Here is a 57,671-nt window from a genome sequence, read left to right on the forward strand (position 1 = left end):
ACGGACTCGATCCGGCGGCCTTCGTACGGACCCTTCAGACCGTGGAAGTACCACCACGGGATGCCGTTCTGCGCTGCGACGATGACAGTCTTGTCGTGCAGCAACGGCTCGAGCAGCGGACCCGCGCCGGCGTAGGAGTTCGCCTTGAGCCCGAGGAAGACGTAGTCGACCGGGCCGACCTCGGCCGGGTCGTCGGTGGCCGGCGTACGGGCCTCGAAGTCACCGCGTGGGCTGAGCACCTTCACGCCGCCGGAGCGGATCGCGTCCAGATGGGCGCCGCGGGCGATCAGGTGGACCTCGGTCCCGCCGCGGTGCAGGGCCGCGCCGACATAGGCACCGATCGCACCGGCGCCGAGCACAGCAACCTTCATCAGTCCCTCCTCGGTCCGGACAGGGTCGGCACCGGGTTGTGCATGTCCGCCAGTTCCTCGAACTCCAGCACGTTGTCTATCTCGGTGCCCATGGCAACGTTCGTGACGCGTTCCAGGATGTCCATGGTCCCACCTTTCGGAGGGGCTCGGTATACCGCATACAGTAGGCGGGAGCCTGAGTGCGGTCAAGATCACACTCTCGGCGAGCGCTTGCCGGTTTCTGAGCGGATGGACGGGAGAGTTCTGAGCGGACGCACGGGAGATCCGAGCCGGCCGCGGTCCGTCTGGGCGGGCGCCGACGTGACGGATGGGTGGCGGTCTGCTAGGGTTTTCCGTGGTTGCAGTTTTTGCAGTTCCACGATTCGTTGCGAAGCGCCCGCGGATTGTAATCCGCCGGGCGTTTTCTCATTCCAGACCGCCAGTCTGTTGTGGGAGGGCTCGTTGCGGCAACCCGGGCGCCGGCACCTGCCGGGCCCGCACCGTGCCCGTCATGGGCCCACACAAGGAGTACAGCATGGCTAGCGGAACAGTGAAGTGGTTCAACGGTGAGAAGGGCTTCGGCTTCATCACCCAGGACAGCGGCGGCGCCGACGTCTTCGTGCACTACTCGGCGATCGCGACGGACGGCTTCCGTTCGCTCGAGGAGAACCAGAAGGTCGAGTTCGACGTAGCCCAGGGCCCGAAGGGCCTGCAGGCGGAGAACGTCCGCCCGGTCTGAGCTAGACGCGAAACAGGCCCAGCCGCGATGCGGCTGGGCCTGTTTCATGTGGTCCAGAGGTACTCGCCGTCATCCAGTTGCTCGGTGCGGGTGAGGCCGGCGGCCGCGGCGACGGCGGCTGATGCGGCGTGGCCGGGGTGCACGTGGGCGATGATCCGCTCCACCGCCTGTTCATTCAGCCAGCCGACCAGGCCCAGTGCGGCCTCCTTCGCGTAGCCGCGGCCCTGCCAGTTTGTGCCGATGACCCAGGCAATCTCCGCCATACTGCCGGTGACCGACGCCTGTACGTAGCCGACGAGTTGGTCGTCGTACTGCAGCATCCAGTTGAGCCAGTGCTCGTCTGTCCGGCTCGGTCCGGCAAGTTGGCGACGGTACCGGTTCTCCAGGGCTTCCACGGTGGGTGGTTCGCCGCCGGTGAAGGTGTAGAGGTTCGGGTCCGCGAGGACCTTGGCCATCTCCGCGGCGTACTCGACCTGCAACGGCAGCATGGCGAGCCGGGCAGTGTCGAACCTGGTGGCGATCACGGCTCAACGGTAGCGCCGGGCGGCTCGGCCGCTCCCTCCTCGGCCGACCCGCCCTGCGCCACCAACCGCATCCGGGCATTGGTGTGCAAGTCGAACTGCGGACTCCGCTGATCCCCCACCCCGTACGGCGCGACCCGTTCCTCGTAGTGCAGATGTGAACCGGCCGCGAGCCCCAGCAGGTCCCCCGTCTCCACGGTCTCCCCCTGGCTGACCGTGGATTCGGACAGGAGCTCGTAGACGTGCCAGATCGCGTTCGACTCGACCACGACCCGTCCCGCCTCCACTCGGACCACCACACCGGCCAGCGCCGCCCTGATGGGTGTGCCTGGTTCGGAGCGGTAGTCACGACCGGGGTGTCCCGCGCGGTCGAACTCGCGGACCACCACTGGGTTGTGCACCGGCGCTGCCATGGTCCGATGGTGCGACCGGACCTTCAGAAAGCCTTAAAGCCGGGCCGGCACAGCCGGATAGGGGGCTGGTTCGACCTCCAGCTCGGCCATCCGCTGCACGTAGGTGCGGTACGCCCGGCGTGCCTCACCGTGCGCACCACTCGCCTGGAACGCCGACACCAGGCCGAGATGGGCACGTTCGTCGTACTGGTCCCGCTGCAGGATCCGCAGCAGGTAACCGGCCGCCGCGTCGGGGTCGCTCCGGCCCCGCTCGGCCAGGACCCGCGCCACCCGGACGTACAAGGCCCGGGCCTCCTCGCGCATCCCCGCGGCCCAGTCGGCGTACACGTCCTCCTCCAGGAAGTCCCCGCTGTACGCCGCCTCTGCCGCGCGGAGCAACCGCAGATCACTCGTGGCGAGACCCTCCCGCGCGTCGTGCAGGAAGAGTTCTACGTCCACGGCCGCCTGCTCGCCGTCCAGCCAGATGGTGGCACGGTCGGCTCCGACGAAGCAGTCCGACGGGTACTTCTTCCCGGGGTCCAGCACCGAGCGCACGGTCGACAGAGCCACGGAGAGCCTGGGTGAGGCGACCGACTCGTCCTGCTCCGGCCAGAGCAGGTCCAGCAGTTGCAAACGAGCAACCGGCCGGCAGCGACGCGCCACCAGGATCTTCAGCAAGTCACGGGCCTTCTTCGACGGCCACTCCCCCAACTGAACCGCTTTGCCGTCCCGCAGTACGCGGAAACCGCCGAGGCACTCGATCCGCACTGGAACTGGACCGGTCTCCTCACTGGCCTCCAGCGCTGCCGCCGCGTAGCGGGTCGCTCCGGCAGCCAGGAACTGCTGGTGTGCCCTGAGTGCGAGCTCGCGGCCTTCCGGGCCTTTGGTGCGCTTGGCAAGCATCAGCTCGGCCCTGGCCTCGCCCAACTGGTCACCCAGCTCACTGCGGATGTTCAACACCTCGTGCAGGACCTCAGCACCGCCTGCTGCGGCGTGCAGCTCCAAGGCGTCGGCCAGGCCGGCCCGGTCACGTCGCTTGCGGCAGAGCGCGGCTGCCTCCTCTGCGGTGGCTGCCGCCTCCGCCTGGTTGCCGGAATGCAGTGTGACCCAGCCCAGAGCGACCAAGGCACCGGAGAGCCCGAGGACAGGGCCGTAGGCAACTGCCTGGCGAGCCATGGCGGCCAGCTCGGCGGCACGCTGCGGCTCCTCGACCGCAAGCACTCGAGCCAGGCCGGCGAGCGCCGGCACCAGGGACTGCATGTCCTTGGTCTCCTCGGCGATGGGAATGGCTTCCTCGAAGCAGGCTCTGGCCATCGCACGGTCACCACGCTCGCGGTAGACCTCGCCGAGGACTGACAGCGGCTGCGCGACACGCTTTGAATCCAGCTTCTGGTAGAGCGCCCGTGACGCCTCCAGCTCACCGATGGCCTCGTCCAACCGGCCCAGCCTGAGCAGGGCCTCGCCACGGTTGTTCAGTGCCAGTGCGCGGAACACTGCGAAGCCTGCGCGGTCCGCAAGCTCCAAGGCGAGGTCCAGCTCCTTCAGTCCGTGCTCGTAGTCGCCTTCGGCGATGTGGTGCGAGGAACGGTTCACCCGGATCCGGATCGACTGCAGCAGGTCGCCGGCCCGCTCCGCATGCTCGAGCGCCCGAACGTAGTTGGTGTAGTTCCCTTGGGGGTCGCTGTCGACCGCGGCCAGCATGGCGAGCACCGTGTGAGCGATGGCCAATGCCCCGTCGTCACCAGAGACCTTTGCTGCCTTGTACGCGGCCTTGACCAGCGCACGGCACTCCTCGAACTCGCCGCGCAACCAATGCGCGCCCGCCCACCACGCCTGCAACAGTGCCTCGTCTGTCGGCGACTGTCCGTCGATGCGACCGCGCTGGTACGTCGCTATCGCCACGTCCGTCTGGCCACGCAGGTGGTAGATGAGTCCGAGCCGCCAGGCGATCGCGACCGGGATCTCGCCCTCGGGCTCGATGATCCGGTCGAAGCACTCCATCGCGCCCTGCCAGTCGCCGAGCACCTGCCGAGCCTCGCCTTCCAGCTGTTCCAAGGCGGCATCACGGTGCTGAGCGGGCAGCGCGGCGACGGCAGCGACCACGATCTCCGCCAGACCCCCGCTGACCATCGCATGACCACGCTCGGCCAGCATCCGAGCGGCTGCGGCCGGGTCTACGGCTTGGTAGCAGGCCAGCGCATCCCGGTGCTCACCGATCGACTCGAACCACTTGCCTGCCGCCAGGGAGAGCTCAGCCGTCTCCTGCTCGTCCACGGCCAGCCTGTCCCTGGCGAAGTCCCTCACCAACGGGTTGAGCTCGTAGCCATCCGCTTCACCCGCGGACACGAGTAGTCCCCTGGTGCGCAGGTGCTGGAGGGTCTCCGCGCTGTCCGTCAGTCCGATTGCCTTGCACAGCTCGGATCCGAACCGGGGTAGTACGGCCACGCCGGCGACCAAGCGCCGTACCGCTAGGGGCTCGGCTGCGAAGACCTCCTCGGCCAGGTAGTCGTACAGCGGCCCGTCCGACCGGAGGGCCCGGCGCAGCCGGCTGCCGCGGTCCTCCGGCGGCGCTGTCCGGAGCGCCTCCACGGCAAGGCGTACGGCGGCCGGCCAGCCTTGTACTGCGGTCTGCAGCGCCTCGGCCAGGTCGTCAGTGCCTTCACCGAGCACCTTCTGCAGTACGGCGAGGGTCTCGGGCACTGTGAACGCGAGATCGGTGGCATCGATCTCCAGGACCTGACCACGGCCGCGGAGACGGTCGATGCCGAAAGGCATCTGGGTGCGGGAGGCAACGACAAGGTGGAGGTTCGACGGGGCGGTGCGGACCAGGCCCTCGATCAGCCTGGTGGCGGGCGCGAGACGATCGATCTCGTGCAGGTCGTCCAGGACCAGGACCAGGTCGGCGCTGAGGTTCTGCTCCAAGGCGTCGGCGAGCAGAGCGGCGTACGCGAGGGCCCGGGTCTCCTGCTCGGCGTCGGCATCCGGGCCGCGGGGACTCTGCAACTCGGCCGGGATCGCTTCGAGAGCGGGCACCTGGCGCCGCAGAGCCTCGACCAGGCCGGACACCATGGCGGCCAGCGAGGCGTCCTCGGCCCGGACCGTGTGCCAGGCGCACCGACGTCCGGCAGCCCACGAACTCAGCAGCGTCGACTTCCCGAACCCGGCATCCGCCACCACGGTCAACAGCCGCCGCTGCGCTCCTTCGTCCAGCAACGCCGCCAACCGGGGGCGCGCCACCGTTCCCGCCACGGACTCCACCGGCATGCCCACCTCCTCCCCAGACCCGACCAGGACAGCACCCCTCGTCACCACCCCGCAACCGTGCTACTGCGGATCTCCTGGTTGAACGTCAAAATGTTGTTGTCCGGTTGGCCGGGCGAACCCGTTTGCCGGAACGGCAAAGAGAGGTGGGATCCGAGGAGGATTCGGCCCAGACTGACCCCATGGTGGAGATCGAATGGGGCGAATGGGCCGGGCACCTGCGGGAGTCGGCGGCGAACGAGGCCGACTGGAACGCGGCAATCGCGGCCGGCCTGGTACGAGACAGTGACAAAGTGGCCGTCGACGTCGGCTGCGGAGGCGGCGGAATGGCGAAAGCACTGGCCGCAGCCATGCCCGCCGGTACGACGGTGGTCGCGATCGATGCGGATCCCGACGTACTGGAACAAGCACGCGAGCACACAGCCGGCGCGGTCCGCTGTGAACTGGCCTCGATGGATGACGGACCGGAACCGTTGCGCAAGGCAATCGACGCTCCAGCGGACCTGATCTGGGCGTCGGCCTCGGTACACCACGCGGCAGACCAGCAGGCAGCCGTCGACGCGCTGGCATCACTGCTCGCCCCCGGTGGACGGTTGGCCCTCGCGGAAGGCGGCCTGCCGTCGCGAAGCCTGCCGTGGGATCTGGGTATCGGAGAGCCGGGCTTGGAGCTCCGGCTGGACCTGGCTCAGGACCGCTGGTTCGCTGCGATGCGAGACTCCCTGCCAGGCACGGTGCCGATGCCATATGGCTGGACCGACGCGCTGACCCGGGCCGGCCTGACCGACGTCAGCACCCGCAGCGTCCTGACCGAGTCCTCAGCCCCACTGTCGCCGGACCAACGCGACCGGGTGATTGCCCAGTTCCAGCACCGGGTGGAGCGCCTGAATCCGAACGCCGCCCCCACAAACGGGCCCGAGCACGGCCACGGCCACGGCCATGTGGTGAGCGACGAGACCGAATGGCTGAGTCCGGACGACCTGGCCGTCTGGGAGCAACTCCTGACCCCGGACAGCCCTCACTACCTAGGCCGCCGTACAGACCTGGCCGTCCTGGCGGTCCGCAGCATCCACATCGGCCACGCACCCCGCTGAGCCTGCTGTCACGACGTACGGTGTGGTGTGGTGGAGAGGAACGCCACGCCGGGTTGAGGGCCGGTGAGCGCGACGGTGTCGGCGGGTCGCCGTAAGGTGGGTGCCCATGAACGACCGGCTGGTGTGGATCGACTGCGAGATGACCGGCCTCGACCTGGCGGCGGACGCCCTGATCGAGGTCGCGGTTCTCGTCACCGACTACGAACTGAACGTGCTCGGTGACGGAATCGACCTGGTGATCGCGCCACCCCCGGCCGCGCTGGAGCAGATGGGCGACTTCGTCCGCGACATGCACACCGCCTCCGGCCTGCTCGACGAGCTGGCCAACGGGATCCCGCTCGCCGACGCCGAGCAGCAGGTGCTCGACTTCATCTCCGGGTACGTCAAGGAGCCGCGCAAGGCTGCCCTGGCCGGCAACTCCGTCGGCACCGACCGGACGTTCCTGGTCCGCGACATGCCGCGGGTCGAGGCGCACCTGCACTACCGCAACGTCGACGTCAGCTCGATCAAAGAGCTGGTACGGCGGTGGTACCCGCGGGTGTACTACGCGACGCCGGCCAAGACCGGAAACCACCGGGCGCTGGCCGACATCACCGAGAGCATCGCCGAGCTCAGGTACTACCGCCGGACCGTCTTCGTCCCCCAGCCCGGCCCCGACTCCGACACCGCGCGTGCGGCCGCGAGCCTGGTCACCGACGCGCCCAACGGGCCGGTCCCCGACCCGATTTCTGGTAATCGGCCATCGTCGCTATGATTGCTCAGCCGTCGCAGTGAGACGGCGATGGTGGGTGTAGCTCAGCTGGTAGAGCACCTGGTTGTGGTCCAGGTGGTCGCGGGTTCGAGTCCCGTCACTCACCCGAAGGCGAGGGCGACCCATGTCCGCGGAGAGCGCGGACCGGGTCGCCTTCGGCATGTTGTGCGGCTTCGCTTCGCTCGCCGCGGGCGGGGGCTTCGCCACCCGCACCCCCTGCGCCTTCGCTGCGCTCGGCGGCTGTGGCTGGGGTCGCCTTTCGTCTTTCGCCTTCGCTGCGCTCGGCGGCTGTGGCTGACGTCGCCTGTCGGCGTGCGCCTTCGCTGCGCTCGGCGGCTGTGGCTGACGTCGCCTTTCGGCGTACGCCTTCGCTGCGCTCGGCGGCTGTGGCTGACGTCGCTGTCGGCGTAGCCTTCGCTGCGCTCGGCGGGGGTGGCTGAGGTCGCTGTCGGCGCGGGGGCTGGCCCGCGGGTTCGTGCGGAGGTGGGGTGAGGGGCTGGCAGGATGGGGTGGGTGAAGGGGTCTGGGAGTTTGTGGTTGGGGTATGGCGTCGTGGTGGTTGTGACGCTTGTGGTGGGGTTTTTGGCGTTTGCGGTGTGGGTGTTGGCGAAGGTGTTCTGAGCGGGGTGTGACTTGGCGGCTGGGTTGGTGCGTCTTGGGGGTAGGAGCGTCGACCGAAGGGCTGCGATGAGGGTTGCTACGGAGGATTTCGAGGAGTTCGCGCGGGCGCGGATACCGCAGTTGTACCGGACTGCCTGGCTGCTGACGGGTGATCGGCATCACGCCGAGGACCTGGTCCAGGACACGCTCGCGAACATGCTCAGGACGTGGCATCGGATCGACAACCCGACCGCGTACGCGCGGGCCGCGCTGGCCCGGACGTTCATCTCCCAGCGCCGCCGGAGAAGTTGGTCCGAGCGGCCCATGGCGGAGCTGCCGGAGCGGGCCGAGCGTACCGGTGACCCTGAGCTGCGGCTGTCACTGCAGAGCGCTCTGGCCGAGCTGGCCCCGCTGGACCGGGCCGTGCTGGTGCTGCGGTTCTTCGAAGATCGCAGCGTCGAGCAGGTCGCGCTCGATCTCGGCAAGAACGCCAGCGCGATCACCACCCGGACGTCCCGCGCCCTCGACCGGCTTCGTGCGGTCCTCGGCGACGGCGCCGCCCAGCTGATCGCCCACTGACCTCACCGGGAGAACTGATGACCAACGTGAACGACACCCTGCCCGAACTGATGCATCGGGCCACCGAGAACCTCGAGCCGGTCTCCACCGACCTCCTCGAACGCACCGTCCAGCAGGGCCTCCGCCTGCGCCGCCGCCGTATGACGCTCCTCACCGCCACCGGAGCAGGCGCCGTACTGGCAACAGCAGGTCTGGTAGTCGGTGCGACGCAGCTAGTCGGCAGCCCGTCCGACACAGCAGTCGCAGGTACGACGCCAACACCGTCAGCCAAGCCGAATACCCCCACCGCGCAGGCGGTGACGGCGAAGGACGCGCTGGCCACACTCAAGACGCTTGTGCGGGCACCAGGTCTCACACTGTCAAAGCCACAAACGTGGGGCGACAAGAGTGCGTTCGGAGCGGCGTATGTCGTTGACGACGGCAACGGAGCGTCTCGCGTCGAGGTGCTGCTCACCGGCGGCGGCGAGGAGAACCGCTGTGCCGCCGCAAACGCCGGCTGCACGACCCTCCCGGACGGCTCGACACTGTTCAGCCTGACCGACCAGCCGGAGTACTCAGGCAATCGCAACGTGCACGGTGTACTGAGCAACCATGTCGAACGCTACCTGCCCGACGGCCGCTTCATCAGCGTGACCAGCTACAACGCCCCGGCCGAGAAGGGCTCGCAACACACCCGCACCAAGCCCCTCTACACCGTCGCCCAACTGACGACGCTGGCCCAGAGCAAGTCCTGGCCCTTGCCCCCGAAGAGCACCGTGCTGAAGCCCACCAAGGGCGCCACCGACAAGACCAAGCCCAGCACCCCCAGGTAGAACCCGCTGAGGCCCGGCCGCACCATAGCCGGGCCTCAGCGCTAGGTGGGTGGGCGGATGATGCGTTGTTCGATGGCCCGGGCTACAGCGGCGGCTCGGGTGTCGACTTCGAGCTTGGTGTAGATGTGGGAGAGGTGGGACTTGATCGTCGCCTCGCTGACGAAGAGGCGTTTGGCGAGTTCGCGGTTCGACTGGCCGGTGGCGAGCAGGCCGAGGATCTCGACCTCGCGGTCGGTGAGGAGTGGGCCGCTCCGCCGCACCAAGCGAGCAGCCACAGCCGGTGCCAGGACCACCTCGCCGCGTGCGGTGCCGCGGATGGCACGGAACAGGTCCTCCGGCGGCGCGTCCTTCAGGAGGTAGCCGGACGCCCCCGCGTCGATCGCACTCAGGATGTCCGCCTCGGTGTCGTACGTCGTGAGCACGAGAACCTGCGGCGGCTCCGGCAGCGCACGCAACCGGGCAGTGACCTCAGCACCACCAGGCCCGCTACCGAGATTCAGATCCATCAGTACGACGTCCGGCCGGACGGCTGCGACCAGAGCGAAGCCACTGTCCGCGTCGGACGCCTCACCGACCACAGTCAGGTCGTCCTGGCCGTCCACGAGTGCACGCATCCCGGCACGAACCACAGGGTGGTCGTCGACCAGCGCTACCCGGATCACGACTCCTCCAGCGGTATCGAGGCTGCAAGCGCCGTACCTTCACCAGGCTCGCTCTCCAACACCAGAGTGCCGCCGAGTGCCTGCAACCGATCGCGGATGCCGGCGAGACCGCGTCCACGGTCAGGGTCAGTGGTGCCAGCGACTAAGCCACGGCCGTCATCACGGACGTCGAGTACGACGGCATCCGGCTGGTAGGTCAGTGTCACCACAGCCGTGTGTGCGGCAGCGTGCTCGATCACATTCGCCAGTGCACCACGCGCCGTACGCAGCAGTGCGGTCTCCACCTCCGGCCCGAGTGCCACCGGCGTACCGTGCACCTGGACCTGCACATCGACCTCACTGTGCTCGGCCATTCGCTCACAGGTCTGCCGCAAGACATCTGGCAACGAACCGCTCACGAGGTCCGCGGGCGCTAGGTCGCGGACCACCCGTCGTACCTCGTCCAGGCCGTCGCGAGCAGTGGCCGCAGCCTGGGCCGCGTGCTCGCGGGCAGCACCCGGCCGGTCGTCCCACTCGCGTTCAGCCGCCTGCAACAGCAGATTGATGCTGGACAGGCCCTGAGCGACGCTGTCGTGGATTTCCCGGGACAGCCGCGCCCGCTCGGCCAGTACGCCGGCCTGGTGCTGCGCGTCGGCCAGATCACCCTGTGCCGCGTGCAGGTCGTCCAGCAACGCCTGCCGCGCCAGCGCATCCCGCTCCAAGGCCCTGTACGCGCTGACTGCGAGTACAGCGACGCACACCGGCCCAAACACGATCGTCGGGTCCAGCCGGTCGGTCATCCGCGTCCACGTGACCACTGTGGTCACAACCATGCCTGCCACCACCACACAGGCCGGCCAGAACGGCTGCACCCGCAGTGCAACGAACGACAGCGGTACGGCGCACCACGCGAACGAAGGCGCCAGCAGTACCAGCCCGAACCACACTGCTACCAGCAAAGCCAGCCACAGCCGCCCGGGCACCACTCGGTACGCCGCGTACGTGGCCAAGAGCACACTGGCCCCGGCCAGCACCCACGGAGCCCGGTCCCCGAAGCCGTGGCCTGACAGGTAACGCACCGCAGACGCCAGCACCAGCACGACGAACGCAGCGTGCAGGGCAGTCGCCAGCCCGTTGGCGCGGCCGAGCACCCCAGCCGCCCAAGCGGGTGCAGTCAGTGAAGAGGTCATGTCGAGCCGATGGTAGGCCCGGAAGCCCCGGGACCGAATCATCCGTTCGGCTATCCGTTCGTCCCCGAATGCCCGTCGTACCCGCGCCGCCGACGGAGCAGGCTGGACACATCCACCACGACCTGAAGCGAGGTAAGCATGTCCGTCCGCTCCCTTTCCGCGGCCCTGGCAGCGTCCGCCGCACTGTCCGCTGCACTGCTCGGCGTCGGCGTATCCGCCGCGTCGGCCCGCCCCGCCAGCTACGAGCTGCCCGGTGACGTCGGCGGGTCGAAGTTCGAGGGCATCGGGTACGACGTACGCATGCAGCGGTTCTACGTGTCGGAGACCACCGGTGGCGAGATCCACCGTGGTCAGCTCGGCGCCGCGGCCGCGACGGAGTGGTTGCAAGGCGACGGCACCGACGGCCGCTGGACCGCACGCGGCGTCACCGTCGACTCACAAGGACGGGTGTACGTCGCCGGCGGCCCGAACGGCATCGACCACCCGGGAGCACCCGACCTGTGGGTGTACGACCAGTCCGGTCGGTTGCTGGCGGCCCTGCGCACCGGAGTACCGAACGCGTTCCTGAACGACGTCGTGATCGGTCCTGACGGCGCGGCGTACTTCACCAACTCCAATGCCCCGCAGGTGTTCCGCGTGGCCGAGCAGCACGGCCGTTGGACCGTCCGGACCTGGGTGGACGCCAGCGCGGCGATTCCGACCCAGACCGGGTTCAACCTCGGCGGCATCGTGCTGTCGCCGGACCGCCGGGCCCTGATCGTCGCCCAGGGCAACGTCGGCAAGCTGTGGCGATTCGACCTGCGGACCGCCAACGTCTCGCCGGTCGACACCGGTACGGCGGACCTGGTCAACGCGGACGGTCTGGTGCGGGACGGTGACCGGCTGTGGGTCGTCCGGAACTTCTCCCGAGTGTTGAGCACCCTGCGGTTGTCGTACGACGGCCGGACGGCGACTCTGGTCTCAGCCACGCCGACTGACCCGACCCGGGTGTTCACGACTGCCAAGCTGGCCCAGGGCCGCCTGCTACTTGTTGACGGCAAGTTCGACGAGCCGGTCGCGGCACCGCCGTACCAGGTCGTCGCCCTGACCCCGCAACGCTGATGAGCAGAGTCATCGCCATGGCTGCCGTCATTCTTGTGGCCGCAGCCTGCTCCACCCCCGCCGAGGCCCCACCGACCCCGAGGACGTCCACAGTGCAGCAAGCCGAATCGCTTGACCAGCAACTGATCGCCGCTGCGTGGAAGAACGACGTACCCGCCGCTCGTCGCCTGATCGCGGCAGGCGCTGACGTGAACGCGGTCGACGACACCGTGCAGAGCGCGTTCCTGATCGCCGCGAGCGAGGGCTACCTGGACCTCCTCAACCTGACCCTGCAGCACGGCGCCGACGTACGCAGTCTGGACAGCTACCGCGGTACGGCGCTCATCCGCGCAGCCGAACGCGGCCACGCCTCAGTGGTCGGCCGCCTGCTCCGCGCCCGTGTGACGGTCGACCACGTGAATCGCCTCGGCTGGACCGCCCTGCATGAGGCAGTGCTGCTCGGGGACGGCAGCCCGCGGTACGTCGATACCGTCCGCCTACTCATCGCCGCCGGAGCCAACCGCAACCTGCCCGCCGAGCGCGACGGCACGACCCCAGTGCAGGCTGCACGCGGCCAGGTTGCCGAAGTACTCAGCTCCAAGCCCCCGCCGCGCGACGAGGCCCCCACTGCCTTGCTCGCGGCAGCCGAAGCCGGCGACGCCAACCGTGCCGCGGCCGCGCTCGCCGCCGGCGCACCACTCGAGTCCCGGGACGAGCATCGCCGTACGGCACTCCTGCTCGCCTCCCTGAACGACCACGTCGACGTGGCCCGCCTGCTGGTCGCGCTCGGAGCGGACCCCGACGCCCAGGACGACCGCCAGGACTCCGCCTGGCTGGTCACCGGGGTCACCGGCAGCGTTGCCATGCTCGAAACCCTGCTACCGGCCAACCCGGACCTCAGCCTCCGCAACCGGTACGGCGGCATCTCCGTCATCCCCGCCAGCGAACGCGGTCACGTCGACTACGTTCGCCGGGTCGTTCAGACCCCCATCAACGTCAACCATGTCAACAATCTCGGCTGGACCGCGTTGCTGGAGGCCATCATTCTCGGCAAGGGCACGGAGCCCTGGCAGCAAATCGTCACCATCCTGCTCGCGGCCGGCGCCAAACCCTCCCTCGCCGACGCCGACGGCGTCACACCGCTCCAACACGCCACCAACCGCGGCTACGACGAGATCGCCACCACCCTCCGCAGGGCCGGCGCCCGCTAGGCCCAGATCGCGGCCGGCGGCCCGTCACCGAACACCTCGGGAGGTTCGGGGTAGGCGACAGCACGCCCCTCCGCATAGCGCCCGGCCGTCCAGGCCGCCGCGGCCGCATCGAGTACGTCGTCAACGGCCGCGAACTGCCCCGCGACCCCGATATCGGCCGGCACCTGCAAACCAGCGCCGGCCAGCAGTTGCCGACGTTCCTCCGCGCCGGCCCAGGTCGACTTCGGATGCGTCAACGGGCGCCCCGCCATGGTCGCGAAACAAACCTCCGGATGCACCTCGATCACCGCACACCCCGCAGTCGGCGCCCACGCATCGACTTCCAGAATCTTCCGCGCCAGTGCATACGCCTGCTGGCTGACCCCCTTCCCGGTCGCGCGCAGATTCACCGCCGACGCCTCGGCATGCGTTGCCGCCGACAACGCAGCCCTGACCGGGGTCGCGAACACCGACGAGGCCCGCTTCCCCACCAGCCCCCGCGCCAACACATCAGCGCGCCGCGGCCCGGTCGACGATAGCCCGATCGGAATGTCGACCCCCACCACGGCCAGCGCCCCATCCACCTCCGCCGCCGCCACCAACTCCCCGATCGTCACCCCGAAGTACCCCTTGAGGTCGCCGGCGATCCCCACCCACCCCTTCTTGCAGGCGTCAACACCCATCACCCGTCTCGTCATGGTGCAACGGTTTCACGCCTGCATGGCACGATGGCGAGGTGCGGGTGTTCTCCGGGGCGGTTGACGACGCGGCGGTGGAGTTGGCTGTTGGGCATGCGTTGGTACGGCGGGTGTCGGACGGGGAGCTGACGGAGGCGCTGCGGGTCTACCGGCCGACGCGGCCGGTGGTTGTCTTCGGGCGGCGGGACACGCGGCTGAAGGGGTTTCCGGCGGCGGTCGGGGCGGCTCGGGCGGCCGGGTTCGAGCCGCTGGTGCGAGCGGTGGGTGGGCGGCCGGTCGCGTATACGACCGAGGCGCTGGTGGTCGACCACGTCAAGCACGAGAAGCTGGCGCCGGAGGGCATGGAGACCCGGTTCAAGGAGTTCGGATTGATGTACGCCGACGTGCTGCAAGCGCTCGGGATCGACGCGCGAGTGGGTGCGGTGCCTGGCGAGTACTGTCCGGGCGCTCAGAGCGTCAACGCACGTGGCGTGGTGAAGCTCGTCGGCACGGGGCAGCGCGTCGTACGCAACGGCTGGCTGTTCAGCGCGCTGGTCGTGGTGGGTGACGACGCGCGGCTCCGGCCCCTGTTGTCCGATGTCTACCGCCACCTGGAGCTGCCGTTCGACCCGGCGTCGGTCGGTTCGCTGTCGACGGAGGTCCCTGGTCTGATGGTCGACAACGTCGAGCGTCAGCTCCTCAACGCGTACGGCGCGACGAGCTCGAAACCACTGGACGACGGAACACTCGAGCTGGCCGTATCACTCGCGGCCGATCATCGAGTCGGCCCATGATCAAAGAGATCGCCGAGGGAGTTCGGGCCGGTCGGCTGGATCCCGTCGTACTGGTCGAGCAGGCGCTCCAGCGCGCCGAGGACTCCAAGCAGCTGAACGCCGTCGTGCACCTCGACGCGGACGGAGCTCGCCAGGCGGCTGCCGACCACTCACGGACGGGCACACTCGCCGGCGTACCCGTTCTGGTGAAGGAGATCATCGAGGTCGAGGGCCTGCCGTACCGCTGTGGATCCGCCGCGATGAACGAGACCGGCCGACGGGACGCCGAGGTGGTCGCGCGACTCCGCGCGGTCGGCGCGATCGTCATCGGCTTGAGCCACACCCACGAGTTCGCCTACGGCTGCACCGGTACGTCGAATCGAGTCGGTCCGTGCCGCAATCCACATGATCCCACCCGGATGACCGGCGGCTCGAGCTCGGGCGCCGCAGCAGCGGTGGCGGCCGGCATCGTGCCACTCGCGATCGGCACGGACACCGCCGGCTCGGTCCGCATCCCGGCCGCGCTCTGTGGAGTGGTCGGCTTCAAACCCGCCTACGGCACCTTGCCTGTCGACGGGGTCTTCCCGCTCGCCCAGAGCCTCGACCACGTCGGCGTACTCACGACCACGGTCGCTGACGCGGCGTACGCGATCACCGCCCTCACCGGCACTCACCAACCCAGTCACCACGCACCCACCCGGCTAGGTGTGGTCGTGAACGAGGAGTACGTCGACTACACCCCCGAAATCGGCGCCGCCTGGACCACCGCGATCAGCCGATTGCCGACAATCGACGTACGCCTCCCGGACTGGGCCGAAAGCTTCCACACCGCCGCCGACCTCCAAGGCCCCGAAGCCGCGGCCAACCACGCCGGCCGGGAGATCGACCGCTACCAACCCGACGTCCAGGAACGCCTCCGCGAGGCCGCCGCCGTCCCCGCCAGCCGGTACGACGCCGCGCGTGCCAAGGCAGCCGAGATCACTGCCGCCATGACCAAGCTCCTCGACCAGGTCGACGCCGTGCTCACCCCGACAGTCCTCACCACCGCCCCACCGATCGATGCCGTCGACACCAAGGCCGGCTCCCTCACCGTACGCGCGCAACTACTGAAGAACACCCGCCTGGCCAACCTGACCAGGCACCCCGCGATCACCATCCCGCTGCCGGCCACCGGCCTCCCGATCGGCCTGCAAGTGATTGCCAAGGACAACAGTCAGGCCCTCGCCACGGCCCACTTGATCTCAAAGCAACTTGAAGTCTGAGGATGATCGCGTGGACATGGCCTACGGCTGACCTCCCGGCAGCCGCGTCAGGCAGCGGGACGGTAGGTCGAACCAGCGCAGATGGTCGAAGTCCGCGTTCACGTGACCTTCGTGGTCCGGACTGTCCTGGCAAGTCGAGAGAAGTTCGCGAGCCTCGGCCAGATAGACCTCGAGGGCTGATTCCGGGGCCGTGTGCTCGTGGTGTGGATAGCGGAGGGTGCCGTCGGCGTCGTACCCGACCTGGGACAGGCGCAGCGGCGGCTCGACCGGGCCGCGGTGGTGGCGCCACAGGCCCTTGGCGGGATCGAAGCGGTAGTCACCGAGCAGCCGCCACCCGTCGCGGGCGACCAGCTTCACCGCCTCCACGACGTACGTGAAAACGGCTTCCGAGATGAAGTAGTTGAAGTTGACCCGCACCCAGCCGGGCTTGATCCCCTCGCACCCGTGCATGATCTCGACGGCGAACTCGTGCGACCGCTCCAGATCGATCCCGAGCAGCGCGTGCCCGTACGGACCCGCGCACGAGCACCCGCCGCGCGACTGGATGCCGAACAGGTCGTTCAGCAGCGCGACGACGAAGTTGTGGTGCAGGTACCGCCCGGAGGGTGCCTTCACCACGAACGACACGATCGACAACCGGTCGGCGTCGAGGTTGCCGAGGATCTGGATGTTCGGCTCCTGCCGCCATGCCGCGACCGCACGCCGCAGGTACGCGTCCTCGTGCGCGCGGATCACGTCGATCCCGACCGCCTGTTTGAGCTGGAACGCCAGCCCGGCCCGGATCGACCCGATGATCGCCGGCGTACCGCCCTCCTCCCGGTGCTCCGGATCCTCGAGGTAGCGATGCTCCAGCGGGTTCACGTACGCGACCGTGCCACCACCGGGTACGTCGGGAACCCGGTTGCGGAGCAGCTCACGACGGGCCACGAGTACGCCGGGGGTCCCCGGACCACCGATCAGTTTGTGCGGACTCAGGAAGATCGCGTCCTTGTACTCCAACGGGTCGTCGCCGTACATGTCGATCTCCACGTACGGCGCCGCGGCCGCACAGTCCCAGAACGACAAAGCGCCGTACCGATGCAGTAGCGCCGACACGCGCCGAGTGTCGCTGACGATCCCGGTGACGTTGCTGGCCGCGGAGAACGAGCCGATCTTGAGCGGACGGTCGGCGTACTCGGCCAGGCGGGACTCGAGCTGGTCGATGTCGATGTGGCCGTCGTGGTCCTGGCTGATCACGACCACGTCCGCGATCGACTCCCGCCACGGAAGCTCGTTGGAGTGGTGCTCGAACGGGCCGATGAAGACGACCGGGCGCTGGTCGGGTGGGATCTGGTCGGTGAAGTGGTAGGTGTCGTCGAGCTCGGCCGGGATCCGCAGGCCCATGATGCCGATCAGCTTGTCGATCGCGCCGGTGGCGCCGGAGCCGCAGAAAATCACCGCGGTCTCGTCGTTGCCGCCGACGCTGTCGCGGATGATCCGGCGGGCGTCCTCGCGCAGGCGGGTCGTCTGCAGGCCGGTCCCGCTGGACTCGGTGTGGGTGTTCGCGTACCGCGGCAGCACCTCCGCGCGGATGAAGTCCTCGAGGAAGGTGAGGGCGCGGCCTGACGCGGTGTAGTCGGCGTACGTCACCCGGCGGGGACCGTAGGGCCCGGGCATGACCTGGTCGTCGCCGATCACCGAGGCGCGAATCCGGCGCAGCAAGGGGGTGTCGGGCGGCATTCCGACCGTTGTGTCAACCCGCTCCCCCTGGATGGTCATGGCGTCAGGGTAGGCCGCTCGAGTGACTTTCGTCTCGTGCTGTCGCGCGCCGTTGTGGATAAGGTCGTCGCAGTCGACGGCGAGGGAGTTGGGGATGACGTTTTCCACCGAGCTGTGGGACCGCGGCGGGGCACCCGTGTACGACGAGATCGTCCGGCATCCGTTCATCACCGGGCTGACCGACGGCACGCTGGACCATGACGCGTTCCGTTACTTCATCGTTCAGGACAGTCACTATCTGCGCTCGTACTCGCGCGCGCTGACCCTGATCGCCGGCCGCGCCGTCGACGAGGACGCGGTCCGCATGTTCGCCCTGCATGCCGCCAACGCGATCGAGGTCGAGCGCTCATTGCACACCTCGCTGCTGGGCTCACTCGGCCTGACCGAGGCCGATGTCGACGCCGCGGGCTCCGGCCCGACGACGACGGCGTACATGTCCTATCTGACCGCCGTGTGCGCGACGGGCACGTATGCCGAGGCAGTGGCCGCCGTACTGCCCTGCTACTGGATCTACCGCGATGTCGGCCGGGAGTTGCTGAAGCGGTCGTCGCCGGACCCGCTCTACCGGCAGTGGATCGAGACCTACGGCTCGGAGGAGTTCGACGCGGTAGTCGAGTCGGTGCTGGCGGTGACAGACGGACTGGACGTGAGCGCGTCGGAGCGGGAGCGTTGTCATCGACACTTCAGTACGACGTGCCGCTACGAGTGGATGTTCTGGGACGCCGCGTACAACAAGCTGGATTGGCCGGTTGGGTGAAGGACTTCTACGACGTCGTGATCGTCGGTGGCGGGCACAACGGGCTCGTCGCCGCGGCCTACCTCGCCCAGTCCGGGATGTCCACGCTGGTGCTGGAGCAGCAGGCCCACACCGGTGGCGCCGCGGTCAGCGAGCAGGTGTTCCCCGGTGTGGACGCGCGCTTGTCGCGGTACTCATACCTGGTCAGCCTGCTGCCGGACAAGATCGTCGCCGACCTGGGCCTGACCTTGGAGCTCCGTTCGCGCGCGATCGCGTCGTACACACCGGTACGACGCTCTGACCGCGACCTCGGCCTGTTGGTCGAGCGGCCGGAAGGCGCGGCGACGCGGGAGTCATTCGCGGCGCTGACTGGTAGTGATGCGGAGTACTCGGCCTGGACGTCCTTCTACGACGCCGTCGGCTCCCTGGCCGCCGCTGTCGCTCCCACTCTCCTTGAACCCCTCCAACCCGCCGCCGCACTGCGCTCCCGGGTCGATGCCGGTCTTTGGGAGGAGCTGATCGAACGCCCTCTCGGCGAGACCATCGAACGACGATTCGCCGACGACACTGTCCGCGGCGTCGTCGCGACAGACGCGGTCATCGGCACCTTCGCCAGCCTGCACGACAAGTCGCTGCTGCAGAACCGGTGCTTCCTCTACCACCTGATCGGCAACGGCACCGGCGAGTGGCGAGTGCCCGTCGGCGGCATGGGCGCCGTCACCGACGCCCTGTCCGCGGCAGCGCGCCGCGCCGGCGCCGCACTGGTCACGGACGCCGCGGTGACCTCGATCGACGTCGACGGCGTCCGTGGATCGGTCACCTGGCTCGGCGGCGACGGTGAGCGGTCCGTCGACTGTTCTTACGTGTTGGCGAACGTCGCACCCGCCACGCTGGATGTGTTGCGCGGTCGGCAAGTCCAGGCCAAGCCCGAGGGATCGCAGCTGAAGCTCAACCTGCTGCTGTCCCGGCTCCCCGCGTTGAAGTCCGGTGACGACCCCCGGAAGGCCTTCGCCGGCACCTTCCACATCGACGAGGACTACAGCCAGCTGGAATCGGCCTACCAGTCAGCCGCTGCAGGCATCCTGCCGCCGACACCCCCTTCGGAGGTGTACTGCCACTCGCTGACCGACCCCTCCATCCTGTCGCCGTCGCTGGTTGCCTCCGGCTACCACACCCTGACCGTGTTCGGCGTCCACTTCCCCGCCCGGTTGTTTGCCTCTGACAACGATGCGGCCCGGGCCGAGTCCGTCCGGCGGGTCCTGGCCGGCCTGGACTCGTACCTGGCCGAGCCGCTCGAGGACTGCATCGCCCGTGACGCCGACGGCAACCTGTGCATCGAGGCCAAGACGCCGTACGACATCGAGGAATCCGTCGGCATGCCCGGCGGCCACATCTTCCACGGCGACCTCCAATGGCCCTGGGCCGCCGACCCCGCCGACGCCGGCCGCTGGGGCACCGAGACCGACGTCGCCAACCTCCTCATCTGCGGCTCCGGCGCCCGCCGCGGCGGCGCCGTCTCCGGCCTCGGCGGCCACAACGCGGCCATGACCCTGCTGACCCGATAACCGATTTCGCATCTCCCATCGACCCCTGCTACGATCCTCATCGTTCCACCGCAAGACAACACAACACAGGCGCCGCTAGCTCAATTGGCAGAGCAGCTGACTCTTAATCAGCGGGTTCGGGGTTCGAGTCCCTGGCGGCGCACAAAACTGCAGGTCAGAGGCACATTCCGCCTCAGCAAGCCCATCCCAGGTACAACTTACGGGATGGGTTTTCCCGTTAGAGATCATCGGCGATCGCCTCCAGCGCGTCAGCCGCTGCCGGGTTCTTGGCCTTGCGCCCCATGTACACGTCCTGGGTTAACGATGGCCGAGCGTGACCGAGCTGGTCCGCGATCTGCCGCGCGCTCTGGCCGGCATCGTCGAGGATCGTCGCGGTCGTCTTCCGGAATGCGTGCGATGTGATCCAGGCCATAGCGTCGGCTGCCACCGGCGTCGACGCCTCAGCCGCGATGTCGATAACCTCCGATCGGCGACCTGACGGTGTGCCGTAGGCGTCGAGGATCCTCTCGACCTCCTCGACCTCGACCCGCACCCGGCCGTTCTCCATCAGGCTGACCCGGTTCTGGGCGCACCCAATCGAAGCCGCGGCCTCCTTCTGAGTTAGGCCGGCCGACCGCGTGATGCTCATCGACGAGTACGAAATCACCGCCGAAGCCGAACAGCCGAACGCACAGTCGGACATCTAGGAGGACCAATGACAGACAGGCCAGAGTGGATGTGGCGCCACGCAACCGAACTCCGCAACCACTGGTGGTGGCGCCCAGGCTGGCAGATCGGGACACGCTTCTACGCTTTCCACCTCGCGGTCGGATGCTGCGAGGACCTGGCTAGCCTGGTCGCGCAGTACCAGGACGCGGTTCGTGACATACCCGGTTTCGACCCGATCCCCCGCGAGTGGCTTCACATAACGATGCAAGGCCTTGCGTTCGTGGATGAGATCTCGTCCGAAGACCTTGCCTCAGTGGTGAAGACAACTCGTGCAGCACTGCGCGAAGCTGAACCGTTCACCCTCGTCTTCAATCGTCCTCTCATCCGACCAGAGGCGCTCGTCCTGGTGCCGGAGGACGTGAAGCCCCTGAATAACCTTCGAGACACTGTCAGGGCAGCGATAGACAAGGCTCTAGGGCGGGGCATCATCGACCTAGGGTCCCCGGACTTCCAACCACACGTAAGCTTCGCGTACGTCAATGCCGATCAGTGGGCCGCCGATGCGCTCACAGCGCTCGAAGGCGTCGAGAGCTCACCAACACCCTTTCGTGTCGACGAGGTGCCGCTGATCGAGATGCATCGCGACAACCGGATGTACGAATGGCGGGTGGTTGAGTCCATGACGCTCCGCCAGTCAATGTACGACGATCTCAGCTACCGTCCTGCCGACGGCGCTCCTCCTCTTCCTTGAGCGCCCGGAGCGTCGCCTGCCGCCGAAGATGTCTTCGGCTCAGTGCTACGAGATCGAGCAAGCCAAGCACATTGTATGAAACCAAGGCGACCAACACGGAATAGCAAACAGTTGTTGCTGCCCTACCGAATTCCCCTTCGGTGAGCAGGGTGAAGATCGCGACTACGATCAGGAGAAGACCAGCCCAAGCGACCATGAAAAAGGGCAACTGAGCGCGAGACTCGTTGTAGTCGATCTTTCGGACGACCTCACCATAAGCGTCATCCTTAATTCGGTCAGTTATCCAACGACCAGCAACGAGGCTACCAAACGCGATCGTTCCACCTAGGCTCATCGCAGCGATGACCAGGCTGGATGAGTCCTCAAGTGGGGCATCCGACGTCGCTACGAGGATGAAGAATAATCCGCCGAATAACAGGCTTCCAATAGCGTCCCAATACAACAGCGACCGACCGGCGCGACGCCAATCACCCTTCATTTGCAGGATCTAGCTCGTGGAGATCGGCAGCAGTCTGGCCACCTGGCACAGTCTGAGTAACTTGAGCCAATACTTCATCGGGGACCTCACGATCGCCGACCGCTCTAATTCGAATCGTCCGAACCACACTCGCGACCATATCGCGAAGTTTTATCCACGTCGACTCCGAGCCATCAGCCTCGACGCCTGAGATAGATGCGCGCCCATAGTTACGCAGAACATGATTGACGGCTTGTCGAAAGAGGTCATCATCCAGGTTTATGCCTTCATCCAATGCAACTCCAGATAGTCGCATGTACTCCACTCGAATGCCCTCAATGACAGATTCAATTTTGTCATCATCGCCATAGTGTGGATTGGGCCGGTCGAGCCGGATTTTGAAGGCCGTTATCCTGCTGACCCTCCTACTCCACACTTGCCAATCTTCGGCTTGCACTGCCGCCTTTATGTTCCACAAGTATTCACTCGTAGGGTCGTTCAAAAGGGCCTCGAGAGCGCCAGTGAAAGAGGAAGTGCGCACGACCCCCGGTCGAAGCTGAAACGCGATCAGGCCATCGCCGAGCCTGACCGCGAAGGGGACGATCACGCCAGAGGGAGCGACACCCCGCACAAAATCCTGTTCATCCGGATCGAAGAAGACGGTTCGGATCTCGTTCTCATTAACGAACCCGATCCGTCCAATGATCAATGAGTCTGATTCAGAGTGGATCCGAGCTAGCGTCCATCGACGCCCATACCGCGTGACCGTTGCGCCAGGACGCCACGACCGATGAAGAGCCTCGTCCAACGGCGCCTGAAACAACCCCTCAAGTGTCGCAACAGCGAGTCCGACCTGATAGTCCCGTTCTGATGCTTCGGAATCCGTCACACGACCCCCAGATGCGTCCACAGGTTGACTAACGCCCAGTCTTGCGGAATCCCGCCGCTCTTGCGGCCCGTTGGCCGCTCGGGGTGTCGACGAACACCGCCTGACAAGTTTCTCTACGTCTTCAAGACGGCCCCTCCAGGGGCCGAATGCGCGCCGCCACCGGAGGGCGGGACGCATGCCCTCCGCTCCGCTTCGCTGCGCTCTGGGCGCGTCCCTTGGCTTGGCGCGCACGTGCCAGCAGGGTGCCGGGTCGAAGACAGCAGAACTCGCCATCAACGCTCGACACCCTGTCGGTGCACCACTCACCGGAAAGGCCGGCCACCTGCCTCGTGCCGGTTTGCCCACTTCGCCCGCCTGACCGTGGGTTCCCGCATCGCCCCGCTAGCAATCATGGAAGGGACGGTCCGGCACGGCACGCGTCAAGGGCGCCTACGGCGTCCCTGCGGGATCTCCGACCCTTGACCCGCACCGCACCGAACCTAAGATCGGCAGCTATCGGGGCGATGCGGGAGATCTGCCCGTCCGCTTGACACGTAACCGTCAGACTCGGCATGTAATGATGGCGCGTGCAGTGGAGACGATTCCTCAGTCAACCGGCGACGTGGCTCGGAATCATCGGCACAGTGTTCACTGTCTACGGGGCGATCGCCGTGACCGAACTGACCATCCGAGCCGACACCGCCCAGGACTTTCTGCGCACCGGTGTTCCTGCCGTCGCGGACCCTGTGACCTTCAATGTTGGCCTCGGGAAGGGAGCCCCGTTCCTCAGGGACGTCCAGGTCAAGTTCAAGTCCGCCGATCAGCAGAGCATCCAAACAGCGCTTTCGTGGATCGATGCAGACACACCTATCCCGCGCAACGAGGAGCGCCAGACCCCCGACCCAGGAACCCGCTACGCGCCCCCACTCAGGATCCTCTATCTTCCGGATGACCCCCATACGGCGATCGCTGAGGCCGACGCACAACGACTCGTCGACAACCGCGACAAGTACCGAGGATGGGCCGCAGCGTGCCTCGGTGTCGGTATTGCCTCGCTGGCAGCACTGGTGATTCTCCTGGTGCGACAAGACCGGGCGTCGAGACCAAACCCGCGACTCCGCTGAGCGCGACGGTTTGGTGTGCCTTACGGTCCGGGATTCAACGGGCAACTTCGGGAATCCAGCAGCAGCGACGAATGACCACAGCGCCACGAAGGCCCTTGAGATAAAGGGGTTTCGAGCGACGTGGAGCAACGTCGAGTAGATCGGCCCGATTATCAGCGGGTTCGGGGTTCGAGTCCCTGGCGGCGCACAAACACCCAGGTCACAGCGTTGGCCTGGGTTTCTTCATGTCTGGCACGGACCCTCTACATGTCCCTTTGCCGGATTCCCGCTAGACCTGAGCTCCCCTCTGGTTCTCGGCTCACTGGCCCACAGCCTCGCTGCACCTGTTCGACCTTGACCTGATTGTGACTGTGCGTCACATCACATCGGTTCGCACCGTTTTCCGTCTCCTTGATTCGCCGCCACGGTGACTTCGTCGCCGGCCTCACCGTCGCGGCAGCGTTCGGCGGATCCAACCTGCAGGTCTCCGGTCCCGCCGGCGCGATGACTGTCGTCCTGGTGCCGATCATGCACACCCACGGCGCGAGCGGAGTGCTGATCGTCGGGATGCTGGCCGGGCGGATCCTGATCGGGCCGGCCGTCGCCCGTGCGGGTCGCTACATGGCTCGCCGCGCGGCTTCCAGCCTGACCTGTCCACCTCGGGCTGAAATCGTCTACCAAATTTGGGATGCACGACGCTGGGGCGCTCGGCAGTTTGCTGTAAGGATCGCTGAAATCGTTAGAACCTCCACTTTTCCGGCGGTGTCTGCGCTCTTGCGCAGAAGTTGACTGCGACGTAGCCTGCGAAATGTTCACATGCTGTGGTCGATCACGCACAGGGAGTTATGACCTGTGGTGTGGATACTTCGCACATAGCGTGGGCTATTCGTCCATTTGGGGGGCTTGGGCTGATGCGGATCAATGCTGCCCGGATGCCGAAACCGTTCTTGCTCCGGTCCGAGGAAATTCCATCCGAGCTCATCAGCCCACAACGCCTGCAGAGGTCACGCCATGCCGATCACCACTGATAAGAACACGGCGTACGGTCCTCCCCTGGTCAATCAGAAGTACGCGCCGTTGGCCAATATCAATTTCAACGTAGCGGATCGCCCGATCTATACCGGCATGCTGAACAACCGCGCAACGCTGCTGCGAAGCGCGGGCATGCTCGGACAGGGGCTGCGGCTGGCCACTACGCCGAGTTGGGCTGCGATCACCGCGGCCGAGGCCGGCCATCTGGCTCCGCTGGTGGTCGTTTCGAGCAACCGCGCAGGGTGGATCAGGAGAGGCATCGATGCGGCCGCCACGCAACTGGGGAGCTTGGGGATAGCCGCCTTCGCCAATGCCAGTGACCTCAGGGCGCTGACGGACCTGACCCATCAGAACATCTCTCCGCCGCTCTACACCCCGAGCAGGATCGGTGCTAATCGGAACGTCTACGTCGTGGTGCACATGTCGGAATACCCCTTCTACAAAACGTCTCTGAACGGCACCGGTATCACCCCGGTCGGCTGGGAGTTCCAGCGTGCCGGCGGGCCGCGCAACGTGTCGCTCGTCGGGTTCGGCGCCGCCCGGTTCGCGGCGATGGAATTCTGCAAGCGCCTGCGCCGGTTAGCCGCGGCGGCTGCTGGTGCCGCGCCCTGGGATTTCGCCTGGCTGATCGACGACAACGTCGTGGCGCTCAGCGGCTTCGCCGGCTTTGCCGCCGTCGAGGCCGCGATCGGACCGGCTGATGCGTGCGCGGGCTTCCACGGCGGCACCAGCGCGGATCCTGCCGCGGCGACCAGGGCCTGGGCGGTGCAGGAGGTGAACGCGGGCCGCGGCGGGGCTGCTGCCACCCTACCGGCGTCGGCTCCACCGGGCATCGTGCAGCAAGCCGCACTCTGGAACGTCCGTTATTTCGACCAGAACTTCTTGAATTTCGGGCCGGCTTACATCTCCTCGGCCGAGGACCTAAGCATCACCAATTACTTCAACACCCAGGCGATTCCCTATCTGTATTACAACGGAATCGGCGTGCTCAAGGAGGAGCCCAAATACGACGACCGGGGCGGCGCCCAGAAAGTCAACAAGGCTCGACGGGATCTTGCTGCCTGGGTGACTGCGGCTGAGAGCACCGACCCACCGATGGGCGCGCCACCGCCGCCGATCATGGTGCAGCCCTTCAATGCAGCAGACGGCGTCGCTCAGACACTGTCGCGCTTCGTCGTGGATCGGGTGCTGCCGAACGCGGCGGCGATGAACGGGCAAGCAGCCAACGCGGCGGTCCAGAACCTGGCCAAGTGCCAGGCGGTGGAACAGCTGACCTGTGGCGGGATCAATCAAGGATTCGCCAACGCCGCAGCGCTGCGGGCGACGTTCGTCATCAACGGAAACAACCTCCAGGTCGTACAACCGCTGGATGTACCGTGACCGGGACCGGAGCAACGACCGACCTGACCGCCCTGGCCGGCCGACTGCGCAGCCAGGCCTCAGCGAGTTCGATGATCACCTTGGACGGCTCGGTGCTGCCGGTCGCCGTGGTGGCCGCCATCGCAGCAGCGTTCACACTGCCGGCCGGGACAAGTCTGACCCTGACTGGCGTCAAAGACACCGACGTGCCCACGCCGTCCGGAAATCAGCTGACCATCTCGGCAGGCACCGCATCGGTGCTGAGCCTCGAGGACGTACCGATCGGCCTCACCTTCGCGGTGTCCGGGAACGTGCTCGAGGTGATCGTCTCGGCAACGATGGCTGCATCCTGGACCTTCAGCGACAGCTTTGCGGGCCTGGACACCTTCCCGTTCGCCGATCTCACCGTCACCGACGCCCGGTTCGTCTTCACCACCGCCGAGCAACCGGCGTACCCATGGCCGGCGGACCCGTCGACCACCATCGAACTGGCGCCGGGTCTGAACTTCCTGTCCGACGTCGGCCTCGGCGGATTCTCGCTGATCGCCTCACTGCTGGGCTCGGTGATCGGCAGCAACAGCTTCAAGTTTTACGGCCCGTTCGCGCCCACCGCCGGTCAGACGCTGCCGGTGGGGACGTTGCTGGCACCACTGGGCGACAGCCCGTTCGCGATCGGTACGGCGCCTGACCAACTGTCGCTGACCAATCCCGCGGTGGTTGTGAAGATCGGCACCGCCGACCAGGACACCAACCCGATCCAGGACGTCGACCTGCTGCTGCAGGGGGAGTTCCAGAAGAGCCTGCTGGTTGCAGTGTCAGTGCCGATCAATGGCACCAGCTACACCGTCTCGACGACCCCACTGCCCAACCAGAGTTCGATCACCAGCCTGATCGAGAGCCTGCCGGGCGGTGCCGGCTTCACCGACTACATCCCGTCCGAACTGTCCACGGTGTTCAGCGAAATCGGCCTGGACAACTTCACCATGGTCGTGGACACCACCCCGGCGGTCACCTTTCTAGGCCTGTCGGTCAGCACGCTGAAGCCATGGCCGGTGGTCACCGACGTGCTGGTCCTGGAAGGTCTGAACCTGGTCGTCGAAGTCGTCGAGCCGGCCGGCCTGGACTGGACCCGGGTGCTGATCGAGGCCCAAGCCAAGTTCCTGCCGAGCATCTTCACCGGCGAGTTCGACTTCACGGTCGGCCTGGACAAGCTGACGTCATGGGAAGTCAGCACAGTCAGCGGCAGCTACGCCGGCGCGGTGAACCTGGGCGACATCGTCGGTGGGCTCCTCGGCGGCCAGAGCTCGGTGCCGGCCGCATTGCGTGACATCTCATTTTCGAACTTCGGGGTCAGCGCCGTCCGCGATTCGCCCGGTGGTCCGTTCAGCTACACCTGCTACGGAAGCACCGATGTCGCGTTCCCGCTGCTCGACACCGAGCTGACGGCGCAGCTCAACCTGACCTTCACCAAGACCGCGACCAGCTACTCGATCATGCTGACCGGCGCCCTGGCCATCGCTGCGGAAGCCTTCGCCCTCGAGCTCGACCTGGGCACCAGCGGCTCACAGCTGAGCGCGACCTGGACGAGTACCGGGGCACCGCTGGAGTTCGGCGACATCGCGACGGCGCTCGGCTGGACCGACATGCCTGCACTGCCGGGCAACCTCGACCTGGCGCTCACGAGGGCCGGCTTCAGCTACGACTTCGATGCGGGCAGTCTGGTCCTGGCCGCGACCTCGAAGAACTACGGACAACTGGTCTTCGCGACCGAACAGCTCGATTCCCAGCGCGCGTACCTGTTTGATCTGAGCGTCCCGCTGAACGTCAAACTCTCCGACATACCGGTGGCCGGCCAGCAGATCCCTCCGTCGGTCGACGTCGGCATCCAGACGCTCGAGGTTGCCTACGCCTCCGCGACGTTCCCGGCCGGCGCGGTGGGCCAGCTGGACACCACTTTGCAGTCGATCGGCGCCCAGCCGCTGGGCTATTCCGAGCTCGACGCGGGAATGATGTTCGTCGCGACGCTGAAGCTCGGCAGTGAGCAGCAGACGCTGACCCTGCCGCTGGGCGCCTCGGACACTGAGCAGCCGTCGGTCGCGGCTTTGCCCTCAGCCGCGGCGCCGGCAGTGATCACGCAGGACGGGCAGCCGGTCCAGATCGCAGCGGTCACGGCGCCGACGCAGGCCGCCGGCAAGTGGTTCGACGTCGGCAAGACGTTCGGGCCGCTGCAGATCGAACGCATCGGCATCGAATATCAGAACAGCGTGCTGATCTTCGCGCTCGACGCGAACATCGCCTTCGGCCCGCTGGCGCTGTCCCTGCAGGGGCTGGGCATCGGCTCGCCGATCACCGCCTTCTCGCCGGTGTTCAGCCTGACCGGCCTCGGCATGTCCTACAACAAGCCGCCGTTGGAGATCCTCGGTGCGGTCCTAAGGGTTCCGGACGCAGAACTCGCCCAGGACGTCGAGTTCCAGTTCGACGGCGTGCTCGTTCTGAAGGCCGAGGATTTCAGCCTGTCGGCCATCGGCTCGTATGCGCAGCTTCGTTCAGGCCTGCCCTCTCTGTTCGTCTTCGCCCAGCTGGAAGCACCGCTCGGCGGGCCGCCGGCCTTCTTCGTCACCGGGTTGATGGCCGGCTTCGGCTTCAACCGCAGGCTGGAGATACCGGACCAGGACGAGGTGGCCGGCTTCCCGCTCCTGGTGCTCGCCGCGCCGCCGAAACCCGGGGAGTCCGCGGCGCAGGATCCGACGCAGGTGCTCGGGGTGCTGGAGGGAACCAAGGCACTCAACGGCATCACCAAGGCCTGGATCACGCCGAAGGCCGGCGAATACTGGCTGGCCGCGGGACTGGAGTTCACTTCCTTCGAGCTGGTCAGTACCAAGGCGTTGCTGGTCGCGGAGTTCGGCCAGGAGCTCAACATCGCCCTGCTCGGGTTGTCGACCATGCAACTTCCGTTGCCGGACGCGAGCTCGGAAACCTATGCCTATGTCGAGATGATGATCCGAGTTGTGGTGCAACCCACCCAGGGTTACTTCGCTGCCACTGCGATCCTGAGCAACAGTTCCTACGTCCTGACTCCGGACTGCCATCTCACTGGCGGATTCGCCTTCTACCTGTGGTTCGGCGACAACCCCAACGCCGGAAAGTTCGTGATCACCCTCGGCGGCTACCACCCGGCCTTCCAGATCCCGAGCTACTTCCCGCAGGTACCGCGGCTCGGGTTCAACTGGGCGGTCAGTGACGTCGTCAGCATCAAGGGCAATGCCTACTTCGCGCTCACCAGCTCGTGCGTCATGGCCGGCGGCGGCTTGGAGGTGCTCTTCCACGACGGCGACCTGCAGGCCTGGTTCACCGCGCAGGCAGACTTCTTGCTCTCCTGGCACCCGTTCTTCTACACAGCCGAGATTGCCGTCTCGATCGGGGTGTCCTACCGGCTGAACCTCCTGTTCTGCCACAAGACGATCACCGCATCGCTCGGCGCCGACCTGAACCTGTGGGGCCCGCCCACCGGCGGCGTGGTCAAGATCGATCTGGTCGTGGTCAGCTTCAGCGTCGACTTCGGTTCCGACAGAGCCGGCCAGGACAAGGAGCCGCTCGGGTGGAGCGACTTCACTGCACTCCTGCCCGACACTGGGGCTGTCTGCTCGATCGCGATCACCGACGGGTTGTTCAAGACCCAGGACAGTTCGGAGAGCACCAGCGGAAAGACCTGGATCGTCCGAGCCAAAGAGTTCGCCTTCCAGACGAGGTCCGCGATCCCCGCCAGCCAGCTCGACTACGCCGGCCATACCGTCGTCAAGTCGGACATCGCGCAGGACGGCATCGCGATCAAACCGATGAACCTGACCGACGTCACGTCCAGCCACACGCTGACCATCTGCCAGGGCTCGTCCAACGACCCCATCGATACGTCGGCTTGGTCGCTCGTGGGCCTGCCGCAGACGGTTCCGGCATCACTCTGGTCGAGTCCGCCGATTCCGTTCACCCAGATCCCCGCCCAGCCGTCGGCAGAGGTCATCGCGGGTCAGTTGTGCGGATTCACGGTCACCGCGCCGGTACCGCAACCGGGCGATTCGCGCGGTGTCGTCGCAGTGCAGCTGCTGATGGAGGAATACATCACGCCCGCCGGCCAGGCGCCGCTCTCCGGCACCGCGGCGCCCTCGCCGGATTACGTCGCGTCCTTCAACCAGCACACCGTCGGTCTGATCGAGCAGACGATGGCAGCGGCCGCGCAGCAGAGTCGGACCGCCCTGTTCGCGGTGCTGACCGGTTCGGGCCTGTTCAGCGGTGTGAACGGCGACCTGTCCCAGCTGGCTGCCGGTGCAAATCACTTGTTCAGCGACTCGCCTCTTCAGCAGAACTGAAACGGAGCTCTTGTGGCCACGTCTCTGACCTCGGACATCCCAGTCGGTGATCTGCAGTTCTACGACAACTACGTGCCCGTGCTGGAGGCCGGCAACTGGCGGATCGCGGTCGCCCACACCCTGACCGGGGTGGAGACTGGCAGCCTCGGTGCGACCCAGGAACTAGTGGTCAGTGCACCGCAGTTCGCGATGGACACCACCAGCATCGTCAACCAGTACCCGCCGGCCGGCAGCACCGGACAGTACGCGCAGGTGCTGCCGCACATCGTGCTGACCGACGCGCTCCTGCCATGGGAGCGGGCGATGACGGGCTCGGAGAATACTCAGCCGTGGCTGGCGGTGCTGGTGCTGCAGGACAGCGAGCTGATCGGTGCTACCGACTCGCCCACCCGTACCCAGACCTCGACGGTTGCCGGCTTTCTGGCTACCGACAGCGCAGTGCTGAAGCCGGCGGTGACGAAGGCCGACGACGTCGCCGGCACCGATCCGTGCACCTTCATCCAGATCCCGACCTCGGTGTTCGCGGCGATCACGCCACGCCTGGAAGAGCTGCGCTTCCTCGCGCACTGCCGCCAGTCCAATATCGCCGACAAGGCCGAGCAGGGTCTCGAGCAGAACGGCCTGTTCTCGGTCGTGGTCGGCAACCGGTTCCCGGCGATGCCCTCGCGTGGCACACCAGGCGCACAGAAGAACATCGCGCACCTGGTGTCGGTGGAGGGGCTGGCGGCATACCTGGTCGACGAGCCGTCCTTCGGTAACCACTCGTCGGTCGCGCTGATCTCACTGGCGAGCTGGACGTTCAACGCGATGCCGGATCAGTTGCAGGATTTCCGTGGCCTCATGGAGCAGTTGGTCGGCCAGGAGTACGACGGCAGCACCTACACCCGGGACAACCTGTGGCTGCGGCTGCCGCCACCGGCCACCCCGATGGACACCCGCACGTCTGCCGGCGCCGAGACCAGTCGGCGGATCCAGGACGGCTTCGTGCCGATGCAGTACCAGTTCCGGACCGGCGAGCAGACCTTCGCGTGGTACCGCGGCCCGTTCACCCCGGTACTCACCACGCCGCTGGCTCCGCCGGCCCCGTTCGCAACGGCCGACAGCGCGCTGATCTACCAGAACCAGTTCGGTGTCTTCGACGCCTCGCTGGCCGCCGCGTGGCAAGCAGGCCGGGCCGCGGCGCTGGCCGACCGAGGGTTCGGCCAGGCCCTGTTCGACTTCCGGCGGCGCGGCCATCGCGTCACCGATGGCCTGCTGCAGCGGTTGCAGAGCGACGCCTTCAGCGCGACGCAGATTTCCGAGCTCAGCCAGAACACCAGCGTCCAGGACGAGTTCTTGCGGCTGCTGTCCGCGGACCTGCTGAGCGACATCGGTACGCCGACCGTCGCAGTACTGGATTCGGTCAATCGGAAGGCAACCCCACCGACGCCGGATGCAGACCCGACGACCGCGGTGCGGAACTTCCTGGCTGACAACCAGGTGCAGGCGACGATCGCGGATCTGACCAGCGCGGACCTGGAGCCGGTCGCTACCTGGCTTGCGAAACTGCTGCTGCTGTACCCACTGCCGTTCAACCTGCTGGTGCCGGACGGCCGGCTGCTGATGCCCGAAACGCTGCGCTTCTTCTACCTGGACACCAACTGGCTACGCGCCCTGTTCGACGGCGCGATCAGCATCGGGGTGGAATCCAGCCGGGACAGCTTCTTCCAGGAAATCATGCAGGATCTGATGTTCCGCTCCGCGACGTCGGCGGCGCAGGTCATGCGCGCGCAGCGGATCGGCGTAGATCCACCGGCCGCCGAGGCTGCGGAGAACCTGATCTGCGGATTTCTGCTCCGCTCCGCCGTAGTCTCCGGCTGGCCGAACCTGGCCGTGCGCGGAGGGATGAACGACGGCACCGGCTTGAAGGCACTGCGGATGGATCGTCTGGCCGGCGACGTACTGCTCTGCCTGTTCTGGGGTGTCCCGGATTTCGTCGAGTTCGCCGAGCCGCAGGAAGGTTTCCGGTTCGGAGTGGACGACGACGGTCAGATCCCGATGCGCCAGCCGGTTGCCGGCGCGTCATCACCGATCGGCACCCAGTTGGCCAACCCCCTATTGGTGTTGCCGGACGCTCTGCGGTCGACCGGCAACAACGTCCTCGATCTCGATCCCGGATCTCCCACCGGCCTGGTGCAGAAGATCCAGGCCGCCCTGACCGCCGCCGGAGCAAGCGTGTCCAGCTTCGGGCCGTCGGACTTCGCCCTCCAGATGATCAAGTCGCCCGAGGCAATCCGTTTCACCGCGCAAGCCAGCTAACGCTCGTACTTACTCCCATTGGGGGATCTCGATGTCCGGTCAGCCGCTTGCCGTCCCGATGCAGTTGGACGCTCTGGTCGTCAACAAGAGCGTCCTTGCGCGCGACAGCTTTCGCTGGTGGCAGTTCAACTACCTGTCGCTCGGCCACTACAAGAGTCCGGAGCCGCTGGCACTCGACCGGTCGGTGGGTGGTCAGCAGCAGGGTGTCTACTTGAACTGGACGTTGCCGGATGCCCTCCGTCATTCCGGAGCCGACTCCGCATCCGGTGAGTATCCTCTGGTGCCGAACCGGTGGCTGATCGTGCGGATGAACGGCACCGCACAGCGGCAAGCCACGGCGTGGGTGCTGGAAAGCGACTGTCCGTTCACCGACAAGGTGAGCACCACCGATTCGGCGCAGACCAGCATGTACCTGGCCGACCCGGGACTGATCAACCTGTGGAAGTCGTCCACTGACCCGATCCGCAGTGCGACCACGCTGAATCCGGCCGCCAACTCCGTCCAGGTCGCCAAGATCGGCATCTCCTTCCCGCTGGCGGGGTGGAGCGAGCGGGCCGCGCAGACCATGTTCCTCAGCGCGGTGGCGCCGTCGAATCCGCTGTTCAGCACCTACACCGCCCACAACCTCGGGGTTTTCTCGTTCTACGACGATCTGCAGGGCATCGACAACGACACCCTGAGCTATTTCGTCCTCGGCTGGTTCTCCGATCCCGTCAAGGACATCCTGGCTCCGGTCGGCACCGACAACCAGAGCTGTGAGGACCTGCTCGCGCAGTTGCAGTGGGCGCTCTCCGGTGGTTCGCAGGACGCGACCGGCCAGAGCGTCTACCACGGGTCGGCGTTCTCGATCGGCTGGAACCGGACCGGTGATGCCCCGGCAGAGGACCCGCTGCAAGGAATTCGCGACAGCGGAAAGCTCAATATCGGCGTGGGGAACACCACCATCGACGCGTTCACCGCGCTGATCGGCAAGCAGCTCGGCGACCCGCGTAAGGCGGAGTTGCTGCGCGCGTTCCAGTACGACTTCCTCCAGCAGCTCAATGAGCTCAACGGCGACGCCCTGCTCGATGAGAAGATCCGTCAGGCCTGGTTCGGCTCCAAAGCCGGCGGGTATTCCTGGACGATCGTCGAGAATTCTTCGGACGGGACGACCACCACGACGCTGACCCAGGCCGAAGAGGCCTGGTTGTTCAGCTTGAACCAGGCTCAGGCTGCTCTCGACGCCGCGCTGACCAAGCTGTACAGCCTGCAGTGGGACGTCCATGCCCTCTGGCTCAAGACCGGCTACTTGTCCGATTCCGCCAATACCTTTCCACAACCGCCGAGCGGGGTCGGTCCACTCAGCGAGTTCCAGAGCCAGCTAGCGACCCAGCTCGATCCCGGACAGCCGGGCAGCGCGGTCGCGCAACTGGTTGCGCAGTTCGCCGGCGTGCAACAGCTGATCAGCCAGGTGCCGCAGCCAGACTGGACCGGAACGCAGAATGCGCAGCAGGCGCTGCAGAACGGCATTCAGGCTTTCGCCAAGTCCAAGCAGCTGGACGCCGCCAAGACCCTCAAAGCCAAGGCGGCACCCCGGTACTGGCAGCCCAACAATCCGGTGGTCATCGTCTCGGGTGTCGAGGCGCCGCCGTCGGCAGTGTCCAGCGGCGCGCTGCGAGTACGGCCGGCCGACGATCTGGTCACTGGCTTCACCGTGGCCGGTACCCCGGTGAACGCCGGCGCGATAACCGGCCTGGTCGGCCCGATCGGGAACCTCAGCGCCGTCCCCTCCACCGCTGCGCTGCCGTTGCTGCAGGAGTTCCTGCTGCTGGATCCGTCGAACGCGCCGTACATCGCGACGGCCACCGGGCAGCAGGCCACTCAGGTCGCGGCAGTAATGTCCGCGCACGACCCCTCGGCCTATCAGGGTGCGCTGCCGCAGATCGGTCTCGAGCCGTGGCAGCAGCCGTGGAGCCCGATGTTCCTGGAGTGGTCGGCCACCTACTCCTACGTCCCGTTCAACGTCGGCTCGACCCCGTCCTGGACCTTCGATGGCACCGACTACCGGCTCACCGCCGCTCCGTCGACCATGCCTGCCGAACGGCGCGCCGTCGGCGGCATCTCGCTGCTGAGCCCGCACGCCGGCTTCGTCTTCGGCTCGCGGTTGGACAAGTTCGTACAGCAGTACGGCACCGCCACCGAGTTGGCCCAGATCGACGATTGGATCTCCAGCGTCTATGGCTGGCAATTCCTCGCCCAAGAACTGACCGGCTTCAATCAGCTGCTGAGCTTGCGCGACACCCGGGCGTTCCGGCGTCCGACCGCCGCCGACCAGGCGGGCAGCTATCCGTTGCCCGCGCTGACCGGTTACGAGGACGGCACCATCCCTGCCGAGCTGGCCTTGCCGGCGGCGAACCAGGGCCAGGTCAACAGCGTGCCGTTCTTCCCGAACGGCCCCGCCCTTCCCTTCCACGGCGCGCGGCAGGGCGACCTCTACTTCACCGACCTCTACCTGTACGACAAGTTCGGCCGCACTCTGTTCGTCATCCAGTCCGGCACCTCCAGCGGGCTGTTCGACTACCGCAACTTCCCGCTGCAGATCGATCAGGCAATGGTTCCGGACGAGACGATCGTGCCCGGCGTGAACTCGGTGATGCAGCTCGCGCCGCGGCTGTTGCAGCACGCGCGCCTTGACATGCGGCTGCTGGACGCCATCGACGACACCAAGGTGTTCCAAGTCGATCCCGACGTGACGCCGATCTCGGGCTGGGTGCTGCCCAACCACCTGGACGGCAGCATCCTGGCGTTCGCCCCCGATGGCACCGCGCTGGGCGAGTTTCGCCTTTTCGTACAACCGGATGGCAGCAAGACCGGGCAATGGCAACCGCCACCACATTCGACGATGACCATCGATGACGTCGGTACGGTGGCGCCGCACCTGCGCGCCATGCTCGACTCGCCGCAACTGCAGCAGGAGGCGGGGTTCCTGGCGTTCCTCGCCGCCATCGACGAGACGCTCTGGACGACCGATCCGCTGGGCAACCGGGCGGACCAGAACCTGTCGGTGCTGGTGGGACGTCCGCTCGCGCTGTTGCGTACCCGACTGCAATTCCAGCTGGATGGCGACCCGATCTCCGACACCGGCTGGGCAGCCACCTTCAAGGAACCGGTGCCGGACTTCCTCAGCTTCGACTTCTCGATCCGGCTGGGCGACCAGCTCACCCGCCAGGACGGCGTCATCGGGTACTTCGCCGGTTCGAACTATGACGTGTTCAACAGCGTCGCCGCTCCGCAGGCCGGCCACCAGCAGAGCTATGTGACGGTGATCGGTCCGGTGGGCGGCACCGGAGCCGGGAACTACTTGCAGCTCAGCTTTGCACCGCAGAGCTGTGAATACGTGACGGTGCTCGCCGACCCGCGCGCGCCGGTGCACGCGGTTACCGGAATCCTGCCGGTGAAGCAATGCGACATCCCGCAACAATTCGTTGACCAAGCGCTTTCTGCCATGGAGATCAGCTTCCAGATGGGTCCGCTGATGACCGTGCTCGGCGCCTCTCCGACTCAGGGCAGTACCCCGCCGACGTACCCGGAATCCGTCGTTTACCCCTTGCCCGTAGAGCAGAACGGCTTCTGGTCATGGTGGGAGAAGGACGCTGCCACCAATGGCTGGACCGGGTACGGGCTCGTCAAGGCATCCTCGGACGCCCGGAGCACGAGCACGCCCAACAGCCTGCGCGAGGGCTACCTGCAGTTCATCTCCGATCTCGACAAGTGATCCAGCCCTCGATCCGGCCTCGTCGCCAGAAGGAGCTCCATCCCATGGATGCGTCATCCACCATGCTCAGCTACGGATTCTCGACGGATCCGAACCCCATCCAGATCAGTACGACACAGATCACCACGCAGGCTCGGCTCAACATCAGTGCCGGCGCAAGTCAGGCCGTGTATTGCAACCAGATAGTGGTTGCTATCCCGGTCGGGCCTGATCAGGCGGGTCTTTTCGCGCTGCCTCCTGCCGGATCGGTCAGCACCAACAAGTGGTCGGTCACCTCGCAGGTCAAGAAGGGCCGCGACCTCTGGTTCGGTGACGGATCCGAGGACAATCAGGACTACGCGACGTTCACCTACGACTGCGCGTCCTCCACGGATTGCCTGATCAACTACAACCTGGTATTCGGCGTGTTCGGTGCTGTCAATAGTGTGCTCGGCGACGTCTCGGTCGCCATCCAGGAGACGTCCGGCACCACCAGCGACCCCTCGACTTTTACCGCCAAGGCGGGATACTTCCCGCTCAAGAAGGACCTGCCACAGTTCCACTTGGACAATTTCGTGGCTACCGCTCCCGCGACACCGACCGTCCCCACCACAGATTTCGCCAACGGTGCCGCGATTACTTTCGAGTGGGAAAGCAACGGCACGTACTTCCAGCTCTTCATGAAGGACCAGTCGACGCCGGTGTACGCCGGGACGGCAACCACCTTCACACTGAGCACCGGAGTGCCGCGGGACACCACGTTCATCCTTGTCGCGTCGGTGACCGGCGCGCCGGGTCAGGACACCCCGCAGGGTGGGTACGAGCCGATCTACCTCTACGACTCGCTCACCTTGACCGTCTCGAACCCGGTGCTCAGCCCGACCAGCGTGGCGGTGGCGGACGCCCTCACGGTGGGCGGTGCGAGCACCCTCACGACTACGACGACCGGTGCGCTGACCTCGGCGAGCGCCAACGTGGGCGGCGCTGTCCAGGCCGGCAGCCTGGCGACCGGCGGCAACCTCAGCGTCAGCGGATCGTCGACACTGAGCGGCGCGACGGTCAACGGCGCCCTGTCGGTGACCGGTGGCAGCACGCTGAACTCGGCGACCGTGAACGGTTCGCTGAACGCAACTGGGTCGGCATCACTGTCCAACGTCACCGTCAACGGTGGTTTGAACGCCAGGTCGGCACCGGTGTCGATGCTGGGCACGGGGACGCTGCTCGCGCAGGGAACGAGCATTGCCCAGGCCGGCGTCTATGCCGCGACCGACGGTTTCGCCGTGGCTCAGGTGGTGGGCCCCGGCGACAACGGGAAGAGCTCGTTCGCGTACGGCTTCATCTACACGATCAGCACCTGGTTCCAGGTACTGGGAGGAACCGTCGGCTCGTTCGGCTCGGGCTGGAGCGACGTGATGAACAACAATGTCAACGCGATCTGCATACCGATCGCGGCGAATACCAACTGGTATTATTCGGCGGCCAACGCCGGTGGCAATCAGATGGACGCTCCCACCTCCATCTACTGGTTCCCGATGGGTGGTGCTTCAAGCGAGGAGAGCTACCGGATGCTGACCGAGAGCGAGATGACCGAGCTCGCGCCGCCGCCCCCGCCTACGGCCGATACGAACCAGCTCATCGAGCGGCGAGTCGTCACAGCTGACCGCTTCATCGCCCAGCTCGAGCACGCATTCGACAAATCTCTTGACGGCGAAGCAAAAGCCCAACTTTCGGAGTCGTTGCGGCGGCTGTAGTTCTTGCGGCGTCGGTCGACCGCGACTGGTCTGACAGGCCTGTTCTCGGCGAGGCACAAGGGCCACGAGCTTGAACGACGAAGATGTCGGCACTCGGCCGGTGTCGGCCACGTCAGTGCGCGCCTATGGTGTGAGCTATGGACATTGTGGAGATTGCGGATTCTGGTGAGGTGTCGATGTCGGTGGGCGATACTGTGACGCTGCGGCTTCCGGAAAACGCCACCACCGGTCATGTTTGGTCCGTCTCCAGTCTCGGGGCGGGGCTTGTTCTGGAGGAGCATCAGAGCGTGCCGAGTCGAGACGGGGCGCCTGGTGCGGCTGGGGAACATCTGTTTGAGCTGCGCGCTCTCAGGTCGGGAGAATGGCGGGTGGATCTGCGACTGGCGCGCGAGTGGGAGTCTGACGCGCTCGAGGAACGCCAGATCATAGTGCGCGTGGGCTGATGTAGACCAACACAACGGCCCGGCACCGGTAGTGGAGCCGGGCCGGGCCGTCGTGTGGGTTGGCGGTCTACCAGACGTAGATCTCGTAGATCATGCCGTCGGCTTCTTCGCGGAGATTGACGATCCGGTTGGTCTGGCGTGCCTGGCTGGCCAGGGATACCAGCGCTTGGAAGGCACCGTCGCGGCCGTTGTAGATCTTGCGCCAGCCGACGTCGACGATGTGCACGAACGCGTTGCGGGTTTGGTCGATGGACCAGAGGGCGTCGATCTTCACGCTGCTGCGCCAGGTGGCAGCGACGCCTGCCTCCACAGCTACCTCGCCTGCCGTTGGTGGCGTGAGGGTCGGTGCGGCGACGGTCGCCTCCGACACCATCGCTCGGAATTGTTCGTTGGTTATTGTCGGGGAACTGAGCCCGGCGGCCTCGGTGGTCGAAGTGGATACCTCGGTCGGCGGGGCCATGCTCGGCCCGGCGTGGAAGTTGGTGTTGGTCATGTTCGGCTCCTACCAGGCGTAGATCTGCTTGACGCTGCCGTTGCCTTCGAGCAACCCCACGGGGCGGCCGAGTGCCTTGGCGGCAGCGAGTTCGGACATCATGGCGTGTGACGTGACCGGCGAGGTGCTGTCCAGTTTCAGCCAGCCACGTTGGGCGCCATAGGCCCAGATGTTGGCGTCGTACTCGTTGCTCCACAGGCCAGTGACCAACTGGTTGTCCAGCCACGCCTCCAGGTTGACTCCGCGGACCGCGCAGGTCTGGTACGACTCGATTCCGCATTGGCCGTAGCCGATGCGGAAGTAGCCGGCGTCGCCCCAGCCGAGTCCCCAGCTGTTCCGGGCGATCCAGCACGACTGGGCGTCGTCGTAGCCGATGATGACAACGCAATGCCCACCGGCGAGGCTGCCGGTGACGTGGCGGTACACGCCGGTTCGGTAGCTGAAGAAATCCTGGAAGACGTTGAAGCACGCGGTAACCGCGCCGTAGCGTGAGATGTCTTCCTTCATCTGCAGCGCGTTGCCGGAGATGTTGGCCCAATCGGTGACCTTGGCCAATCGGTTGGGCCAGTCGGGATTGATCTTGCTGTTCCCGTCCTGGTCCCCCGCGGTGTAGGGGTAATAGTTTTCGAAAGTCACTCCGGTGGCCTTGGCATGGGTGAGTGCGTGGTCGGGCCACCAGCCGGTCGCACAGGTCTGGCCTTCGGATCGTGCGTAGACATAGAACAGGTGGGCCTCGGACAGATCCAGCGGCATGGTGGTGCGTCGTGAATACCTGAACACAACCTCCGTCGCCGCGGCGGTTCCGAATGCCACGCACGAACCGCAACCACCCTGGTCCTTGACGGCGGTGTCGTAACTGACACCACTGACATTCCGAACATCGAATGCTACTGGTGCGCCAATGCTCTCGGCTTTCGCCGCGATTGCGGCGGCAGCGGCTACCTCAGAGGTCTCCTCCAACTCTGGACGCGGCGGCACGCCCAGGCGGATGCGTCGCTCACCTTCCTCGAGGGAGGTGATTGACGTGTAAGCCATCTCCCACGGTTGGCCCGCATCCTGCAAGGCATTCGACAATGCCTTCAGGTCTAGCGACTGCGGGCGTGACTCTGCTGAACCGTCAGCCATAGCATGTACCCCCTGGTACGTGATGGCGGGCCTGTGAAATACCCACAAAGCGCGCCGAAACCTGGGCCGACAGGCAGGTCGAAGTGGTCTGTCCCGTTAGCCCGAAGTACCCCCGCTGGGCCCTTCGGCGCAAATGTATGCCCATCATTACAGAACGGCAATAGGCCGTCACACTGCGCATCAGAGACCTCCCCCGACAGAACGCACCATGCAACCGACAGTCACAACGCCCGTTTCGCTGAGCCCTTGGTATGTAACCGTGCCTGGAACTGACTCACCGGCTCCACGCCGGACCGGACACGATCCCGGAATGCAGCCAGCCACTCAACTGGCGACGACACGAAAACGCAGGACGAAACTTCGATCCGGAGAGCCGATCTAGCAGTCCCGCCAGGGCCTCTTACTCCCCTCTTTACGCACCTCAATCAGGGCGAGAGGCTGGTGATCGATGAGAACGAGACCATCCACGAATCCCTTGCCAGTAGGAGCTTTCGCGCACCATCGACAAACCGTGATCAATCTCGGGTGGAGATCAGCGGGTTCGGGGTTCGAGTCCCTGGCGGCGCACATCAGCCCAGTCACAGCGTTGGCCTGGGTTTCTTCACGTCTGGCATCGACCCTTTACGTGTCCCTTTGCCGGATTCCCGCCCAGACCTGACCGCTCCCTCTTGTCCTCAGCTCATCGGTCCGCAGCATCGCTGCAACTGTTCGACCTTGACCTGATCGTGACTGTGCGTCACATCACATCGGTTCGCATCGTTCCCCGTCTCCTTGATTCGCCGCCTTGCCCAGCGTTGAGCAGCCAACCGTCACTCAGGTTGGAGGTTTGATATGGCGAGGTCACCGCTGCCCATCGGAACCTGGGAAGCGTCTCCACCAGCGTCGAGCGAACCGACGACGAAGGAAGGCCTGTCGCCTACCGGTCAAAGGCCAAGTTCCGCGACCACGATGGTCACGTCCGCGTGGTGAGCGCCTTCGCCAAGACCAAGACAAGCGCCGAGCGCGCACTGCAGCAGAAGCTCCAGAACCGCGCCAAGACAAGGCGCTCCGGCGAGCTCACTGCGATGCACAAGATCTCCCACCTTATTGACCTGTGGGAGTCAGGCACCGACGAGATCGGCGTACTCGTCTACGCGGGCTTGTTCCTGGCCGAGGACGCGAGCCTGCAACGCATCCTCCGCAAGAAGGCGAAGACCGGCGTCGTAGCCCCGGGCGGCACAACAAGCCCAAGGTCCATCCGGATCAGCGGGTCGATAGCACTCGTGTCCCCGGTAACGACGAGATGCGAGTCAAGCAACGCGGGGACGTCCAGCGTCAACTCGTGGCCGACAGCCGGCTCGGTTCCAGCCCGCACTTTCTGTAACAACGGCCCTGTGCAGACGAATTCGGACATCCGTGCAGGCGACTTCGGACATTGACAGGCGCCTCGGCCGGAACTTCCAGGACCTCATCTCGATCGTCAGCGGGCTGCGCCAGCGCGAGGTCGGGTTCAAGTCGCTGCACGAGGCACTCGACACCACCACCCCGGGCGGCCGGATGATCTTCCACGTCTTCGCCGCGCTCGGCGAATTCATCCGCGAGATGATCGTCCAGGGCACCCGCGAAGGCCTCGACGCCGCCCGGGCCCGCGGCACCCGTCTCGGCCGGCCACCGGCGATGACCCCCGAGCAGATCCAGCACGCGGGATCTGCTCGGCAACCCCGACAACAACGTGTCGTCGATCGCCAGGCTGCTCGGCGTCAGCCGCGCCACCATCTACAAGTACGTCCCCCCAGCTCCGCTCTCCCGCCGTACCCGCCGGCTCGATCCCGCTCGAGCTCCCCCACCGCGGATGAGCCTGGTACGGCGGACGTGCTCATGCCGATGCTCTCGCCGCCAAGCGCGTCCGCGTGCCCGACGTGTGGACACCGACCTTCGAGCAAACACGAGCTGAAGCTGCACCGCGAAGGCCCCGAAACCGTCTGGCTGCTCCCGGACCAGAACCAGCCCGCTACGGCGGTTGTCGAGCGCTGGCACTGCGAACGTTGCCAGCCCCATCAGGCCCGGATCATCATGTGCGGCCTGTGCAGCTCGACCGTCATGCTGGGCGACGAGCTCGTCGCCGGCGAGCAGGTACCCGATGCAGCCGCACTCTGGCTCGCCACCCGCGGATGGACTCGCCGGGCCGAGCACTGGATCTGCGGCCAGCACGGATAGAGCACAGCATCAACGCGTGCGGACCACGTTCATGTGTTGTCCGCGAGCGTCGCCAGGCGCTCCAGCTCGGCCTCGCCCTCGCCGCAGCACTGCCCACACACCAGCCGTCGGGTCTTGGGCCGCTCGGCAGGCGGATGTCGTACGGCAGCCGGGTCTCGTCCTTGCGGTCGCGCAGGTCGTAGCCGACGTGGCCGTCCTCGTCGGGCAGCCGGATACCGGGCGAGTACATTTGCGCCTGGAGAGGATCGACACATGGTGATGGGGAATCAGGACATCGGCGCCTGGGACGCGGAGTTACATCGTTCCGGCCGAGTAATCTTCGCGGTCCGGCGCGCGCTGGCTTTCGGCGGGCTGGTCGTCGTACTGACGCTGGCCGGCATCCCGATCGTCTCGGTCGTCCGGGACCTCGACACCCGCGGCACTTGGTTCACGATCCGGGTGGCGCTCCTCGCCCTACTCCTCGCCGCCTGTATCGCGCTCGCCGTCCTGATCCTCCTCGGCCACCCGCGAGTGACCGTCAACGCCACTGGCATCCGCTTCGCTTGGTGGCGGCAGATCCCGTGGTCCGAGTTCGAGGGCACCACCCTCGTCACTCCCACCAGCAGCCTCGCCGCCCCCTACCTGACCATCACCTCCACTCGCGGCACCAAACTCCACATCCCCCAAACCAACGTCGAAGACCTCCGCGCCTTCGCCGCCTGGCTCACCAAACTTCACACCCAACACCACCTGAAAACCAACAGCTAAGCGGCTGAGTTCCGAGGTCGAAGTGGACGATCAGCCGGCCCGCAAAGCTCTCCGCGCCCGCCAGGCCTTCAGGAGGTCCTCTGCTTCGTCGAACGAGCCGAGCATCCGATAGCAGCACTCGCAGCTCACGGGCGGTATTGCTCCAGATCCTGATTGAACGCGAGCTCCCCGAGCTTAGGAAGCCAATGCGCTCAAACCCGCGCACTGGGGGGAACTCCCGTCACTCCAACAACCGGCGATACCAGTTCGGCTCGGCGCCGCACCGAGTTTGCGTGCCCCTCGCCGCGGGCGCGCCGTGGAGATCAGCGTTTTACCGCAGGTCGCGGCCGATGAGTTCCTTCATGATCGGCTCGAGCTCAGCCCGGTCGACCTCACCCATCAGCCTGCGTGCGACCGTGAACATGGTGAACGGCTGCGGCAGCTCCTGGTGGGCGTCGGCAAGGGAGAAACCAATCGACCATGGCCTGCCGCGCGGTAATGGTGCTGGGACCGCCTGCTTGGAGAGCCATGCGTGTGAGGCCCGGATATGTGGCCTGGTGGTCGCATGTCGTGATTCCTGCTTGTCTGCTTGCGATTGGACGGGGGTTGGTTGCCTGCAGCATTCGCTTGCTGTTCGGTGGCCGTGTTCTCGTTGCCGTGGCGCCTTCGCCGGCGTTCTCGGTTCGTCTTTGCCTTCGATCGAGCAGTTGTTGCGCGTCGTGCCTGAGCCGGTGGCGGTGGGGCATGGGTGGGGCACGGCAGCAGCCGCCGCATGGGTTGCGGCGGCTGCGGGGTAGGTGGCGTTAGCCGACGGTGAAGGTGCTGGTGGCGTCCTGGCCGTTGGCCTTCCATTGGGGCGCGGTGAACCACTGGCCGGCCTTCTGGAAGCGCTTGGCGGAAAGGCTGTCGAGGGTATAGGTGTTGCCCTTGAGGACTACCTCGCCGGCGGGGATGACGGAGCCGGAGTTCTGCACCATGCCGGTAGACGTGGTGCCGCCTCGCATCGTCACCCTGTTGGTGGTGACCAGCACGTCGCGGAGGACGTTCAGGCCCCAGGGGCCACTGCCGCGGGTGCGGGACTGGATCGAGATGCCGTTCACGTTGCCGGACACCGCGTTGTTGGTGATCTTGACGTTCGACGACGTGTTGACGTTGATGCCGCCGCCGTCCCAAAGGGATGTGCCGGAGCCGCGGCCGGTGCCGAAACCGTTGCCGGTGACGGTGTTGTTGTCGATCACGCCGTTGCGGCCGATCTCGAACCGGATGCCGTCCGCCGCGTTGCCGGTGATCTGGTTCCTGTTGAACAGCCGGCCGTCGTCGTACGCGTCGCTCCACAGGCCGACGCCGCGGTTGCTCTTGATCTGGTTACCGGAGACGGAGCCGCCGGTGGACCAGGTGGTCTTGACGCCACCCGACTCCCAGTCGGCGATCCAGAACCCGTCGGTGTTGTTGCTGCTGATCAGGTTGCCTCTGATCACGCCGTTGACCGTGCTGTACTGGCCGACGCCCAGCTGTCCGTTGTACTGGATCAGGTTCTTCTCCAGGACGGCGCCGTCCGCGTTGACCAGCATGGCGCCGATCGCGTGGTTCCAGCGGATGTTGTTGGCATAGACCTTCCAGCCCGGGCTGAGCACGACCGCGCCGGCCTGGGGTGCGCTGGCGAAGTGCTCGACGGTCAGGCCGCGTACCGTCACGTTGGTCGCGCTGGACTCGATCGCGGTCCGGGTCTTGGACATCTCGACGGCCTTACCCAGCGGGTTGTCGCCGATGTAGCTCGCGTTGCCCGCGTAGTCGGCGTAGAAGGTGCCCGGGACAACTGCCGCCCGGCTGTTCACCCGCTTCAGGTGCAGGCCGTTCAGGAAGAGCTGCTCGCGCAGGTAACAGATGTTGGCGACGTTGTCCTCGCACTGACCGGTCAGGCTGTACGCCGCGGGCAGCGCGCCCTTCGCCACCCAGTCGCCGCTGATCGCGGTCCAGGTGCTCAGCCGCACGGACCCGGTCAGTACCGCGCCCCGATCGCTGCCGAGGGTGGTGTTCGCCTTGGGGTGAAGCGGACGGGTGATCCGGTGAAGGCCCGCCTGGAAGCAGAACGTCTTGCCGGCGACCGCCGCGTCGATGATCGCCGCGGCGTTCTGGCTCACAGTGATGGCGGTTCCGACGCAGGCCGGAGCCTGGGACGGACCGGCCGGGAACACGTACGACGTGGACGACATCGCCGTGGTCGATGAGCTCGAGAGCTGGTGGGATGTGGGGACGCTGGTGTTCTGCGTCATCGGCTGCGGCCTCGGCTTGCGCTGATAGTCGCCCGGCAGTGCGCCGGAACTCGGTTGGTGGGCCTCACTCTTGGCGGAGGCGGTGGTTGATCCGGTGCTGATCGCGGTGCCGGTAATGGCCACCGCACTCGCTGCAGCTACACAGACCATGGTCGCTGACTTCCTCACTGCGGACCTTCCAGATTCGGGACACCTGTTCTGCATCCCTCTATGTGGTCTTCTCTCCAAGGCTAGTACGCGGAGTAGTCATAACCTCACGCAGATGAACTATTCACAGAAAGGCTAAAGTTGCACAGCTTTCCCTTTTATTAAAAGGGTTTTCGACCTAAGTCGTTACCTCAGGCTCGTTTTCCGATTGTTGCCCGGCGCAGCGATGCTCTCTGTCACGCGCGTCGCGCTGTGTGGCGCTCGGCCGCACTGAATATAGACCGGCTATCGGACGACCTATGCCGATAACCGGACAGCAATGGAATCGCCGACAGTGCCTGCCGGTGGTCAGAGCTCAGTGACAGTGGCCTCTGACAGTGGCCTGTGACAGTGGCCGGTGACAGTGGCCGCAGTGGCCGGTGTCAGTGCGTCTGGAAGGTCCCGGCGGTGTCCAGGCCGGCGCTGCGCCAGCCCGTGGCCGTGAGCTTGGTGCCGAACTTCGCGAACCGCTGCGCGCCCAGCTGGTCCAGCAGGTAGCTGTTGTCGCTGAAGGTCAGTTGGCGGGCCGGTACTTCGGCGCCCGCGTTCTGCACCATGCCGGTCGACTGGGTGCCGCCAGTCATCCCGGTCGAACCCATAGCTACGACAAGTCAACGGACTGACATCGCTGAAGGCCAGATTCTGCAGGTAGCGGACCGCCGGCTGGACCTCTGATCCCTCACCGTCAACGACAACGAGCGGTGGGGTTCGGCCGATCTCGGCACGCACCTCGCCGATGCGTGGCACAGTTCGTCGGCCATCTGCGATCTCCCGCACCGTCAACCTCCATCCGCTTCACACCCCACCGGCGGAGGGGCTTGGTGCAGTCAACACGGATGCCGATCTTGAGGTCCTTCGCCCAAAACGGCACCAGCCTGTTGACCGGACTACGCGACGACACGCCGCCGCGCTGGTCTGGGGTTCTGTGATGCGCGATAGACATTGGGCTCTGGATTGGAGGCCACAGTGCCGCAGCGGGAACTGGCCAGCATCGAACTGCCGAGGCAGGTGGCGTCCTCGACGACACCTGCCCGATCGCATCGTGGACAGCGAAGCAGCATCACCAGTTCCGCCGTCCCGCAGCAACCTGTCAGCATCGCTCCGCCCGTTGCGTTCCCCGGCGGCTAAGGGTCCGTCCTGCCATCGCGTATCTCCTCCCGGCACAGTTCTCCTGTCATCCCGTAGAAGGGGGTGGTTTCGGCGATGTGTGACACGAGCAGCCGACGTCGAGTGCCTCGCGCAGTAATCGGCATCGAGTCTGCCTGTTGACTTCCGAAGAGGAAGTCTGAAAATGACAGTCATGGCGGCCGCTGGGGGGACGTTTCTGGTGCGGATCGTGCTGTGCTGGATGGTGCCGGCCTTGGCTGCCGGTGGGTTGATCACTTCGTGCTCGGCGGAAAATGGCGCGAAACCGAGCGCCGGTACGCCGAGCGTCGTCTCGCCGGGTGCCACGGGATCGCCGACCTGCTCGCCGGCACCGGCGCCGGTGAAGATCGACAAGCCCCCGAAGGGTGCGCCGGTCGGCAAGCCGGCGTTGCGCAAAGAGCTGCTCGCGATGCTCGTGCAGGATCAGGCGGTCCGGACGGGTAAAGCACCGCCTGGCGACAAACGCACGCCGGAGGAGCTTGCCGCGGCGTGGCCCTCGACAGACCTGGCCCACGCGCAGCGGATGACCAAGATCCTCGACGAGCACGGCTGGCCGGGCTGGGATCTGGTGGGAAGCGATGGTGCGCACGCGGCGTGGGTCCTGATCCAGCACGCGGACCTGGACCTTCCGTTGCAGGAACGCGGACTCGCGCTGATGAAGGACGCCGTCTCAGCCGATGACGCCGACCCCAGCGACCTCGCCTACTTGGTAGACCGCGTTCGCGTGGCCAAGAACGAACCTCAGGTCTATGGCACCCAGTGGGGCAAGAACGAGGCGGGCAAGCTCACCCCGCGAACGCCGATCGAGGACGAGGCGATGGTCGACGTCCGCCGGGCGGAGGTCGGGCTCGGCACGCTCGACACCTACCTCGAAGAACTAGCCAAGGCTTTCGGCGAACGGTAAGCCAGCGAAGAGCTTGAGTTGTTCCGTCAGTTGATCTGGCGGGAACAGCCACAAGGCGACGGAGCCGGCGCCTGCGTCGAGGAGGTTCAAGATGCTTGTGGTGACGGTCGCGGCATTTCCGGCGACGGCGAATTCGTCGACCCACGCATCCTCGACCCACCTATCAAAATGGAGATCTGGGCGCAGTTGCGCGGGCACCGGTCAATGATGTTGGCCAAGCTCGACGGATTATCAGAGTATGACCGGCGTCGGCCGCTAACGCCGACGGGAACGAACCTGCTCGGTCTGGTCAAGCACTTGGCCGGCGAGGAATACGGCTACCTCGGTGACGCGTTCGGCCGCCATGCATACGAGCGGCCGTCCTGGTTCCGTGACGACCCCTCCACCGAGATCGACATGTGTCCCAGACATGTCCGAACCTCCGAGGGGCACCTGCTCGCCAGGGCAGCGCCGGCCCGCGGTCCGGCGCAGTCTCAGGTCCCCGGCGTTGAAACGCCAGCGCCGGGGACCGCCTGACCCCTGGGCGGCCCCGCAGAGGCCGATCAACTCAGCCGCCGCCATCACCAGGAAGGGTTGGAAGGTCCTCCGGGCGCAAGTCTGCCCGCAACCTTGCATAGCGGAGTCCGTGTCGCCACTGGCCTGCCTGCACGGCGGCGTCGGCCAGGACCTCGATCACGACCAGCGGCTGAACCCTGGTGAGCGGCTTCGTCGAGTCGCGGCCGGCCCCACCGCTGGGAGCTGATCTCGTCCGGCCACGGGTGCCCACGCCGCGCAGGTTTCAGTACGGCGCCGAGCTCAGCCGACTGGGTGGCACTCAACACAACCGTGCGGCCGACCATGACGAGATCGCCGCCGTCGGCGTAGCGGCCGGCGATCACCACTTCGGGATGACGAAGCGATCCGAGGACGCCGCCGACGATCACCTCGACGGTGTCGCGATGCTTCACCTTTCGTCGGGGTCCCTAGGCGCGTCGCGCACTGTCGTATGGAGGGTGTTGATCAGTACGTGTGCGACACCCCATGTCGGGACGTGGACGTTCCTGGGTCGACGGCAACCAGGCCCCCGAATGGGACCTCGCGCTTTGCCGGATCGCGGCTGTCCGGTCGTTAGGCACCAAGCTCGGCCTCGCCCCCGACCCGGCGACCACCGCCGAGTACTGGCGGTCCTGGCCCTACTCCGCCCCTGAGGCGACTTGGTTAAGCGTGTGCTGGCGGACTTGCCGTCGCGATGCATCCGTAAGCCGGTCAGTGCTCGGTGGGCGGAGGTTCCAGCAGCTCAGGCCTGTTCTTCTTGACGTTCACGAGCTTCGACACCGCGTACATGGCGAGGGTTCCCGTCGACCGGCGGAGCCATCAGGGCAGGGAGCTGGTCGACGTCATGCCAGACGCTCAGGCCGATCGTCCGCTCTAGTTTCCTCGCGAGTGACGCCAGGGGACCTTGTCTGGGACATCGTCCGACGTTCATGCTTCCGCAGCAACCGAGTGCCGCGGTATCGACTCAACCGCTACGGCGACCGCCAGCTCAACAACGCACTGCACACCGTGGTCCAGAGCCGAATCCAGTACCAGCCAGCCACACGCGACTACGTCGCCCGCCGCACCACCGAAGGCAAGACCAGCCGAGAGATCAAACGCTGTCTTGCCCGTTACGTCGCCCGAGACCTCTACCGCCTGCTTGAAAGCGGAGCCGCCGCGGCTTGACGAAGCATAGGAGCGTCGCAGTCCCTGGAGCGCGCTGATCACGGATAGGTCGGACCGACAGCACTTGGGACACTGGTACCTGCGGTGGTGGCAACCTGTCCTGCTCATCGGCTGAACCTGTGTCTGGATTGAAACGACGGGGCACGGCATGCTCGTGACATGACCACGACCAATGAAACGTCGGCCGACCCTTCGCCGCCCTTGGCGGGCATGCTCGCCGGCAAAGTAGCGTTCATCAGCGGCGCCGGACGCGGGATCGGCGCAGCCGCCGCCCGACTATTCGCGCGCGAAGGCGCCCAGGTCCTGCTGACAGCGCGCACCGAAGACCAGCTGCGCACCGTCACCGAAGAGGTCCGCGCGGCCGGTGGCACAGCCGAGTACGTGATCTCCGACCTCGCCGACCCGGCGAGTGTGCGCGCAGCTGTCGAGAGCACCGTCGAGCGCTTCGGGCGACTCGATGTCGCGTTCAACAATGGCGCGGCCATCACCCCTCCTGCCGCGTTCGATGAGGTCCCCGAAGCGGATTTCGACCTCCTCTATCAGGTGAACCTCAAGGGACTGTGGGTGGCGATGGCGGCTCAGATCGCGGCTATCCGCGACACCAGCGGCACGGGGTCCATCGTCAACAACTCGAGTGTCGGCAGCCTCATGGGTAACCCCCAGCTTCCTGCGTACGGTGCTATGAAGCGTGCCGTGAACAGCCTGACGGAGACCGCCGCCGTCACCTACGGCCCTGAGGGGATCCGCGTGAACGCCGTGGCACCGGCGAATACGACGACGGAGATGATCCGCTCGTGGGAGTCGTACACGCCGGGGTTGTCCGAACGTATCGCAGCGAACGCCCCTCTTCGCCGCGCCGCAGACCCCCACGAGATCGCCGAGGCTGCGGCCTGGCTGCTCAGCGACCGGTCCTCGTTTGTGACTGGAACCGTCCTCCGCGTCGACGGCGGCGCACGAGCCTGACCCCGGTCTTGGGGAACGGCAAGACGAGTTGGCGATCTGCGCCGTTCCGGTTCAGCGCCCCTGGCCACTTACGAGGGCAGCTCCATGCTCATGAGAGGTCCGTACTGTTGGCCCGCGTACCTGTGGCGTCTTGTGCGACACGGCAACAACACCGGCACGCGAGCTGCGGGCACGGACGCCTGTTATCTCCCGAACGCCGCCGACTGCCGCCCTGGCAGCTTCCTACGCGCCGCTCCGCACGCGTCCACCATCGACGTGCAGGATCTGACCGGTCATGAAGCTCGAGTCGTCCGAGACGAGGAACGCGAGCACGTTCGCTAGATCGTCAGTGGTCGACCAACGCTTGATTGTCTGCATGGCGGAGATCCGGTCCATATCCTCCTCGTTGCTCAGTCCGGACGGGCCGGGGGGTCGCGCGTGGAATCCCTCCGTGGGGACCACACTCGGTGCGATGGCATTGACCGTCACGCCATCATCGCCGAGCTCGTTGGCGAGCGCGCGCGTGAGCGTGTGCACCGCGCCCTTGCTGGTCATGTAGGCGAGCTGGTCGCTCACCTGGGACAACGTGATCGTCGAGCCGGTATTCACGATGCGTCCCCAGCCCGCCGCGCGCATCCCGGGAACGAAGGCCTTTGCGAACACGAAGGCGGAGTCGACGTTGATGCTCTGGATGCGTTTCCAGTCCTCGAGCGTGAGATCCGCTAGCCTGGTCCGCTGGAACACCGCGGCGTTGTTGACCAAGATGTCGCAGCGGCGAAAACGGTCGGTCACCACCTTCTCGACTTCGGCGACTTGCTCGGGATCGCTGACGTCGCATTGCAACGCCAGCGTGTCGCCCGGGCCGGCAAGGTGGTCAAGGCTGCTGGTCGCATCGAGGATGTCGACCACGACGACGTTGGCGCCATCGGCTGCCAGCCGGCGACAGTATGCGTGGCCGATTCCTCGCGCGGCGCCTGTGACGACCGCCGTCTTGCCCTGGAGGTTCATACGAGACTCCAATCTGTGCCTGCTGGTGATCGGGATGGCCGGGGACGGGGCAGGGTCCGGTGAAGAACTTCCGTAGCAGCCGTCCGGTCTGCAGCAACTCGCGCAGCAGATCCGGCGACGCCTGGGCCAGCTGCTCCTCGAGCAGAGGGGCAGGGTCGATACTGGGAGGGACGCTCATCGTGGTGACTCCGTTCGAAGGTTCTGCAGCAGGTTCACTCGAAGGATCACGCGGTGACCGTCGTCGTCTCCTACGAGATGCTCACCCGCTGTGCTCGTACACCACTCTGCTGGACGCCACTTGCGGTCCTCCCGCTTGGGCTGACTGCCGCGTGGTGGGTCCGCTGCGCTGGACGTTCACGTCATGTACTTGTCGAACCATTCGAGGATCTTGGTGGGTTCCCGCTGGAAGTATGCGTAGCCGTCCCACCTGCGGGTCGTGCCTTCGATCCAGAAGAGGTCCTTCTCGTCGATCGGGATGTTGTCGAACATGCTCTGAATGTCACTGGGCCGTGTGTAGAGGTCGTCTCGAACCTGGTACAGCAGGGTCGGGACGCGGACGCTCTTGGCCCACGGCACGGGGGAGAACTCGTCGATGTGGAAGCTCGTCTTGCGGAAGATGAGCTCGTCGAGGTCGCTGAGACGGTCCACAGGAATGCCGAATCGCTCCAGTGCGCGCTCGAGTGCGACGCCGCTCGACAGCGGCTGCGGCGAGACCATGCACCGCACGTCCTCGAACGCCTCGGGGTGGCGCTCCATCGCGTACATCGTGGAGTTGCCTCCCACGCACCGGCTGAAGAGGCCGATCGTCATATCGGCCGTCTCCGCTCGCGAACGCGCGTACTGCAGCGAACCGATGACGTCACGCGACTCGAAGCGCCCGACCGAGAACACGCCGCCGTTGGCCGAACCGCTTTGGCCGAAGTTGCGCAGGTCGTAGGAGAGGACGTTGTAGCCGGCGCCGTGCAGGATCTTGTAGTCCGGTACGAAGTTGATCTCGAAGTCGTTGCCGGTGGCCCCTGCAAACTTGCTCCAAGGCGCAAGGTGCGAGGGGAGGCCGGCTCGGTTGAACCAACGTGGGTGGTTGCAGATGATCAGTCGGTTAGATCCCTCTGCGGGGATGTACCACCCTTCGAGCGGCACTCCGTCTTCTGACGGGAAAGTGACGTCCTCGTAGGCCAACCCCGCCTCGTCTGGACGATGGTAGATCGGGGCTCGCGGCCATTGAACGAACCCCTCGGACATGGTCTCCAAGATCTTCTCGATCTCTTCGTCAGGAAGGGACGGTGCCTGCGTCCCGTCCGTGGTCGGCGCAGTGCTGGCGGCTGTTGTCATCAGAGCACGCCTCCTTCTCGGGTCTATCTGGGATTGCGGATGCAGGGTGATGCCGTGCGGTCCTAGCCTCTCCGAGCGATCCATCACCTCCAAGTCTGGTTCTAGATGTGTTTAATAGCTTGAGGTGATGACTGGGTAAGCCGGGACACGGAGGCGAGATGGAACTGCGCCAGTTGGAGATCTTCGTCGCCGTCGCCGAGGAGGAGCACGTCACGCGTGGAGCCGAGCGCATGCACGTCGCACAATCCGCAGCGTCGGCAACTGTGCGTCGGCTTGAGCGTGAGTTCGGGCTCGAGCTGCTGCGGCGCGTGGGTCGCAGGGTCGAACTAACCAATGCCGGCCGAGTCCTGCTCGACCGAGCACACGCCGTTCTCGGCGAGGCACAGAGAACGCGCGAACAGATAGCACTGCTCGCTGGCCCGCTGCGCGGTCACGTCAGTCTCGCGATTCCCATCTCCTACGGCAGTTTCGCCCTGCCGGCTGGCCTGGCAGCTTTCCGTCGCGCATACCCAGCGGTCACCTTGGAGATCCGGCAGGCGATGGGGCCGGTCGAGGGTCGTACCGATGTGTTGATGCACGACGAAGCCGACCTTGCAATTGTGCCTGTCTCCGGTATGGAGCCACCACAAATCAATCTCGATCGACTTTCCCGGTTGCGCGCCGCGCTCGTCTGTCGCCGGGACGATGAGTTGGCCACGCGGCGGGGCGTCCCCCTGGCTGATCTTCGTGACCGCTCATTCATCGACTTCCCAGTCGATTGGGGCAACCGGCGCACCATCGACCGACTTTTCGCAGAGGCGGGCGAATCGCGGAAGGTCGGGGTCGAAGTCCCGGACATCCGGACAGCGCAGGTCTTGATCGAGGCGGGGGTAGGGATCGGCTTTCTGCCAGAGGAAGCGGCGACCGAGCGGCCGCGACTCAGCATGGTCGACCTGTCGGACCCGACCCCGTGGTTCGAGGTAGCTCTTGCGTCCCGCAGCGACCGGCCCCTATCCGAACCTGCGGCTGCACTCCGCCAAGTGCTCGTCTCGCTTGCCGCCAAGCCCCCAACCCACACCTGAGACTTGGGGAGAGGCCCGACAGTTGGTTGCACGTCGTGGGACACAAGGGAATGCGAAGGCGCCAACCGAACCCGCAGACGGCGACGGCCGCCGCGTGCACGAACCGGTTCCGTCTCTCGGCCTCGTGGTCCCTCGGACCTCCGCGTGGCGCCCGCACATGGACAGGTCCGCCTCGACGCCGCGACGGGGTCAGTTCGACTCGGCCAGTCCAGCTCACTCAGCGCCCTACCTGTCACTGACCACGAGTGACAGCCGGTCGTCGCGGCGATGACCGCGCCGCGACTCACGCGTCCAAGGCGGCGCATTGACGCACTCGTCGCGGCGGATCTGGGACGATGCCGAGTCCGGCGGAGCGTCTGTGAGGATCGCCAACGCAGCCTGATGGTGCTGGGCTGTGGTTGGTGACCGCCATCGTGACCCCCGGAATGACTGGCTTTGTGCCTTTGTGCGACCTGTCCGCTCGCGGTCACCGGCCCCGGCCCGGTTGGAGGAGCTGGCCTGATCAGGAGCTTGACCACCTGGCGTTAGTGGCGCCGGATGTGTCTCATCACAGTCCTGCCGAGCCTCCGTCCCGGACCGGAACGACGTCCCGTCCGGCGAAGGAGAGAACGCATGAACAGTCTGACCGATCTACGCGACGTGGTCGATGTCGTCATTGGCTGCTTGAAAGCGGAGCCGCCGCGGCTTGACGAAGCATAGGAGCGTCGCCAGACACTGCCATCAGCTCCGTCCACGACACCTGTCTCGCACCAGCGCGGAGCATCGATCCACGACCTGACCTCGCAAGATCCAGCCTGAGCGGACCAACCGAACACCCACCGCCCCAACAGAGTTGACCTTCAGCCACTCCCGCCGGCCACCGGCGTACCGCGAGCTGGCGCCCTTCACCACCAGGCCCTCGACGCCCATCGCCTCCGGCAGGACCTCGAACCACTCACGGGCCTCATCCAGGTCGGCGGTCACCGGCGAGACCTGCAGCGGTGCCGCCCACCCCGCGGCAAGCTGCTCCAGACGGGTACGGCGTACCGACCAGCGCTGGGTGCGCAGATCGACACCGCCGATCGCGAGCAGGTCGAACGCCACGTAGGCCGCCGGGACGGACGCGACCAGCTGCCGCGCCTTCGACGGTGCAGTGACCAGCCGCCGCTGCAGCGCGTCGAAGCTGAGCCGGCCATCGGCGCCGAGGATGACGAGCTCGCCGTTTATCTTTAGCCGGCAGGTGGAGTGTGCTGTATTGCTTGGCCGTCTGTGTCGTGGACATGTCCACGACGCATGTTCCCTTGGGTACCACCGCGACCACGTGATCAAAGACCTACAGGTGCTATGTCTGCGCTCGCATCAGGACGCCCACATCGGTCTGCATCACGTCGCCGGCGCTCGGTCTGCGTAGTCGCCCGCCTGATGTTCGAGGTTGGATGAGATGGGTGCGCGAACCGCACGGCGATGGACAGGCCACCTTCGGGGCGTGCGCTGGTGGTGAGGGTGGCGTGGTGAGCCTGGGCGACGGCGTTGACGATGGCGAGGCCGAGACCGTAGCCATCGCTGCGGCCGTGACGATCGGACGCCAGTTTCTGGAACGGTTGAAAGAGGCGGTGGACCTCGTTGTCGGGGATCGCCGGCCCGTGTTGGCGATCGTCAGGGCCGCACGCGACCGGGTGGCAGCGACTCCCTTGCTCTGGCGGGCGTTCGCACAACGCAACGCCGAACTCGCAGCCCAACTGCTGCGCGACTAGTTTCTTGACGATCGACCGCATGCTTGTACAGTGTGTAGCGAGTCCAACTCTTTCCGTGATCCGGCGGAGGTCGTGATGCGTTCCATGGGACCGGTCTGGCGGCTGCTCCGCCGCGCGAAGTATGCGGGGATAGCGGCCGTCCTGATTGCCGCCGCTTTGCTGCCCTCTACGCCGTCCGGGCCGGCCGATGCGGCGACCGCGGCTCGGACACTTCCTGAGCAGATGCGGTACCTCCCAGCAGGCCAACGCCAGTTGATCACCGTGCAGGTGACCGCCTGGGGCCGTCGCGACGCGCGACTCGATCTGTGGTCGAAACGTGCGGACGGCCGCTGGGTCAACGTCGGTACGACGACCGCCCGGCTCGGCGCACGAGGCATGGTGCCCGGCCAGTACCGCAAGCAGGATACCTACACCACGCCCAGCGGGCGGTACACGATCGGGCAGGCCTTCGGCAGGGTGTCGAGCACCGGCTACAAGGTTCCCTATCGGCGGATCACGAGCCGGTCCTACTGGTGCCTCGACAACAACTCGCGGTATTACAACCGCTGGGTCGAGCAGTACCCCATGAAGGTCTGTCGCGCAAGCGAATCGGAGCGCCTGATCAGCTATCCGACGTACCGCCGCGCGTTGGTGATCGGGTACAACCTGAAGCAGGTCCGCTACAAGGGCGGCGGGATCTTCCTGCACGACAACGGCCGCGGCTACACGGCAGGTTGTGTCTCGGTCAGCCCGGCCTGGATGGACAAGATCTCGCTCTGGCTGAACTCCTCGGCCCATCCGACGATCGTGCTCGGCACCCGCGACAGCATCATCCGCCAGTGATAACCCGCCTCGGTCTGCGCAGGGGCTGACGCCGCCGGCATCCAGCATCTGCTGTCATGGTGCAGCAGAGCCCGTTTCCGCCGCCGCAGTACACCCCGCCGAAGCAGAGGCGCTGTTACTCAGGAAAGATCCCGAAGCGTGCCCGCGCGCCGAAGGCGCGCCTTGATCCATAAGAGCCAAACTCGGCAGAGAGAGCCGGGGAGCTATGTCCTCCGTCGACTGATGCGCGACACGCTTCCGCCAGGTGATCTGCAACAGCAGGAAGCGCGGATCGCGGTAGATGGGTCCGTCCGTTCTCTGTGTGAGGGATCATCTCGTCATGCGCAACGAGGAACAAACGTACAGCGAGGCGCGTCTCCGAGCATGGTGATAACCGCCCAGGTAACGGCTCACTGGGACAGGTAGCGCTGGGTGACCCACTGGGCGACATGAACGCGAGACGGCAGACCGAGCTTGCGCATCACGTGCCGAACGTGGTTCGTTGCCGTCCACTCCGCGATGTTCAGCCGGTTCGCAATCTGACGGTTGGTCAGTCCGTTCGCGACCAGTACGACGACCTCCCGTTCGCGCGCGGTGAGCGACGTACCCTGGAACACGTCGGCCGGTTTGCGGTTCGAGTCGATGCGTTCCGTCCGTGCGGCCGCAGCGGTCCAGGCGGGTTGCTCAACCAGTCCGGTATCCGGGTCCAGCAAGCTGGGCAGCGGGAGTGTCTTTCCCGCGATACATGCGTTGTCGAAGGCGACAGGCCCCAGCCGCTGCCGCAGGTGCTGGAGTGCGCGGTCGACGTACGGCAGGATCTCCGCGCACGCATAGCTGTGCGTCTCGGCCCTGATCGAGCCTGCGGCCGCGATCAGGCGAACGGCCGACAGATCTGTCGGAGGCCGGCGACGGCCTGCGAGCACCAGGGCCAGAGCCTCCAGAGCGAACGGCGTGCCTGGATGTGTGTCCATCTCGACCGCCTCCGACGCCACGGACCGGCAGATCCGTTCGGCCCTCTGCTGATCACCACACCGGAAGGCGATCAGCCCAGCCAGCGCACGGACAATGCGGGCGCTCCAGTCGTCACCGTCGTCCTCCAGCAGCGGCAGCGCGAAGCTGATCGCCTCGTCGACCGTCGACATGTCGCCGCTACTCATCGAAATCATCGCCAGGTCGATGAGCACCAGCGCTGCCGCCCTGGGAGCCTCGACCGACCGCCAGATCGACAAGCTCTGTTCGCACAGCCTCCTGGCCGCCCGCAGATCGCCG

52 protein-coding genes and 2 tRNA genes (2 of these 54 running past the window's edge) are annotated in these 57,671 nt (G+C 66.2%); 33 read left to right on the top strand and 21 right to left on the bottom strand.

Annotated elements, in window-relative coordinates; all coding sequences use genetic code 11:
- Positions 1-371: the start of a 2-dehydropantoate 2-reductase gene (locus tag AB0F43_RS06075; protein ID WP_360471274.1), read on the bottom strand. Its footprint begins 607 nt before the window's first position; 371 of the gene's 978 nt are visible here — the first part of the coding sequence; the start codon lies at positions 369-371; its stop codon lies off the left edge, out of view.
- Entirely contained in the window at positions 371-496 is a 126-nt protein-coding gene (locus AB0F43_RS06080; RefSeq protein WP_360473086.1) for a hypothetical protein, read from the bottom strand. The genes AB0F43_RS06075 and AB0F43_RS06080 overlap by 1 nt, the downstream gene beginning before the upstream one ends.
- 389 nt (positions 497-885) lie before the next feature.
- On the opposite strand from AB0F43_RS06080, the gene AB0F43_RS06085 reads away from it, so the two are divergent.
- Positions 886-1,089, top strand: coding sequence for a cold-shock protein (locus AB0F43_RS06085; RefSeq protein WP_132207650.1), 204 nt, complete (start codon positions 886-888; stop codon positions 1,087-1,089).
- A 44-nt stretch (positions 1,090-1,133) separates the two neighbouring features.
- Here the strand turns inward: AB0F43_RS06085 and AB0F43_RS06090 are convergent, their stop codons facing one another.
- The 3 genes from AB0F43_RS06090 to AB0F43_RS06100 are packed head-to-tail and all read right to left on the bottom strand — an operon-like array spanning position 1,134 to position 5,266.
- Positions 1,134-1,613, bottom strand: a complete 480-nt coding sequence (locus AB0F43_RS06090) for a GNAT family N-acetyltransferase (RefSeq protein WP_360471278.1) — start codon at positions 1,611-1,613, stop codon at positions 1,134-1,136.
- On the bottom strand, positions 1,610-2,023 hold the full coding sequence (locus AB0F43_RS06095; protein ID WP_360471280.1) for a M23 family metallopeptidase: 414 nt from the start codon (positions 2,021-2,023) through the stop codon (positions 1,610-1,612). The genes AB0F43_RS06090 and AB0F43_RS06095 overlap by 4 nt, the downstream gene beginning before the upstream one ends.
- A gap of 33 nt (positions 2,024-2,056) precedes the next feature.
- Complete coding sequence (locus tag AB0F43_RS06100) at positions 2,057-5,266, bottom strand: tetratricopeptide repeat protein (protein ID WP_360471283.1); 3,210 nt, start codon at positions 5,264-5,266, stop codon at positions 2,057-2,059.
- A gap of 179 nt (positions 5,267-5,445) precedes the next feature.
- Between AB0F43_RS06100 and AB0F43_RS06105 the strand changes: the two genes are divergently transcribed.
- The 5 genes from AB0F43_RS06105 (at position 5,446) to AB0F43_RS06125 (ending at position 9,096) form a co-directional block, all read left to right on the top strand.
- Complete coding sequence (locus AB0F43_RS06105; protein WP_360471286.1) at positions 5,446-6,354, top strand: class I SAM-dependent methyltransferase; 909 nt, start codon at positions 5,446-5,448, stop codon at positions 6,352-6,354.
- A gap of 106 nt (positions 6,355-6,460) precedes the next feature.
- The gene (gene orn, locus AB0F43_RS06110; RefSeq protein ID WP_360471289.1) at positions 6,461-7,108 is read left to right on the top strand and encodes an oligoribonuclease; all 648 of its coding nucleotides are present in this window, start codon (positions 6,461-6,463) and stop codon (positions 7,106-7,108) included.
- 30 nt (positions 7,109-7,138) lie between these two features.
- Positions 7,139-7,211, top strand: a tRNA-His gene (locus tag AB0F43_RS06115).
- A gap of 581 nt (positions 7,212-7,792) precedes the next feature.
- On the top strand, positions 7,793-8,284 hold the full coding sequence (locus AB0F43_RS06120) for a SigE family RNA polymerase sigma factor (RefSeq protein WP_360471292.1): 492 nt from the start codon (positions 7,793-7,795) through the stop codon (positions 8,282-8,284).
- A 17-nt stretch (positions 8,285-8,301) separates the two neighbouring features.
- Positions 8,302-9,096 carry a hypothetical protein gene (locus tag AB0F43_RS06125; RefSeq protein WP_360471295.1) on the top strand — a complete coding sequence of 265 codons (795 nt, stop codon included), beginning with the start codon at positions 8,302-8,304 and terminating at the stop codon, positions 9,094-9,096.
- A gap of 41 nt (positions 9,097-9,137) precedes the next feature.
- On the opposite strand, the gene AB0F43_RS06130 is transcribed toward AB0F43_RS06125, so the two are convergent.
- A complete protein-coding gene (locus AB0F43_RS06130; protein WP_360471298.1) occupies positions 9,138-9,758 on the bottom strand; it encodes a response regulator transcription factor in 621 nt (206 codons plus the stop codon).
- A complete protein-coding gene (locus AB0F43_RS06135; RefSeq protein WP_360471300.1) occupies positions 9,755-10,927 on the bottom strand; it encodes a sensor histidine kinase in 1,173 nt (390 codons plus the stop codon). Before AB0F43_RS06135 ends, AB0F43_RS06130 begins: the two co-directional genes overlap by 4 nt.
- A 138-nt stretch (positions 10,928-11,065) precedes the next feature.
- On the opposite strand from AB0F43_RS06135, the gene AB0F43_RS06140 reads away from it, so the two are divergent.
- Both AB0F43_RS06140 and AB0F43_RS06145 read left to right on the top strand, forming a co-directional pair.
- The gene (locus tag AB0F43_RS06140; RefSeq protein ID WP_360471303.1) at positions 11,066-12,028 is read left to right on the top strand and encodes an SMP-30/gluconolactonase/LRE family protein; all 963 of its coding nucleotides are present in this window, start codon (positions 11,066-11,068) and stop codon (positions 12,026-12,028) included.
- 17 nt (positions 12,029-12,045) lie between these two features.
- A complete protein-coding gene (locus AB0F43_RS06145; RefSeq protein WP_360471306.1) occupies positions 12,046-13,218 on the top strand; it encodes an ankyrin repeat domain-containing protein in 1,173 nt (390 codons plus the stop codon).
- On the opposite strand, the gene AB0F43_RS06150 is transcribed toward AB0F43_RS06145, so the two are convergent.
- On the bottom strand, positions 13,215-13,895 hold the full coding sequence (locus AB0F43_RS06150) for a DUF429 domain-containing protein (protein WP_360471309.1): 681 nt from the start codon (positions 13,893-13,895) through the stop codon (positions 13,215-13,217). The genes AB0F43_RS06145 and AB0F43_RS06150 overlap by 4 nt on opposite strands.
- Before the next feature lie 38 nt (positions 13,896-13,933).
- Between AB0F43_RS06150 and AB0F43_RS06155 the strand changes: the two genes are divergently transcribed.
- Positions 13,934-14,668, top strand: a complete 735-nt coding sequence (locus AB0F43_RS06155; RefSeq protein ID WP_360471312.1) for a lipoate--protein ligase — start codon at positions 13,934-13,936, stop codon at positions 14,666-14,668.
- The gene (locus AB0F43_RS06160; RefSeq protein WP_360471315.1) at positions 14,665-15,909 is read left to right on the top strand and encodes an amidase; all 1,245 of its coding nucleotides are present in this window, start codon (positions 14,665-14,667) and stop codon (positions 15,907-15,909) included. Before AB0F43_RS06155 ends, AB0F43_RS06160 begins: the two co-directional genes overlap by 4 nt.
- Positions 15,910-15,930: 21 nt before the next feature.
- Here the strand turns inward: AB0F43_RS06160 and AB0F43_RS06165 are convergent, their stop codons facing one another.
- Positions 15,931-17,667: an aminotransferase class V-fold PLP-dependent enzyme gene (locus tag AB0F43_RS06165; RefSeq protein WP_360471317.1), complete on the bottom strand. Its 1,737-nt coding sequence runs from the start codon at positions 17,665-17,667 to the stop codon at positions 15,931-15,933.
- A gap of 94 nt (positions 17,668-17,761) precedes the next feature.
- Between AB0F43_RS06165 and tenA the strand changes: the two genes are divergently transcribed.
- The 3 genes from tenA to AB0F43_RS06180 all read left to right on the top strand — a co-directional run bounded on the left by tenA (position 17,762) and on the right by AB0F43_RS06180 (position 20,110).
- The gene (tenA, locus tag AB0F43_RS06170) at positions 17,762-18,424 is read left to right on the top strand and encodes a thiaminase II (protein WP_360471320.1); all 663 of its coding nucleotides are present in this window, start codon (positions 17,762-17,764) and stop codon (positions 18,422-18,424) included.
- On the top strand, positions 18,421-19,968 hold the full coding sequence (locus AB0F43_RS06175; RefSeq protein ID WP_360471323.1) for an NAD(P)/FAD-dependent oxidoreductase: 1,548 nt from the start codon (positions 18,421-18,423) through the stop codon (positions 19,966-19,968). The genes tenA and AB0F43_RS06175 overlap by 4 nt, the downstream gene beginning before the upstream one ends.
- Positions 19,969-20,037: 69 nt before the next feature.
- Positions 20,038-20,110, top strand: a tRNA-Lys gene (locus AB0F43_RS06180).
- A 75-nt stretch (positions 20,111-20,185) separates the two neighbouring features.
- Here the strand turns inward: AB0F43_RS06180 and AB0F43_RS06185 are convergent.
- Positions 20,186-20,596 carry a helix-turn-helix domain-containing protein gene (locus AB0F43_RS06185; protein ID WP_360471326.1) on the bottom strand — a complete coding sequence of 137 codons (411 nt, stop codon included), beginning with the start codon at positions 20,594-20,596 and terminating at the stop codon, positions 20,186-20,188.
- A gap of 66 nt (positions 20,597-20,662) precedes the next feature.
- Between AB0F43_RS06185 and AB0F43_RS06190 the strand changes: the two genes are divergently transcribed.
- Entirely contained in the window at positions 20,663-21,367 is a 705-nt protein-coding gene (locus tag AB0F43_RS06190; protein WP_360471328.1) for a 2'-5' RNA ligase family protein, read from the top strand.
- Here the strand turns inward: AB0F43_RS06190 and AB0F43_RS06195 are convergent.
- Together AB0F43_RS06195 and AB0F43_RS06200 are read right to left on the bottom strand one after the other, a co-directional pair.
- Complete coding sequence (locus tag AB0F43_RS06195; RefSeq protein WP_360471331.1) at positions 21,327-21,845, bottom strand: hypothetical protein; 519 nt, start codon at positions 21,843-21,845, stop codon at positions 21,327-21,329. The genes AB0F43_RS06190 and AB0F43_RS06195 overlap by 41 nt on opposite strands.
- On the bottom strand, positions 21,835-22,533 hold the full coding sequence (locus AB0F43_RS06200) for a hypothetical protein (RefSeq protein ID WP_360471334.1): 699 nt from the start codon (positions 22,531-22,533) through the stop codon (positions 21,835-21,837). The genes AB0F43_RS06195 and AB0F43_RS06200 overlap by 11 nt, the downstream gene beginning before the upstream one ends.
- An 803-nt stretch (positions 22,534-23,336) precedes the next feature.
- On the opposite strand from AB0F43_RS06200, the gene AB0F43_RS06205 reads away from it, so the two are divergent.
- The 8 genes from AB0F43_RS06205 to AB0F43_RS06240 all read left to right on the top strand — a co-directional run bounded on the left by AB0F43_RS06205 (position 23,337) and on the right by AB0F43_RS06240 (position 38,775).
- Complete coding sequence (locus AB0F43_RS06205) at positions 23,337-23,816, top strand: hypothetical protein (protein ID WP_360471337.1); 480 nt, start codon at positions 23,337-23,339, stop codon at positions 23,814-23,816.
- Positions 23,817-24,206: 390 nt separating this feature from the next.
- Positions 24,207-24,584: a hypothetical protein gene (locus AB0F43_RS06210; RefSeq protein WP_360471339.1), complete on the top strand. Its 378-nt coding sequence runs from the start codon at positions 24,207-24,209 to the stop codon at positions 24,582-24,584.
- 222 nt (positions 24,585-24,806) lie between these two features.
- Positions 24,807-26,207 (top strand): hypothetical protein, encoded by a 1,401-nt coding sequence (locus AB0F43_RS06215; RefSeq protein ID WP_360471342.1) that lies wholly within the window; start codon positions 24,807-24,809, stop codon positions 26,205-26,207.
- Complete coding sequence (locus tag AB0F43_RS06220) at positions 26,204-30,550, top strand: DUF6603 domain-containing protein (protein ID WP_360471345.1); 4,347 nt, start codon at positions 26,204-26,206, stop codon at positions 30,548-30,550. The genes AB0F43_RS06215 and AB0F43_RS06220 overlap by 4 nt, the downstream gene beginning before the upstream one ends.
- Positions 30,551-30,562: 12 nt before the next feature.
- On the top strand, positions 30,563-32,848 hold the full coding sequence (locus tag AB0F43_RS06225) for a hypothetical protein (RefSeq protein WP_360471348.1): 2,286 nt from the start codon (positions 30,563-30,565) through the stop codon (positions 32,846-32,848).
- Positions 32,849-32,879: 31 nt separating this feature from the next.
- Positions 32,880-36,602, top strand: a complete 3,723-nt coding sequence (locus tag AB0F43_RS06230) for a hypothetical protein (RefSeq protein WP_360471350.1) — start codon at positions 32,880-32,882, stop codon at positions 36,600-36,602.
- 44 nt (positions 36,603-36,646) lie between these two features.
- Positions 36,647-38,332, top strand: coding sequence for a hypothetical protein (locus AB0F43_RS06235; RefSeq protein WP_360471352.1), 1,686 nt, complete (start codon positions 36,647-36,649; stop codon positions 38,330-38,332).
- Positions 38,333-38,469: 137 nt separating this feature from the next.
- Positions 38,470-38,775 (top strand): protease inhibitor I42 family protein, encoded by a 306-nt coding sequence (locus tag AB0F43_RS06240; RefSeq protein WP_360471354.1) that lies wholly within the window; start codon positions 38,470-38,472, stop codon positions 38,773-38,775.
- Positions 38,776-38,842: 67 nt separating this feature from the next.
- Here the strand turns inward: AB0F43_RS06240 and AB0F43_RS06245 are convergent, their stop codons facing one another.
- Together AB0F43_RS06245 and AB0F43_RS06250 are read right to left on the bottom strand one after the other, a co-directional pair.
- Entirely contained in the window at positions 38,843-39,268 is a 426-nt protein-coding gene (locus tag AB0F43_RS06245; RefSeq protein WP_360471356.1) for a hypothetical protein, read from the bottom strand.
- A 9-nt stretch (positions 39,269-39,277) separates the two neighbouring features.
- The gene (locus tag AB0F43_RS06250; protein ID WP_360471358.1) at positions 39,278-40,393 is read right to left on the bottom strand and encodes a C1 family peptidase; all 1,116 of its coding nucleotides are present in this window, start codon (positions 40,391-40,393) and stop codon (positions 39,278-39,280) included.
- A gap of 965 nt (positions 40,394-41,358) precedes the next feature.
- Here AB0F43_RS06250 and AB0F43_RS06255 point away from each other — a divergent pair.
- The 3 genes from AB0F43_RS06255 (at position 41,359) to AB0F43_RS06265 (ending at position 43,336) form a co-directional block, all read left to right on the top strand.
- Positions 41,359-41,811 (top strand): hypothetical protein, encoded by a 453-nt coding sequence (locus tag AB0F43_RS06255; protein ID WP_360471361.1) that lies wholly within the window; start codon positions 41,359-41,361, stop codon positions 41,809-41,811.
- On the top strand, positions 41,789-42,589 hold the full coding sequence (locus AB0F43_RS06260) for a recombinase family protein (protein ID WP_360471363.1): 801 nt from the start codon (positions 41,789-41,791) through the stop codon (positions 42,587-42,589). The genes AB0F43_RS06255 and AB0F43_RS06260 overlap by 23 nt, the downstream gene beginning before the upstream one ends.
- 252 nt (positions 42,590-42,841) lie before the next feature.
- Positions 42,842-43,336 (top strand): hypothetical protein, encoded by a 495-nt coding sequence (locus AB0F43_RS06265; RefSeq protein ID WP_360471365.1) that lies wholly within the window; start codon positions 42,842-42,844, stop codon positions 43,334-43,336.
- A 782-nt stretch (positions 43,337-44,118) separates the two neighbouring features.
- Here the strand turns inward: AB0F43_RS06265 and AB0F43_RS06270 are convergent.
- Positions 44,119-45,456, bottom strand: a complete 1,338-nt coding sequence (locus AB0F43_RS06270; RefSeq protein WP_360471367.1) for a right-handed parallel beta-helix repeat-containing protein — start codon at positions 45,454-45,456, stop codon at positions 44,119-44,121.
- Between the two features lie 4 nt (positions 45,457-45,460).
- Between AB0F43_RS06270 and AB0F43_RS06275 the strand changes: the two genes are divergently transcribed.
- The gene (locus AB0F43_RS06275; RefSeq protein ID WP_360471369.1) at positions 45,461-45,613 is read left to right on the top strand and encodes a hypothetical protein; all 153 of its coding nucleotides are present in this window, start codon (positions 45,461-45,463) and stop codon (positions 45,611-45,613) included.
- Positions 45,614-46,157: 544 nt separating this feature from the next.
- Here the strand turns inward: AB0F43_RS06275 and AB0F43_RS06280 are convergent.
- On the bottom strand, positions 46,158-46,373 hold the full coding sequence (locus AB0F43_RS06280) for a hypothetical protein (protein ID WP_360471372.1): 216 nt from the start codon (positions 46,371-46,373) through the stop codon (positions 46,158-46,160).
- Between the two features lie 701 nt (positions 46,374-47,074).
- Here AB0F43_RS06280 and AB0F43_RS06285 point away from each other — a divergent pair.
- The 4 genes from AB0F43_RS06285 to AB0F43_RS06300 all read left to right on the top strand — a co-directional run bounded on the left by AB0F43_RS06285 (position 47,075) and on the right by AB0F43_RS06300 (position 50,488).
- Positions 47,075-47,824, top strand: a complete 750-nt coding sequence (locus AB0F43_RS06285) for a DUF6624 domain-containing protein (protein ID WP_360471374.1) — start codon at positions 47,075-47,077, stop codon at positions 47,822-47,824.
- Between the two features lie 18 nt (positions 47,825-47,842).
- A complete protein-coding gene (locus AB0F43_RS06290) occupies positions 47,843-48,340 on the top strand; it encodes a DUF664 domain-containing protein (protein ID WP_360471377.1) in 498 nt (165 codons plus the stop codon).
- A 966-nt stretch (positions 48,341-49,306) separates the two neighbouring features.
- Positions 49,307-49,525, top strand: coding sequence for a hypothetical protein (locus AB0F43_RS06295; protein ID WP_360471379.1), 219 nt, complete (start codon positions 49,307-49,309; stop codon positions 49,523-49,525).
- A 159-nt stretch (positions 49,526-49,684) separates the two neighbouring features.
- Positions 49,685-50,488 carry an SDR family oxidoreductase gene (locus AB0F43_RS06300; RefSeq protein ID WP_360471381.1) on the top strand — a complete coding sequence of 268 codons (804 nt, stop codon included), beginning with the start codon at positions 49,685-49,687 and terminating at the stop codon, positions 50,486-50,488.
- 222 nt (positions 50,489-50,710) lie between these two features.
- On the opposite strand, the gene AB0F43_RS06305 is transcribed toward AB0F43_RS06300, so the two are convergent.
- Together AB0F43_RS06305 and AB0F43_RS06310 are read right to left on the bottom strand one after the other, a co-directional pair.
- The gene (locus tag AB0F43_RS06305; protein ID WP_360471382.1) at positions 50,711-51,475 is read right to left on the bottom strand and encodes an SDR family NAD(P)-dependent oxidoreductase; all 765 of its coding nucleotides are present in this window, start codon (positions 51,473-51,475) and stop codon (positions 50,711-50,713) included.
- Between the two features lie 354 nt (positions 51,476-51,829).
- Positions 51,830-52,807, bottom strand: a complete 978-nt coding sequence (locus tag AB0F43_RS06310; protein ID WP_360471385.1) for an alpha/beta hydrolase — start codon at positions 52,805-52,807, stop codon at positions 51,830-51,832.
- 158 nt (positions 52,808-52,965) lie between these two features.
- On the opposite strand from AB0F43_RS06310, the gene AB0F43_RS06315 reads away from it, so the two are divergent.
- Positions 52,966-53,868 (top strand): LysR family transcriptional regulator, encoded by a 903-nt coding sequence (locus tag AB0F43_RS06315; protein WP_360471388.1) that lies wholly within the window; start codon positions 52,966-52,968, stop codon positions 53,866-53,868.
- A 720-nt stretch (positions 53,869-54,588) separates the two neighbouring features.
- Here AB0F43_RS06315 and AB0F43_RS06320 read toward each other — a convergent pair.
- Together AB0F43_RS06320 and AB0F43_RS06325 are read right to left on the bottom strand one after the other, a co-directional pair.
- Positions 54,589-55,176 (bottom strand): hypothetical protein, encoded by a 588-nt coding sequence (locus tag AB0F43_RS06320; RefSeq protein WP_360471391.1) that lies wholly within the window; start codon positions 55,174-55,176, stop codon positions 54,589-54,591.
- A complete protein-coding gene (locus AB0F43_RS06325; RefSeq protein ID WP_360473045.1) occupies positions 55,173-55,436 on the bottom strand; it encodes a hypothetical protein in 264 nt (87 codons plus the stop codon). The genes AB0F43_RS06320 and AB0F43_RS06325 overlap by 4 nt, the downstream gene beginning before the upstream one ends.
- On the opposite strand from AB0F43_RS06325, the gene AB0F43_RS06330 reads away from it, so the two are divergent.
- Complete coding sequence (locus AB0F43_RS06330) at positions 55,359-55,601, top strand: hypothetical protein (protein WP_360473089.1); 243 nt, start codon at positions 55,359-55,361, stop codon at positions 55,599-55,601. The two genes, AB0F43_RS06325 and AB0F43_RS06330, sit on opposite strands and share 78 nt — an antisense overlap.
- Positions 55,602-55,676: 75 nt before the next feature.
- Positions 55,677-56,423 carry a L,D-transpeptidase family protein gene (locus tag AB0F43_RS06335; RefSeq protein ID WP_360471393.1) on the top strand — a complete coding sequence of 249 codons (747 nt, stop codon included), beginning with the start codon at positions 55,677-55,679 and terminating at the stop codon, positions 56,421-56,423.
- Positions 56,424-56,812: 389 nt separating this feature from the next.
- Here AB0F43_RS06335 and AB0F43_RS06340 read toward each other — a convergent pair whose 3' ends face one another.
- On the bottom strand, positions 56,813-57,671 hold the 3' end of the coding sequence (locus AB0F43_RS06340) for a LuxR C-terminal-related transcriptional regulator (protein WP_360471396.1). The gene runs 1,583 nt beyond the window's last position; 859 of the gene's 2,442 nt are visible here — the last part of the coding sequence; its start codon lies off the right edge, out of view; its stop codon occupies positions 56,813-56,815.

The sequence above is a fragment of the Kribbella sp. NPDC023972 genome, from assembly GCF_040639075.1.
GTDB lineage: Bacteria > Actinomycetota > Actinomycetes > Propionibacteriales > Kribbellaceae > Kribbella.

Coding starts and splice junctions, on each gene's coding strand:
- AB0F43_RS06265 (WP_360471365.1), top strand. CDS start 42,842: ATGGTGATGGGGAATCAGGACATCGGCGCCTGGGACGCGGAGTTACAT.
- AB0F43_RS06335 (WP_360471393.1), top strand. CDS start 55,677: ATGCGTTCCATGGGACCGGTCTGGCGGCTGCTCCGCCGCGCGAAGTAT.
- AB0F43_RS06235 (WP_360471352.1), top strand. CDS start 36,647: ATGGATGCGTCATCCACCATGCTCAGCTACGGATTCTCGACGGATCCG.
- AB0F43_RS06215 (WP_360471342.1), top strand. CDS start 24,807: ATGCCGATCACCACTGATAAGAACACGGCGTACGGTCCTCCCCTGGTC.
- AB0F43_RS06195 (WP_360471331.1), bottom strand. CDS start 21,845: ATGAAGGGTGATTGGCGTCGCGCCGGTCGGTCGCTGTTGTATTGGGAC.
- AB0F43_RS06275 (WP_360471369.1), top strand. CDS start 45,461: ATGGCGGTTCCGACGCAGGCCGGAGCCTGGGACGGACCGGCCGGGAAC.
- AB0F43_RS06190 (WP_360471328.1), top strand. CDS start 20,663: ATGACAGACAGGCCAGAGTGGATGTGGCGCCACGCAACCGAACTCCGC.
- AB0F43_RS06165 (WP_360471317.1), bottom strand. CDS start 17,667: ATGACCATCCAGGGGGAGCGGGTTGACACAACGGTCGGAATGCCGCCC.
- AB0F43_RS06240 (WP_360471354.1), top strand. CDS start 38,470: ATGGACATTGTGGAGATTGCGGATTCTGGTGAGGTGTCGATGTCGGTG.
- AB0F43_RS06100 (WP_360471283.1), bottom strand. CDS start 5,266: ATGCCGGTGGAGTCCGTGGCGGGAACGGTGGCGCGCCCCCGGTTGGCG.
- AB0F43_RS06305 (WP_360471382.1), bottom strand. CDS start 51,475: ATGAACCTCCAGGGCAAGACGGCGGTCGTCACAGGCGCCGCGCGAGGA.
- AB0F43_RS06095 (WP_360471280.1), bottom strand. CDS start 2,023: ATGGCAGCGCCGGTGCACAACCCAGTGGTGGTCCGCGAGTTCGACCGC.
- AB0F43_RS06185 (WP_360471326.1), bottom strand. CDS start 20,596: ATGAGCATCACGCGGTCGGCCGGCCTAACTCAGAAGGAGGCCGCGGCT.
- AB0F43_RS06300 (WP_360471381.1), top strand. CDS start 49,685: ATGACCACGACCAATGAAACGTCGGCCGACCCTTCGCCGCCCTTGGCG.
- AB0F43_RS06150 (WP_360471309.1), bottom strand. CDS start 13,895: ATGACGAGACGGGTGATGGGTGTTGACGCCTGCAAGAAGGGGTGGGTG.
- AB0F43_RS06280 (WP_360471372.1), bottom strand. CDS start 46,373: ATGGGTTCGACCGGGATGACTGGCGGCACCCAGTCGACCGGCATGGTG.
- AB0F43_RS06230 (WP_360471350.1), top strand. CDS start 32,880: ATGTCCGGTCAGCCGCTTGCCGTCCCGATGCAGTTGGACGCTCTGGTC.
- orn (WP_360471289.1), top strand. CDS start 6,461: ATGAACGACCGGCTGGTGTGGATCGACTGCGAGATGACCGGCCTCGAC.
- AB0F43_RS06120 (WP_360471292.1), top strand. CDS start 7,793: ATGAGGGTTGCTACGGAGGATTTCGAGGAGTTCGCGCGGGCGCGGATA.
- AB0F43_RS06125 (WP_360471295.1), top strand. CDS start 8,302: ATGACCAACGTGAACGACACCCTGCCCGAACTGATGCATCGGGCCACC.
- AB0F43_RS06245 (WP_360471356.1), bottom strand. CDS start 39,268: ATGACCAACACCAACTTCCACGCCGGGCCGAGCATGGCCCCGCCGACC.
- AB0F43_RS06310 (WP_360471385.1), bottom strand. CDS start 52,807: ATGACAACAGCCGCCAGCACTGCGCCGACCACGGACGGGACGCAGGCA.
- AB0F43_RS06105 (WP_360471286.1), top strand. CDS start 5,446: ATGGTGGAGATCGAATGGGGCGAATGGGCCGGGCACCTGCGGGAGTCG.
- AB0F43_RS06250 (WP_360471358.1), bottom strand. CDS start 40,393: ATGGCTGACGGTTCAGCAGAGTCACGCCCGCAGTCGCTAGACCTGAAG.
- AB0F43_RS06135 (WP_360471300.1), bottom strand. CDS start 10,927: ATGACCTCTTCACTGACTGCACCCGCTTGGGCGGCTGGGGTGCTCGGC.
- tenA (WP_360471320.1), top strand. CDS start 17,762: ATGACGTTTTCCACCGAGCTGTGGGACCGCGGCGGGGCACCCGTGTAC.
- AB0F43_RS06315 (WP_360471388.1), top strand. CDS start 52,966: ATGGAACTGCGCCAGTTGGAGATCTTCGTCGCCGTCGCCGAGGAGGAG.
- AB0F43_RS06140 (WP_360471303.1), top strand. CDS start 11,066: ATGTCCGTCCGCTCCCTTTCCGCGGCCCTGGCAGCGTCCGCCGCACTG.
- AB0F43_RS06160 (WP_360471315.1), top strand. CDS start 14,665: ATGATCAAAGAGATCGCCGAGGGAGTTCGGGCCGGTCGGCTGGATCCC.
- AB0F43_RS06085 (WP_132207650.1), top strand. CDS start 886: ATGGCTAGCGGAACAGTGAAGTGGTTCAACGGTGAGAAGGGCTTCGGC.
- AB0F43_RS06080 (WP_360473086.1), bottom strand. CDS start 496: ATGGACATCCTGGAACGCGTCACGAACGTTGCCATGGGCACCGAGATA.
- AB0F43_RS06285 (WP_360471374.1), top strand. CDS start 47,075: ATGGCGGCCGCTGGGGGGACGTTTCTGGTGCGGATCGTGCTGTGCTGG.
- AB0F43_RS06145 (WP_360471306.1), top strand. CDS start 12,046: ATGGCTGCCGTCATTCTTGTGGCCGCAGCCTGCTCCACCCCCGCCGAG.